Source organism: Geobacillus sp. CX412 (genome assembly GCF_027942335.1).
GTDB classification, from domain to species: domain Bacteria; phylum Bacillota; class Bacilli; order Bacillales; family Anoxybacillaceae; genus Parageobacillus_B; species Parageobacillus_B toebii.
The window spans coordinates 1,729,398-1,787,068 of record NZ_CP103461.1 but is presented as its reverse complement, the minus strand read 5'-3'; the positions used below and the strand labels follow the sequence as shown (position 1 = coordinate 1,787,068).

50 protein-coding genes, 8 pseudogenes and 1 riboswitch (1 of these 59 only partly in view) are annotated in these 57,671 nt (G+C 42.5%); of the genes and pseudogenes, 46 read left to right on the top strand and 12 right to left on the bottom strand.

Annotation, left to right across the window (positions count from 1 at the left end; all coding sequences use genetic code 11):
- Both NXM86_RS09540 and NXM86_RS09535 read left to right on the top strand, forming a co-directional pair.
- A protein-coding gene (locus tag NXM86_RS09540; protein WP_062754128.1) for an SGNH/GDSL hydrolase family protein crosses the window boundary here: on the top strand, nucleotides 1-573 show its 3' portion. It extends 222 nt beyond the left edge of the window; the window shows 573 of its 795 coding nt (coding positions 223-795); its start codon lies beyond the left edge, outside the window; the stop codon is at nucleotides 571-573.
- The gene (locus tag NXM86_RS09535) at nucleotides 570-1,145 is read left to right on the top strand and encodes a YpmS family protein (protein WP_498957914.1); all 576 of its coding nucleotides are present in this window, start codon (nucleotides 570-572) and stop codon (nucleotides 1,143-1,145) included. Before NXM86_RS09540 ends, NXM86_RS09535 begins: the two co-directional genes overlap by 4 nt.
- A 28-nt stretch (nucleotides 1,146-1,173) precedes the next feature.
- Here the strand turns inward: NXM86_RS09535 and NXM86_RS09530 are convergent, their stop codons facing one another.
- Together NXM86_RS09530 and plsY are read right to left on the bottom strand one after the other, a co-directional pair.
- On the bottom strand, nucleotides 1,174-2,538 hold the full coding sequence (locus NXM86_RS09530) for an RsmF rRNA methyltransferase first C-terminal domain-containing protein (RefSeq protein WP_081188689.1): 1,365 nt from the start codon (nucleotides 2,536-2,538) through the stop codon (nucleotides 1,174-1,176).
- Nucleotides 2,539-2,579: 41 nt separating this feature from the next.
- Entirely contained in the window at nucleotides 2,580-3,173 is a 594-nt protein-coding gene (gene plsY / locus NXM86_RS09525) for a glycerol-3-phosphate 1-O-acyltransferase PlsY (protein ID WP_081188688.1), read from the bottom strand.
- Between the two features lie 192 nt (nucleotides 3,174-3,365).
- Between plsY and NXM86_RS09520 the strand changes: the two genes are divergently transcribed.
- Both NXM86_RS09520 and NXM86_RS09515 read left to right on the top strand, forming a co-directional pair.
- On the top strand, nucleotides 3,366-3,791 hold the full coding sequence (locus tag NXM86_RS09520) for an OsmC family protein (RefSeq protein WP_081188687.1): 426 nt from the start codon (nucleotides 3,366-3,368) through the stop codon (nucleotides 3,789-3,791).
- Between the two features lie 250 nt (nucleotides 3,792-4,041).
- The gene (locus NXM86_RS09515) at nucleotides 4,042-5,670 is read left to right on the top strand and encodes a bifunctional metallophosphatase/5'-nucleotidase (protein ID WP_081188686.1); all 1,629 of its coding nucleotides are present in this window, start codon (nucleotides 4,042-4,044) and stop codon (nucleotides 5,668-5,670) included.
- A gap of 46 nt (nucleotides 5,671-5,716) precedes the next feature.
- On the opposite strand, the gene pepT is transcribed toward NXM86_RS09515, so the two are convergent.
- The gene (pepT, locus tag NXM86_RS09510; RefSeq protein WP_081188685.1) at nucleotides 5,717-6,949 is read right to left on the bottom strand and encodes a peptidase T; all 1,233 of its coding nucleotides are present in this window, start codon (nucleotides 6,947-6,949) and stop codon (nucleotides 5,717-5,719) included.
- A gap of 163 nt (nucleotides 6,950-7,112) precedes the next feature.
- A riboswitch (FMN riboswitch) is annotated at nucleotides 7,113-7,246 on the top strand.
- A 156-nt stretch (nucleotides 7,247-7,402) separates the two neighbouring features.
- Here pepT and NXM86_RS09505 point away from each other — a divergent pair.
- Nucleotides 7,403-7,984 carry an ECF transporter S component gene (locus tag NXM86_RS09505; protein WP_081188684.1) on the top strand — a complete coding sequence of 194 codons (582 nt, stop codon included), beginning with the start codon at nucleotides 7,403-7,405 and terminating at the stop codon, nucleotides 7,982-7,984.
- A gap of 535 nt (nucleotides 7,985-8,519) precedes the next feature.
- Here NXM86_RS09505 and NXM86_RS09500 read toward each other — a convergent pair.
- Together NXM86_RS09500 and NXM86_RS09495 are read right to left on the bottom strand one after the other, a co-directional pair.
- The gene (locus NXM86_RS09500; RefSeq protein WP_081188683.1) at nucleotides 8,520-9,125 is read right to left on the bottom strand and encodes a molybdopterin-dependent oxidoreductase; all 606 of its coding nucleotides are present in this window, start codon (nucleotides 9,123-9,125) and stop codon (nucleotides 8,520-8,522) included.
- Nucleotides 9,126-9,754: 629 nt separating this feature from the next.
- Nucleotides 9,755-9,901, bottom strand: coding sequence for a hypothetical protein (locus tag NXM86_RS09495; protein ID WP_169712556.1), 147 nt, complete (start codon nucleotides 9,899-9,901; stop codon nucleotides 9,755-9,757).
- A 316-nt stretch (nucleotides 9,902-10,217) separates the two neighbouring features.
- Here NXM86_RS09495 and NXM86_RS09490 point away from each other — a divergent pair, with 316 nt between their 5' ends.
- Nucleotides 10,218-10,412, top strand: coding sequence for a hypothetical protein (locus tag NXM86_RS09490; RefSeq protein WP_498957913.1), 195 nt, complete (start codon nucleotides 10,218-10,220; stop codon nucleotides 10,410-10,412).
- Nucleotides 10,413-11,276: 864 nt separating this feature from the next.
- On the opposite strand, the gene NXM86_RS09485 is transcribed toward NXM86_RS09490, so the two are convergent.
- Nucleotides 11,277-11,525 (bottom strand): hypothetical protein, encoded by a 249-nt coding sequence (locus NXM86_RS09485; protein WP_498957912.1) that lies wholly within the window; start codon nucleotides 11,523-11,525, stop codon nucleotides 11,277-11,279.
- 194 nt (nucleotides 11,526-11,719) lie between these two features.
- Between NXM86_RS09485 and NXM86_RS09480 the strand changes: the two are divergent.
- The 4 genes and pseudogenes from NXM86_RS09480 to NXM86_RS09465 all read left to right on the top strand — a co-directional run.
- Nucleotides 11,720-11,905, top strand: a pseudogene (locus NXM86_RS09480) (GNAT family N-acetyltransferase); the annotation flags it as partial.
- A 1-nt stretch (nucleotide 11,906) separates the two neighbouring features.
- Nucleotides 11,907-12,403 (top strand): annotated as a pseudogene (locus tag NXM86_RS09475) (GNAT family N-acetyltransferase).
- 17 nt (nucleotides 12,404-12,420) lie between these two features.
- Nucleotides 12,421-12,918: a GrpB family protein gene (locus tag NXM86_RS09470; RefSeq protein ID WP_081188680.1), complete on the top strand. Its 498-nt coding sequence runs from the start codon at nucleotides 12,421-12,423 to the stop codon at nucleotides 12,916-12,918.
- 89 nt (nucleotides 12,919-13,007) lie between these two features.
- Nucleotides 13,008-13,670, top strand: a complete 663-nt coding sequence (locus NXM86_RS09465; protein ID WP_498957911.1) for a hypothetical protein — start codon at nucleotides 13,008-13,010, stop codon at nucleotides 13,668-13,670.
- Nucleotides 13,671-13,765: 95 nt separating this feature from the next.
- Here NXM86_RS09465 and NXM86_RS09460 read toward each other — a convergent pair.
- Nucleotides 13,766-14,433 (bottom strand): annotated as a pseudogene (locus tag NXM86_RS09460) (MBL fold metallo-hydrolase).
- 2 nt (nucleotides 14,434-14,435) lie between these two features.
- Here NXM86_RS09460 and NXM86_RS09455 point away from each other — a divergent pair.
- The 10 genes and pseudogenes from NXM86_RS09455 (at nucleotide 14,436) to cydC (ending at nucleotide 29,739) form a co-directional block, all read left to right on the top strand.
- Nucleotides 14,436-14,573, top strand: coding sequence for a hypothetical protein (locus NXM86_RS09455; protein ID WP_498957910.1), 138 nt, complete (start codon nucleotides 14,436-14,438; stop codon nucleotides 14,571-14,573).
- A gap of 382 nt (nucleotides 14,574-14,955) precedes the next feature.
- Nucleotides 14,956-16,416 (top strand): NADH dehydrogenase subunit 5, encoded by a 1,461-nt coding sequence (locus NXM86_RS09450; RefSeq protein WP_412761340.1) that lies wholly within the window; start codon nucleotides 14,956-14,958, stop codon nucleotides 16,414-16,416.
- A 3-nt stretch (nucleotides 16,417-16,419) separates the two neighbouring features.
- A pseudogene (locus NXM86_RS09445) lies at nucleotides 16,420-19,066 on the top strand (DUF2309 domain-containing protein).
- A gap of 280 nt (nucleotides 19,067-19,346) precedes the next feature.
- Nucleotides 19,347-19,649 carry a phasin family protein gene (locus tag NXM86_RS09440; protein ID WP_015863859.1) on the top strand — a complete coding sequence of 101 codons (303 nt, stop codon included), beginning with the start codon at nucleotides 19,347-19,349 and terminating at the stop codon, nucleotides 19,647-19,649.
- Between the two features lie 53 nt (nucleotides 19,650-19,702).
- Nucleotides 19,703-21,376 (top strand): ABC1 kinase family protein, encoded by a 1,674-nt coding sequence (locus tag NXM86_RS09435; RefSeq protein WP_081188677.1) that lies wholly within the window; start codon nucleotides 19,703-19,705, stop codon nucleotides 21,374-21,376.
- A 524-nt stretch (nucleotides 21,377-21,900) separates the two neighbouring features.
- Complete coding sequence (locus tag NXM86_RS09430; RefSeq protein ID WP_062754088.1) at nucleotides 21,901-23,307, top strand: cytochrome ubiquinol oxidase subunit I; 1,407 nt, start codon at nucleotides 21,901-21,903, stop codon at nucleotides 23,305-23,307.
- A gap of 1 nt (nucleotide 23,308) precedes the next feature.
- Nucleotides 23,309-24,322, top strand: coding sequence for a cytochrome d ubiquinol oxidase subunit II (gene cydB, locus NXM86_RS09425; protein ID WP_081188676.1), 1,014 nt, complete (start codon nucleotides 23,309-23,311; stop codon nucleotides 24,320-24,322).
- A complete protein-coding gene (gene cydD / locus NXM86_RS09420) occupies nucleotides 24,322-26,034 on the top strand; it encodes a thiol reductant ABC exporter subunit CydD (RefSeq protein WP_081188675.1) in 1,713 nt (570 codons plus the stop codon). The genes cydB and cydD overlap by 1 nt, the downstream gene beginning before the upstream one ends.
- Nucleotides 26,035-26,218: 184 nt before the next feature.
- Nucleotides 26,219-27,787, top strand: coding sequence for an SSO2105 N-terminal domain-containing protein (locus NXM86_RS09415; protein ID WP_089097609.1), 1,569 nt, complete (start codon nucleotides 26,219-26,221; stop codon nucleotides 27,785-27,787).
- 218 nt (nucleotides 27,788-28,005) lie between these two features.
- The gene (cydC, locus tag NXM86_RS09410; protein WP_081188674.1) at nucleotides 28,006-29,739 is read left to right on the top strand and encodes a thiol reductant ABC exporter subunit CydC; all 1,734 of its coding nucleotides are present in this window, start codon (nucleotides 28,006-28,008) and stop codon (nucleotides 29,737-29,739) included.
- Between the two features lie 345 nt (nucleotides 29,740-30,084).
- Here cydC and NXM86_RS09405 read toward each other — a convergent pair.
- Nucleotides 30,085-30,252: pseudogene (locus NXM86_RS09405) on the bottom strand (DUF2238 domain-containing protein); the annotation flags it as partial.
- Between the two features lie 1,128 nt (nucleotides 30,253-31,380).
- Here NXM86_RS09405 and NXM86_RS09400 point away from each other — a divergent pair.
- From NXM86_RS09400 to NXM86_RS09305, 20 genes and pseudogenes are all read left to right on the top strand, one after another.
- Entirely contained in the window at nucleotides 31,381-32,265 is an 885-nt protein-coding gene (locus NXM86_RS09400) for an FAD binding domain-containing protein (protein ID WP_062754079.1), read from the top strand.
- Nucleotides 32,262-32,771, top strand: coding sequence for a (2Fe-2S)-binding protein (locus NXM86_RS09395; protein ID WP_062754077.1), 510 nt, complete (start codon nucleotides 32,262-32,264; stop codon nucleotides 32,769-32,771). The genes NXM86_RS09400 and NXM86_RS09395 overlap by 4 nt, the downstream gene beginning before the upstream one ends.
- A gap of 10 nt (nucleotides 32,772-32,781) precedes the next feature.
- Nucleotides 32,782-35,103, top strand: coding sequence for an aerobic carbon-monoxide dehydrogenase large subunit (locus tag NXM86_RS09390; protein WP_498959022.1), 2,322 nt, complete (start codon nucleotides 32,782-32,784; stop codon nucleotides 35,101-35,103).
- An 81-nt stretch (nucleotides 35,104-35,184) separates the two neighbouring features.
- Nucleotides 35,185-36,192, top strand: a complete 1,008-nt coding sequence (locus NXM86_RS09385) for an XdhC family protein (RefSeq protein ID WP_498957909.1) — start codon at nucleotides 35,185-35,187, stop codon at nucleotides 36,190-36,192.
- A 122-nt stretch (nucleotides 36,193-36,314) separates the two neighbouring features.
- Nucleotides 36,315-36,758, top strand: a complete 444-nt coding sequence (locus tag NXM86_RS09380; protein ID WP_498957908.1) for an SRPBCC family protein — start codon at nucleotides 36,315-36,317, stop codon at nucleotides 36,756-36,758.
- Between the two features lie 17 nt (nucleotides 36,759-36,775).
- Nucleotides 36,776-37,636, top strand: coding sequence for an AAA family ATPase (locus NXM86_RS09375; protein ID WP_309218069.1), 861 nt, complete (start codon nucleotides 36,776-36,778; stop codon nucleotides 37,634-37,636).
- Nucleotides 37,624-38,748 carry a vWA domain-containing protein gene (locus NXM86_RS09370; protein WP_062754069.1) on the top strand — a complete coding sequence of 375 codons (1,125 nt, stop codon included), beginning with the start codon at nucleotides 37,624-37,626 and terminating at the stop codon, nucleotides 38,746-38,748. The genes NXM86_RS09375 and NXM86_RS09370 overlap by 13 nt, the downstream gene beginning before the upstream one ends.
- 38 nt (nucleotides 38,749-38,786) lie before the next feature.
- On the top strand, nucleotides 38,787-39,557 hold the full coding sequence (locus NXM86_RS09365) for a cytochrome c oxidase assembly protein (RefSeq protein WP_309218071.1): 771 nt from the start codon (nucleotides 38,787-38,789) through the stop codon (nucleotides 39,555-39,557).
- Between the two features lie 299 nt (nucleotides 39,558-39,856).
- Nucleotides 39,857-40,906 (top strand): XdhC family protein, encoded by a 1,050-nt coding sequence (locus NXM86_RS09360; protein WP_062754066.1) that lies wholly within the window; start codon nucleotides 39,857-39,859, stop codon nucleotides 40,904-40,906.
- 331 nt (nucleotides 40,907-41,237) lie between these two features.
- The gene (locus NXM86_RS09355) at nucleotides 41,238-41,840 is read left to right on the top strand and encodes a nucleotidyltransferase family protein (protein ID WP_171698856.1); all 603 of its coding nucleotides are present in this window, start codon (nucleotides 41,238-41,240) and stop codon (nucleotides 41,838-41,840) included.
- 182 nt (nucleotides 41,841-42,022) lie between these two features.
- The gene (locus NXM86_RS09350; protein ID WP_328268954.1) at nucleotides 42,023-42,505 is read left to right on the top strand and encodes a MogA/MoaB family molybdenum cofactor biosynthesis protein; all 483 of its coding nucleotides are present in this window, start codon (nucleotides 42,023-42,025) and stop codon (nucleotides 42,503-42,505) included.
- A gap of 193 nt (nucleotides 42,506-42,698) precedes the next feature.
- Nucleotides 42,699-42,980 (top strand): hypothetical protein, encoded by a 282-nt coding sequence (locus NXM86_RS09345; RefSeq protein ID WP_498957907.1) that lies wholly within the window; start codon nucleotides 42,699-42,701, stop codon nucleotides 42,978-42,980.
- Nucleotides 42,953-43,945 (top strand): molybdopterin molybdotransferase MoeA, encoded by a 993-nt coding sequence (locus NXM86_RS09340; RefSeq protein ID WP_498957906.1) that lies wholly within the window; start codon nucleotides 42,953-42,955, stop codon nucleotides 43,943-43,945. The genes NXM86_RS09345 and NXM86_RS09340 overlap by 28 nt, the downstream gene beginning before the upstream one ends.
- Nucleotides 43,946-44,212: 267 nt before the next feature.
- Nucleotides 44,213-44,380, top strand: a pseudogene (locus NXM86_RS09335) (DUF255 domain-containing protein); the annotation flags it as partial.
- Between the two features lie 351 nt (nucleotides 44,381-44,731).
- Nucleotides 44,732-44,914, top strand: a complete 183-nt coding sequence (locus NXM86_RS09330; RefSeq protein WP_498957904.1) for a hypothetical protein — start codon at nucleotides 44,732-44,734, stop codon at nucleotides 44,912-44,914.
- 177 nt (nucleotides 44,915-45,091) lie between these two features.
- Nucleotides 45,092-45,412: pseudogene (locus NXM86_RS09325) on the top strand (hypothetical protein); the annotation flags it as partial.
- Between the two features lie 884 nt (nucleotides 45,413-46,296).
- Nucleotides 46,297-47,241, top strand: a complete 945-nt coding sequence (locus NXM86_RS09320) for a plastocyanin/azurin family copper-binding protein (RefSeq protein WP_430758515.1) — start codon at nucleotides 46,297-46,299, stop codon at nucleotides 47,239-47,241.
- Nucleotides 47,242-47,360: 119 nt separating this feature from the next.
- A complete protein-coding gene (locus tag NXM86_RS09315) occupies nucleotides 47,361-47,744 on the top strand; it encodes a DUF302 domain-containing protein (RefSeq protein WP_043968598.1) in 384 nt (127 codons plus the stop codon).
- Nucleotides 47,745-47,984: 240 nt separating this feature from the next.
- Nucleotides 47,985-48,230: a hypothetical protein gene (locus tag NXM86_RS09310; RefSeq protein WP_094245399.1), complete on the top strand. Its 246-nt coding sequence runs from the start codon at nucleotides 47,985-47,987 to the stop codon at nucleotides 48,228-48,230.
- A gap of 21 nt (nucleotides 48,231-48,251) precedes the next feature.
- Nucleotides 48,252-48,380, top strand: coding sequence for a hypothetical protein (locus tag NXM86_RS09305; RefSeq protein ID WP_257790145.1), 129 nt, complete (start codon nucleotides 48,252-48,254; stop codon nucleotides 48,378-48,380).
- A 464-nt stretch (nucleotides 48,381-48,844) separates the two neighbouring features.
- Here the strand turns inward: NXM86_RS09305 and NXM86_RS09300 are convergent, their stop codons facing one another.
- Nucleotides 48,845-49,807, bottom strand: a complete 963-nt coding sequence (locus tag NXM86_RS09300) for a multicopper oxidase family protein (protein ID WP_094245400.1) — start codon at nucleotides 49,805-49,807, stop codon at nucleotides 48,845-48,847.
- Between the two features lie 443 nt (nucleotides 49,808-50,250).
- On the opposite strand from NXM86_RS09300, the gene NXM86_RS09295 reads away from it, so the two are divergent.
- Nucleotides 50,251-50,796 carry a hypothetical protein gene (locus NXM86_RS09295; protein ID WP_089097649.1) on the top strand — a complete coding sequence of 182 codons (546 nt, stop codon included), beginning with the start codon at nucleotides 50,251-50,253 and terminating at the stop codon, nucleotides 50,794-50,796.
- A 16-nt stretch (nucleotides 50,797-50,812) separates the two neighbouring features.
- Here NXM86_RS09295 and NXM86_RS09290 read toward each other — a convergent pair whose 3' ends face one another.
- Together NXM86_RS09290 and NXM86_RS09285 are read right to left on the bottom strand one after the other, a co-directional pair.
- Nucleotides 50,813-50,962, bottom strand: a complete 150-nt coding sequence (locus tag NXM86_RS09290) for a four-helix bundle copper-binding protein (RefSeq protein ID WP_498957903.1) — start codon at nucleotides 50,960-50,962, stop codon at nucleotides 50,813-50,815.
- 109 nt (nucleotides 50,963-51,071) lie between these two features.
- Nucleotides 51,072-51,197, bottom strand: a complete 126-nt coding sequence (locus tag NXM86_RS09285; RefSeq protein ID WP_498957902.1) for a four-helix bundle copper-binding protein — start codon at nucleotides 51,195-51,197, stop codon at nucleotides 51,072-51,074.
- Nucleotides 51,198-51,621: 424 nt separating this feature from the next.
- On the opposite strand from NXM86_RS09285, the pseudogene NXM86_RS09280 reads away from it, so the two are divergent.
- From NXM86_RS09280 to NXM86_RS09265, 4 genes and pseudogenes are all read left to right on the top strand, one after another.
- Nucleotides 51,622-52,568, top strand: a pseudogene (locus tag NXM86_RS09280) (YIEGIA domain-containing protein).
- Nucleotides 52,534-52,740 (top strand): capping complex subunit for YIEGIA, encoded by a 207-nt coding sequence (locus NXM86_RS09275; protein ID WP_275191984.1) that lies wholly within the window; start codon nucleotides 52,534-52,536, stop codon nucleotides 52,738-52,740. The pseudogene NXM86_RS09280 and the gene NXM86_RS09275 overlap by 35 nt, the downstream one beginning before the upstream one ends.
- A 202-nt stretch (nucleotides 52,741-52,942) precedes the next feature.
- Nucleotides 52,943-54,241: a cell wall-binding repeat-containing protein gene (locus tag NXM86_RS09270; RefSeq protein ID WP_409978406.1), complete on the top strand. Its 1,299-nt coding sequence runs from the start codon at nucleotides 52,943-52,945 to the stop codon at nucleotides 54,239-54,241.
- 367 nt (nucleotides 54,242-54,608) lie between these two features.
- On the top strand, nucleotides 54,609-54,881 hold the full coding sequence (locus tag NXM86_RS09265; protein ID WP_097355119.1) for a hypothetical protein: 273 nt from the start codon (nucleotides 54,609-54,611) through the stop codon (nucleotides 54,879-54,881).
- 126 nt (nucleotides 54,882-55,007) lie between these two features.
- Here the strand turns inward: NXM86_RS09265 and NXM86_RS09260 are convergent, their stop codons facing one another.
- Nucleotides 55,008-56,084, bottom strand: coding sequence for a YncE family protein (locus tag NXM86_RS09260; protein ID WP_097355118.1), 1,077 nt, complete (start codon nucleotides 56,082-56,084; stop codon nucleotides 55,008-55,010).
- 205 nt (nucleotides 56,085-56,289) lie between these two features.
- Between NXM86_RS09260 and NXM86_RS09255 the strand changes: the two genes are divergently transcribed.
- Nucleotides 56,290-57,540, top strand: coding sequence for a type II restriction enzyme NmeDI-related protein (locus NXM86_RS09255; protein ID WP_260441016.1), 1,251 nt, complete (start codon nucleotides 56,290-56,292; stop codon nucleotides 57,538-57,540).
- Nucleotides 57,541-57,671: the final 131 nt, after the last annotated feature.

Genomic DNA, 57,671 nt, shown 5'->3' with positions numbered 1-57,671 from the left:
TTGCGCCAACAATTATTACAGCATAAAGGGGTGCGAACGCTCTCGGTCATCAATTTTGGAAAGCGAGGGTTACGGATTTCCAAGCTTGATGATGTTGTCCATGAGCACGCAAACGAAGTCCGACAGGCGGATCTTATTTTCATCACCATCGGCGGCAATGACATGATGAAAATTGTTCGCTCCCATTTTTTTGATTTATCGTACACTTTGTTTGAGAAGGAACAAAAACGATTTGCCGAGCGGTTGGATCATCTTTTGGCAATGATTCGCACATATAACCAACATGCTACTATTGTTCTTGTCGGCTTATACAATCCATTTTCTAACTTGCTTCCAAATATTCCGGAAATCAACGATGTTATCAAGCTATGGAATAATGGGAGCAAAGCGGTGTTGGCGCGCTATGATCGGACGATTTTTGTCAATGTGAAAGATTTGTTTGATGGCCGGGATGATGTGTTATATAGCGACCAGTTTCATCCAAATGAAGTAGGGTATGAATTAATCGCAAGACGTGTGTATGAACAATTGCAGCAACACGAAGAAATGTGGTTAGGGAGTTTGGAACAATGAATTGGAAAAAATGGTTTTGGACATTGGTGGTATTGGATATTGCTGTTGTGATGCTTTTTGCTGTTTGGTTGTTTCAGCCGGCTAAACCGATATCGGTGCCGTCTCCGAAAAAAGTAAAAGGAGCCACGTTTACGGTATATTCGAACAAAGAACATTTGAATACGGTGATCAATGATTATATTCGTAAAAAAGCAAAAGACCATCCCGTGCAATATCGAGTTTGGCTTGATGATCGAGTGTATGTGGCAAGCAAGCTCCCTGTATTTGGCCGGAAGATGGACCTTGTCGTTTCCTTTATTCCGAAAGTGGTTAAAGGCGGAAATGTAGTGCTAGAAAGTCCGGAAATATCGCTGGGCGATTGGGAGCTTCCGGTCTCGTACGTGTTAAGATATTTACGAAAACACGCGCCATTGCCGGATGAAGTGATCATTGATCCGAAGGTTAACCGCGTGTATGTGGCGCTTACTGATATTCGTTTCGGCAACGGTTATCAAGTTTCCGCCCGGAAAATTGATTTGGCAAAGGATGAAATTGTATTTACGCTGACGATTCCGACATCGGCAAAACAATAAGGGCCGCTTGTAAGCGCGCCCCTATTTATTAGTTGATTCGCAGTCCTTTCGGATAAAAGTTTTTCACCATACCTTTTACTTCTTTTCCCCACCCGAGCGGATAACCATCAACGGTCACAAGCAGCCAGCCGCGGTCTTCTCCCGTCTGAATCGTTTCTCCGCGCAAATATTTTAGGCATTCTACGCTGTCGCTTGACAAGTCAAGGGAGTAACGAACGTCTTGCGGCTTTAGCGATAAGGCAAGTGCATGGTTCGGCTCAAACCGCTGCTTTTTCGCTTCTCCTAAGTGAAGACCTGCCCGCACGACTTTCAGGCCATCGAAATTCGGGCAGTGGTCAGGTAGGGCGAATAGATGGTGTTGAAAGGCATACATCGGTTTTTCGATTTCTGTTTGCAATGCTTCTTGTTCAAACTGCCGATACTCGCGAACCATTTGTTTGGAGGCGTTTGGCTTGGCATAGCGTCCATTCCATGAAGGGGACGGGCCTGTTTTTTTTATTTTCGCGACAAAATGGCCTTCCCCTTTTAACGAATGCGGCCATAGCCGAGCCGTTCTCTCCATTTCCTCGAAGTTCGTGTTCGTCCATTCCCGTCTTCCCGGCTGAATGCCATGAACTTTTTCAATCGACAGCAATTCAAGATCATCATATGTTTGTAAAAAAGCTTCTATGGTCTGTTCGTTTTCTTCAGGAGAAAACGTGCAAGTGGAATAGACGAGAATGCCGCCTTCTTTTAACATCTCGTATGCACAATCTAAAATATGCTGCTGTTTGATGGCGCATTGTTCGACGTGCGCTTGGCTCCAAAATTGCACAGCTTCTTCGTCTTTTCGAAACATGCCTTCCCCCGAGCATGGAGCATCTACTAAGATTTTGTCAAAAAACCCAGGGAAATATTTCGCGAGCTTTTCCGGTGTTTCATTCGTAACAAGCGCGTTTGTAATCCCAAACCGCTCGATATTTTCCGATAGTGCTTTGACGCGCTTCGGATGAATTTCATTGGCGATAATCAGCCCTTGATTTTTCATCATTGCCGCAAGCTGCGTCGTTTTTCCGCCAGGTGCGGCGCAAAGGTCAAGAACAAACTCCCCTGGATTAGGCTTTAACACTTCAGCTACAAACATCGCGCTCGGCTCTTGGATATAATAGAGCCCTGCCGCGTGATACGGATGCTTTCCAGGTTGTTCGTGTGCGTCATAATAAAAACCAGTTGGGCAAAACGGAACGGGGGAAAGTACAAACGGGACGAGCGTTAAAAACGTCTCGCGGTCGATTTTCAATGGGTTGAACCGCAACCCGTTTGCTTTTTCTTCATGATAGGTGGAAAAAAAACGAGAAGCTTCGTCTTCCAAAAGCCTCTCCATTTTTTCGATGAATTCGCTTGGTAATTTCAATGATCCAACTCCTTTCTTGCTGCTCAAAATAATAAGATCGTTTATTTTCCGCCCAGCCACTTGATTTTTGGTTCCGTTTTGTTGACAATGCGTTTTATATTCGCGCGGTGGCGGTAAAAGATAAACGCCGTTAATAACGATACTGCGATCATTAGTGGAATGTCATCAGTAAAAAAGATGGTATAAATAACGGCATATACCCCGGCTAACATCGAAGATAACGAAACATACTTGGAAATATATAAAACAATGAAAAAGACAGTAAGAAGCGAAACGAACAAAAACGGTGAATAAAACAGCATCACACCTGCCGATGTTGCGACCGCTTTCCCGCCGCGGAATTTGGCAAAAATCGGATATGTATGTCCGATGACAGCGCACACTCCTGCTAACAGCGGATGTATGTGCACGGAGAACAATACAGGCAGGCTTGCTGCCAGCGTCCCTTTTAGCATATCCCCGCATGTGACGATCATTCCTGCTTTTACGCCAAGGACGCGAAATGTATTTGTCCCTCCTAGATTTCCGCTGCCATGCTCGCGAATATCGATTCCGTATCCTATTTTTCCGACAAGGAGCGCAAACGGAATCGATCCAAGAAGGTAAGCTGTGATCAAAATGAGTGCTTTTTCCATCAACCTCTCTACACCCTTTACTTATCAAATTTGTGCATGTTTTTATTTTACCATGCATGAAAAAAAACGCTAGAAGGAAAATAGAACATATCAACGGAAGGTATTTTTTTTGCATTTATTTTTTTGGCAAAGTAAACTAGATGATAACATGGTTATTTTATCGCTGGAACTGAAAGAGGAGGAAGAAAAGAAATGAAAACGAAAGTAACGTGGAACGGGCAAATGTCGTTTACAGGGATGAGCGCATCAGGAGTGCAAATTCCGATTGATGCTTCCAAAGAAGCAGGGGGACAAGATTCCGGGGCGAGACCGATGGAATTAATTTTACACGGGCTTGCCGGATGTACGGGAATTGATATCATATCGATCTTGACAAAAATGCGGCTTGAAGTTCGATCGTTTTATATAGAAGTGGAAGGAACCCGTGCAGACGATCATCCAAAACGGTTTACGGATATTCACATTCATTATGTGTTAGAAGGGGATTTGCCAGAAGACAAAGTCGTCCGCGCTATTCAATTGTCGAAAGAGAAGTACTGTTCTGTATCCCATTCGTTAAATGCCAACATTACGGCAAGCTACTCCATTAACGGTGTAGAAGGGAAAGAAAATTTGTAAAACGCTAAAGCCGTTGGCGTTCAATCAAAATCGATAAAAGCATAGCGAATACCCCTTGGGCAACCAAGGGGTATTTTCATGGAGGCGAAGTGATGGGGAAATGTCGCGGCGCATCATGGTAAGGATACTATATTAATTTTATAGAAAATTTACAATAGTTTAGCAAAAAATAAGTCATTTGACTCTATTATTTTGATAGAACGAAAAATTATGCTGAATAGTAGAAAAACAAAAAGGGGGAATTAATGTGATGAAAATTTCTTCAAAATGGCTGAAAACGGCTGTCCCTGCCTTGATGTTATCGACGATGATCGCTTCGGGAAATGTCTTTGCGGCTGGAAAAGCTGGCGATGAAGAAAAGCAGCTGAAAGCGGATGCGTATCAGCACCGTTACATCGATGTACAATTGCTAGGAATTAACGACTTTCACGGACAGCTTGATGTAACAAGAAACGTTGGAGGAAGAGCGGTCGGGCGAGCGGATTATTTAGCTGCGTATTTAAAACAACGGGAAAGGGAAAATAAAAATACGCTTCTTGTCCATGCAGGAGATGCTGTTGGGGCTAGTTCACCTGTATCGGCACTGCTGCAGGATGAGCCAACGATAGAGTTTCTAAATAAGTTAGGTTTTGATGTGGGAGTGCCCGGAAACCATGAATTTGATGAAGGGGTCGACGAAATGCTTCGCCTCATTTATGGGGGGACGCATCCAAAAACCGGCTATTTTCGTGGTGCGGATTTTCCATACGTAAGCGCGAATGTAATAGATAAAAAGACAGGCAAACCGATTCTTCCGCCTTATGTTATTAAAAAAGTGAAAGGAATACCGATTGGTTTTATCGGAGTAACTTTATCCGACACGCCAAGCATCGTCATTCCAAGCGGTGTGGCTGGGGTTGCATTCACGGATGAAGCGGAGGCGATTAACGAGGCGGTGAAACAACTAAAACGGCGGGGGGTGCGCGCAATCGTTGTCCTTGCGCATAATCCAGGGGTTTCTAATAAAGATGGTTCCAACGCGAGTGGAGAAATTGTAGACATCGCGAAAACAGTGGATGATGAAGTCGATGTTATTTTTGCTGGTCATAATCATGCGTATTTAAACGCCGAAGTGGACGGCAAACTGCTTGTTCAATCATATTCTTATGGAACTGCTTTTTCTGATGTGGATTTAACAATTGATCGGCGGACAAAAGACGTTGTTGCGAAAAAAGCAGAAATTGTGACTACCTATCAAGATAGCATCAAACCTGATCCGAAGATTACGAAATTCATTGACAAGTATGAAGCAAAGGTATCTCCAATTATTAACCAAGTCATCGGTACGGCAAAAACGACGATTAGCGCTGAGCAAAATGCAAGTGGGGAATCAGCGTTAGGAAATTTGATTGCGGATGCGCAGCGGACAGCGATGAAAACAGACTTCGCCTTTATGAATCCTGGCGGCATTCGAGCCAATATTGAACAAGGAGAAGTGACATGGGGAGAGCTGTATAACGTACAGCCATTTAGCAATCAGCTCGTAAAAATGACGCTCACGGGCGAGCAAATCCGTAAGCTATTGAACCAACAATGGCAGTCGAATCAAACACGCATGCTGCAAATTTCCGGTCTCACATATACTTGGGATGCAAGCAAACCAACAGACAAAGTCGTCGATATTTATTTGCCAAACGGCGCAAAACTCGATCCAAATGCAGAATACACCGTTACAGCAAACAGCTTCCTAGCTGATGGAGGAGATAACTTTACGGTATTTACGGAAGGGAAAAGCCGCGAAGTAGGACCAGTCGATTTAGAGGCGCTCATCCATTATATTCAACAGCTTCCTCAGCCATTTGATGCCCAAATCGAAGGCCGCATTCAACAGCTTCGCTAAATATGAAAAAGCTGGTTCCAAAACGCCGTTGGAACCAGCTTTTATATTACGCTTTTTGCTCGAACAGCTTAATAATTTCAATAATGACGTTTGTTGCTTTGATCATGTTGTCGATGGAAATGTATTCATAGCGGCCGTGGAAGTTTTCGCCGCCCGTGAAAATGTTTGGCGTCGGCAGCCCCATGTACGAAAGCTGCGACCCGTCCGTGCCGCCGCGGATCGGCGAAATTTTCGGTTCAATATTTAAGTTTTTCATCGCTTCATAGGCGATATCGACAACTTCGCGGACCGGTTCGATTTTTTCTCTCATGTTATAATATTGGTCTTTTATTTCGATCGCGATTCGCTCTTTTCCGTATTTTTCTTGCAGTTTTGCCGCGATTTCCCGCATTTTTGTTTTGCGCGCTTCAAATTGTTCGCGGTCAAAGTCGCGGATAATGTAATGAAGCGCTGTTTCTTCGACATTTCCTTGGAAGGAAAGCAAATGATAAAATCCTTCGTAGCCTTCCGTATGTTCCGGCGCTTCGTTGGCAGGAAGCTGTGCGTGAAATTCCATCGCGATTTTCATCGAGTTAATCATTTTGCCTTTGGCGGTGCCTGGATGAACATTTTTTCCTTTAAATTTGATTTTTGCCTCCGCGGCGTTAAAGCTTTCATACTCTAATTCGCCAAGCGGACCGCCATCGACTGTGTACGCATATTTAGCACCGAACTTAGCGACGTCAAACTTATGCGGCCCTCTGCCGATTTCTTCATCCGGTGTAAACGCGACGCGCACTTTTCCGTGTTTAATTTCCGGATGTTGGATTAAGTAGGCCATCGCCGTCATAATTTCCGCGATTCCCGCTTTATTGTCCGCGCCAAGCAGCGTCGTGCCGTCGGTGGTGATTAATGTATGGCCTTTGTAGTTTGCAAGTTCCGGAAAATCTTTCGGCGAAAGCACAATATGTAGCGCCTCATTTAATATGATATCATTGCCATCGTAGTTTTCGACAATTTGCGGTTTTACATTGGCGCCGGTAAATTCGGGAGCCGTATCCATATGGGCTAAAAAGCCAATGGTTGGCACATCTTTATCGGTATTTGCGGGCAATGTTGCCATGATATAGCCGTTTTCGTCTATTGTTACTTCTTCCATGCCGATTGCTTTTAATTCTTCTACCAGCATTCTCGCTAGCGTCCATTGACCCGGAGTGGAGGGACAAGTATCACTGTTCGGGTCAGACTGGGTGTCAACTTGAACATACTTCGTAAAACGTTCAATGATTTCGTTTTTCATGATAGTCAGCTCCTTATTATTTACTATCTTTTTCCTTCTTTATTTTATCATAAAAATGAAAAATCATGTTGGTGTGAGAAAAAAGAGCATTCATATGCACTGCATTGATGATAGACATAACGCATAAAGAAATTATATAATAATATTAAAAAAATATAATACGATTCATCTTCGGGGCAGGGTGAAATTCCCGACCGGCGGTGATGAAGCAATTTGCTTCTCAGCCCGCGAGCCGCATAGGCACGATCCGGTGCAATTCCGGAGCCGACAGTATAGTCTGGATGGGAGAAGATGAAGGTTTGCCGGCGTTCGAATGTTGCGCGATCGAACGTCTATTTGAGCATACCCTTTTTCTCCCTTAAGTGTGAACACTTAAGGGTTTTTTATTTGACGCTCAAAGTTGGCAGCCTTCTTCTTGTGAGGATGAATCACGAGAAGGAGAGGAGAATCGACATGAGAAAAATGAATATCCGCGCGCTTGTCTTAATTGGAGTGTTTAGCGCCATCTCGTATTTACTGATGCTGTTAAACTTTCCGCTTCCGCCATTTCCAAACTTTCTATTGGTGGATTTCAGCGACATTCCTGCATTGATCGCCGCGATTCTGTACGGACCGCTGGCGGGAGTGTCCGTTGAATTGCTGAAAAATGTGTTGAATTATTTCATGGTCGGCAGTCCTACCGGCGTTCCGGTCGGTCATATCGCCAACTTTATGGCCGGGATTACGTTTATTTTGCCGACATATTACGTATATCATAAAACAAAATCAAAAAAAGGAATGCTGGCTGGTTTAGTCATTGGCACCGCCGTTATGGCGCTGATGATGAGCGTATTGAACTACTACGTGTTTCTGCCGGCGTATACGATCTTTCTAGGAGCCCCGGCGATGAGCGCGCCGGAAACAAGGGCATTGGTTGTTTCGGCTATCTTGCCGTTTAACGCAGTAAAAGGCGCGATGATCACGATTGTATTTATGCTCTTGTTTGTCCGTTTGCACCAGTGGATGCAAAAACAAGCGGCAACGCATCATGCATAGTGCATATATGCAGCGAGGCTGTCTCAAAAGGCCGTTGAATCGACCTCTTGAGGCAGCCTCTTATTAAATAACCATGCTAAAGTTATTTTTTTCTGCTTCTTAATATTCGCAAATATCAGGAAAGGGAAAAATTAGAATTTTTCGACTTATTATCCCAATTATCTGAATTTTCAACCAAAGGAATGCAAGAACCACCTTTAAACAGCCATATACACATTAAATAGGTTTTCTAATGAAAATATGTGCTAAATGCAAAAAAAATAAAAAACCTCGAATGATGCCAAGACAATAATAAAAAAACTGGATAGAGCGTATAAAAAGGACAATGTAAAGGTTGAGAATGGGCAACATGGCAGTAAAAGAAAATCGTTGTGTGCCCGTTTCTTCCGTGTATGAAGAGTGCAAAAAATAAAAAGAGGTTGTCTTAGAAAAGACTCTCTCTCAGCTTGTCGACTTTGTCGGCAAGCTGAGAGGAACTCTAAAAAAGAAACTCTCGTTTTTTAGGAGTGAATACAATGAACTTTTCAAAAAAGTTTTACATATCGTTTGGATCGGCAAAGCGCTCTTCCTTAAACGGATTGGCGGTCATCGAGAAGCCGCGTTGTTCCCAATATCCCGGCTCGTCTTTTTTCATGAACTGGATTCCAGATGCCCATTTCGTTCCTTTCCATAAATAAAACGATGCAGGTGGAATAAAGCGGAGCGGATAGCCATGTTTTGGGGAAATATCCTGCCAGTCATGACGTTTGTCTTTCCAGCGGTACACAAATAGCGCGTCATCGCCCATCAGCGCCTCGAGCGGCAAGTTCGCCGAATAGCCGAAGCGGTCTCCTTTTAAGTAGCCGTAAATTTTCACGTATTTCACATCTGGGGCCAGTTCAACAAAGCGCAAAAACTCGCGAAAGGCAATCCCTTCAAATGTCGTATCAAACTTCGACCATGTCGTCACACAATGCATATCGATCGTCGAGATTGTTTTTGGCAGTTCCATTACTTGCTGATAGGAAAGAGAGACTTCTTCTTTTACATCCCCAAATAAGCGGAATTCCCATGTTGATTCATCAAATTGATAAACATCCCCATCATGAAGAATCGGCCATTTTTCCGTTTCAAATTGGCCTGGCGGCAGCTGTTTTGTCAATGGCGCGCCCCCTTTCTATGTATGAATTTATATAAAATGATACGGCGAGAAAGTGGTGTACGCAACTATATTGGCAGGAAATAATCGGATAGAGAAAAGGGCCGGGCCCTACACAGATTCACGGATATTGCTAAAAGAGTTAGGAATACATGCAGAAAAAGATGTTTTTTCATCAAGGGTTTTTACGATTCAAAGGGATCCGCCGTCAGTGTTCAGTACGAAACTGATTGGATACTCCGATCTAAACTTCTTCAGGCAGGATTTAATTTAGCTGCCACGAGGTTTCAACGTCTTCGGTAAAAAAATTTACAACCGGTAAAGGTAATGCAAAAAAGATAAATGGTTCTCTGGGGATTTGAGCACAGTGGCGAGCGATAACGTCTGTGATGCGTTTATGTTGGCGCAAATCGCCAGAGCTTTGAGTGGCAAGTGGAATGAATAAAGTTTCAAAAAGAAGCTTAAATAAATTCTCGTAAAACCAAAGGAGGCAGTTCTTTTTGAAGTTTTGGAATGGAGCTGCTCGTTTTCTTGGATGGTTCCATTCCGAAGTTAGAAACACAAGAGTAACTAAGTTACATTGGTGAGAAGGAAAAGTGGTTCGAGTATAGCGTTATATTTCGTTATTATGGTTATTTTTCCTTTTCAGGGGGATGAATCCTTTTATGTTCCGTTTCAGCAATGTACCTTGGTTTTTTTGCTACTGCCGCTAAAGAAATAATAAAGCTAATCCCTAAGATTGCTGATAATATCCATGCGAAAAGTTCAATTGATGTCATTATCTCATACCCTCCTTCTTTAGTGTTATGTAAAAGATATGACGACATGCTCGTCCATTTTCTTCCCCGTTATATTTAGATACAACCCCAAGAATAGACGAGTAGATAAATAAAGAAACAAAATAGCGTTCAAATCATGTGAGCATTAAAATCCTAAAAAAGATAAAAAGCATGGGTGATTAAACAAACAAACTGTAGTAAATTTTCATTAATATATTGTATGGCGAGATAAACGATTTCCGTGTTCATTTACCTATTTGATGTTCATTAAAACAAGGTCTTTTCTGATGAACTCATCATAAAGGGGGTGTGATATATGGATTTAAATATCAACGTAGAAGACTTGTTACAAAAATTGGAACAACAATATAAAGAGCATGAAACTACTAGTAGAGAAATTGAAGATTTACTAGACGAACAACTAGGATTACTTAAAAGCATGCTAGAAAAATTAAAGCCTATTTATAGTTGGTATTTTAAAAAAGGCTTGTTTTTACACATCCAACTATAAAAATTCGTTCTCCACTCGGTCCTATATTAGGATATGATCGGAAAGAAAATGAAGTTATTGTGTTTAATATCCAGAAGAATCATCCAGAGAAAGTATATTTACACGACAACAAAGTGCGAAAGTTTTATAGTTTATACGAGCTTGTTAGAGACGGGTTTTTTAGTGATGCTGTAAATGGGCTTCAATACCTTGGGAAGATGTTGAAAAATTATGTGAACGAGAACAATGAATATATAAAAGAGCTGAAAGCACAAATTGAGGAAATAAATTTAATGAACAAATGAATATAAAAAATGACAGAATATTTTTGTTTAGACGTGTTATGATGGTATCGTGGAAATGTTGAGACAGAATGTCACTCCGGTCGGGGTGGCGTTTTTTATTTTAAATGCTCGATTATTAAAGAGTGTCGTTGATTTTCTTATTTCAATGAAAGGGCGGTTTAGTTGAAACATTATTCATACCAAGCCTTTTAAACTATTATAATTATATTAAAAAATTTATCAAGAGAGATTTAATTGATCAATTAATGAACCATACGATTATGAAGCCTATAACGAAATGAGAATCAGTGAATTAAAGTTTTATCGTATTCGTGAGAAGGTGTTTTATGAGAATTGAAGTGTACAAGGAAGAGCCGCCGGTGTAGTTTGTGGAATAAAAAGTAATAGGTAGTGCTAAAAAATAATTCATTTCATTAATCAGAAGTTATTAATAGGCATTTAGAGTCGAAAAGATAATAATACAAGCCGATTTTTCCTCCGTTGAGGAAAAATCGGCTTTTTCCATTTCTCTTATCGTCTGACTCCGATATTGATAAATTAGCTGGGAACATGAAGTGTAATCAAACGGCCAAGTTGCTTGTTATGTCCGTTTCCGAACTATTGACGAAATTCCAATTAAGGCTAAATAAACAACATAACTGATCACTTGTAAACTTGTTGGCTTATCGGTGTAGCCTACTAATGCGTGCAACAGGTGCCCCACAGCACTGTCGCTGCTCAAGATTGAACTTGTATCCCATAAGGTTTCATTGCCGAATGGCAGCCAACCGAGTTGCTGAAATTCCCCGATTCCGCTTACTAAAAATCCCGCAGCAAATATGACAAGCAAAAAAGTGGAGAGATTGAAAAAGTATTCTACATTGATCTTTTTCCCAAGTACATAGATTTCCTGATATAATCCCTAATACACCGAGTACTATATTTAGGACCGGATTGGTTATCGATGTTAACGGAATCATAAACACGACCATCTCAAGCTCTTCTAGGAACACTGCCAAAAAGGTAAAACCTACAATAGCAAATGGCATCGGAAAAGCAATTATCGAGGATTTGCTTGAGCAGCTTAAGCACGTTTCTTGCGTGCATTTAATTGCTACTACTGGAAAAGAGAAGTTTTATCAAAAAGCAGGGTTGAAAAAACTGAAAACCGCTATGGCGCGATATCGAAATCGTGATTTGGCGCGGGAATATTTGGAGGAGGATAGATAAGATGAACGTAAGGCATGCGACGGTAGACGATGCAGAAGAGTTGGCACACCTCATCTTGCAAGTAGAAAAAGAAGCAGAATTTATGCTGTTTGAGGCAGGGGAACGAACGCTCACTCCAGATCTGCAGAGAAGCCAAATCGAAGCGATGCAGAATGAGGAAAACTCCACGATACTGGTGGCAGAGGCGGACGGAAAGCTAGTTGGGTATTTAGTCGCAAGAGGAGGGCGTGCGAGACGAAATAAGCATACGGTATATATCGTCATTGGCATGCTGGCTTCGTATAGAGGAAAAGGAATCGGTACGATGCTGTTTGCGAATTGGAGCGTTGGGCTCGCACGAAAGGCATTCATCGGTTGGAATTAACGGTAGTCGTCAACAATCAACGCGCGGTATCGTTATATCGCAAAATGGGGTTTGAACGGGAGGGAATCAAACGGCATTCTCTTCTTATTCATGGACAGTACATCGATGAATATTATATGGCAAAACTATTATAGTGATCGGAGGAAACAAAATGGAACTTGTTCATTTTATAGAGCAAAGCCATTTTCACGAACAAGCAGAAAAAACCTTTTTGGAACAGAAGGAAAAAATTTTGCGTCTGTTGCCGGAAGCGGATATTCAGCACGTTGGAAGCACGGCGATTCCCAATAGCCTCACCAAAGGGGATCTTGATATTCAAGTGCGGGTTCCTGCGGAAATATTTACTGTTGCTGTAGAGAAACTGTCCGCTTTATATGCAATCAATGAGGGAAGCGTGCAAACGGACTATTTCCGCGCATTTCAAGATGATACGACCGATCCGCCATTAGGTGTCCAACTAACCGTTATCGGTTCTGAATTAGACATCTTTTGGAAATTCCGTGAAGTGTTGTTGGCGAATGACACATACAGAGCGGAATATGACGAATTGAAAAAGGCATACGAAGGAAAAAGTATGGAAGCGTACCGGGAAGCGAAACAACGGTTTTTCGCGCGCCTGATGGAAACGCCGGAATTTCAGCGGTTGTAAGGACGATAGGAAAATGGAGCGTTGCTGTGCGAATGAAACTTTTTCCACTCCTCTTTCGTCTACTGCTATTTGGAGAGGAGAGGGACATTTTGGGGAGATTGTTGTTATTTTTCGTTGTTGCATCGATTGGGATGGCATTGCGTTTTTTGGTTTTAGGAAAATTTGAATGGGGACAGCTGCTTATTGTCTCGGGATTTCTAGCAGGGGTGCTATTGATTTGGGGAATCGAACGCTGGCAGGCTTGGCGTGATGCCTCTTATGAAGGGGCGGAAGACGAAGATGTTTGGCATACGCATATGGCGGAACGATTTTGGACTGGAAAAAAGCGCTTGTTTAAGGGAACGAAAAAGATGGGGGAGTTTTGGCGCTTCTTTCCGCTTCCATGGCAGCGCATTGTCAATAGTATTTTGTCCGATCAAAATCAGTGGTATTTAAATTTGTCTTTTGCATTTGCGGACGGAACTTCGGTACAAATCATAGAGCAGCGGGAAAAACTGTTTCGTGTGAATGATACGTGGCATATTGTGCAAAATGGAGCGGTTGTCGCAGTGGCGCGTACGGATTATTCATGGAAAAACAAGTTGAAGCTGCGTGAGCGCATGATCGTAGAGATACAGGGAAAAACGCTGTTTTTTCAGTCGCCGGAAATGGTTTCCCGCACGGAAGTCTGGTTAGATGGAAAAATGATCGCCGAAGGGAAACGTTCGCGGCTGTTGCGCTGGCGTTATACGTTGGGTGAACGAAGGCTATAGAATGGAACGATTGCTTGTTGCGGCGTATGTGCTATTCAATTACGCGTATCACCAGTAAAAGTGGCGCCTCCCGCTGTTTACAGGAGGCGAATTTGTTATTGAACATATTTTCCATAATCCGGCATGGCGATTTGGTCAAACTCGCGCGCTAACTTCGCTAATCCTTCCCGCAGTTTTTCACCTGATACTGGCGCTCCATGTCCTGTAATAGCCGTTTCTGGCTGCAATGCCGCAGTTTTCTTACCGATTCGCGGGCGTCGTTCCAACAGTCGATAGTAGCGCGCACCTGATACTGGCGCTCCATGTCCTGTAAATCGGAACTCAGGTGCGGCACCGTGCCCTGCAGCAGCGGTGACATGACGCCTAATCGATCGGTTCATTGGAAAAACGCTGACATTCGCACCATTCGCTCACGACGGTTGGCTCGGAAGCTGCTTCTATAAGCATCTCGCTTCTGACATAAACAGAACGTTCAATGTTTCACAGTCATAATCGCCGACGTGTCAATGGCCGTGCGTAAGATGATCCTGCGACGCTGTTGCGCAAACCGCTTTTCGGTGACATCGATGATATCGTCCGCCGTTTTTGGCATTCCGGCATCCACAAGGACAAACTCTTTTTTGTCAGGATTGCCAACAAGGCAGATATTGACGATTTGAATCGTATGGCAATATAAATCCGGCAATACTTCTATGCTCACTCCGCTCGCGACCGATGTGGGAGGGATAAATTTAAATCTCGCCGTACGGAGTTCTTCTTGCATTCTTGACTGTTCCATCGAATGTCAATGATACTATTCCACTTCTTTTCGTTCACTATGCGGCAGGTGCGCTCAGCGAACGGCTGCTGAAGAGCTTTTTCGATGAATTAGCGGTGATGGCATCCGCTTTTGTTTTGATGTAAAAAAGATTCACCGAACATGGGACAATAGTAATATAAAGTAAATATGGTATTGACAAACTTTACGTTTCTGTATAGATTAAATAACATAATAATAAAATCTGAATGTTCCGCATTCGGTAGACTTTCAAACAGTCCGTTTAGAGCGGAGTGGTTGAAAGTAAACCGAAGAACAGTAATACGTGCATTTGGTAGATCTTCAAAAAGCCTTCATAGGCTCGTTGAAGATAAACCGGCTATGTGTACTCGATGCCATTCGTGTACCCTTTTGATGGAAAAGGGAAAACACGGTGGATAGAGGACGACATAGCCGGTTTTTTTGTTGCGGAAAAGAGAGAGGGGGATTCGGTTGGTTTGGTTCATCTTGTTATTCGCAACGGTTGGAATGGCTCTCATCAGTTCTTTATTGCTTCTAGATCGGCGCATGCCGCTATATTATGTGCAGGTGCATGTGGGAGTGATGGTGTTGCCGATTGCTGCGGCGTTAGCGGGGCTGATTTTCGCTGATCATCATGCCGCGGCCGGATTATGGCGTTCTGATATTCTCGCCTGGTTTATGGCGCTGTTTATTTTGACGCTCGGCTGGATGATAGCGCGTTTTTGCCTCCGTTATTTGCATGGCGACCGTGCGTATCGTAAGTATTTTTCCCTGCTTACTTTTACGGTCAGTACCGCGGCGCTGACTTGGATGAACAATGATATTCGTTTGCTTGTTCTCTTTTGGGGCTTGCCGCTATTGGGGCTTGCGCAGCTGACACGATTAAAAAGGGAATGGCGTCCGGCACGAACAGCGGCGGTGCGTATGGCTATGGTATTTTCACTAAGCTGGCTTGCTTTGTTTGCTGCTGGTTTGTGGTTATGGAGTGCAACCGGACATTGGCAGCTGTCGCTTGCCTTGTCCTCAGAAAGCATCCGCCATCTCGAATGGTGGGAAAAAACAGGGGTGAATGTGCTGCTTATATTGGCAGCGATCATTCCAGCCGGACAATGGCCATTTCAGCGCTGGCTGTTAGAGTCGGCGGTTACACCAACCCCGATTTCAGCGGTAATGCATGCTGGTTTGATCAATGCGGGCGGTCTTTTGTTGACAAGATTTTCTCCATTGTTTAGCGGTGATATATCGCAAATGTTGTTGCTGGTTCTCGCCTCCATTTCGGTGCTCATCGGCACAGGAATTAGTTTTGTTCAAGTCGACTATAAACGGCAATTAGTTGCCTCCACGATGGCGCAAATGGGATTGATGCTCATTCAATGCGCGTTAGGCGCTTATGTTGCGGCAGTCATTCATTTAGTGTTGCACGGTTTGTTTAAAGCGACATTATTTTTACAATCTGGTTCGGTCGTGCCGAATCCGAATAAAACCATCCATCGATCACGAAACTTGTCCAAAACATGGCTATTTGCCGGAGCGGCAGCTGGTCTTGCCGTAGGAGTAATGTTTTGGCTTACGTCACCAGAAGAAAACGCAAAATTGTTAAGCGCCCTTATTCTTGGATGGTCGCTTGCGTTTGTCTGGGGGAGGATCGCCGTTTTCGAAAATGGACGAACGATCGGATTAATCGTATTGGCAGGATTAGCCTTAGCATCTGGAGCGGTGCACGTTAGTTTCATGAAGCTATTGCATACGTCGGTGCCGTTATTTAGGACATCTATCATCACAGAAATGGCAGCTGTCTTTATCTTAATCACTGGCGGATTGGCAGGCATATGGTTTTCCACACATCGTTCATCAGATTCATTTGTGCGATTGTATATGTGGCTCGTCCATATTGGCGAACCGCGTTCCGAGTCGGTGGAAAGCCATCCGCATTATCTTGCAGATTATTTAAAAAAGGAGAGGATTTAGGGGATGAATACGACAACCGTATTACTCGAACGTCCTAATGTGCATGAGCGACGGAGAGAAAATGTCGCAACAGATATAAATGTAAACGCGCTTGTCAAAAACGCCAGCAAGGCAATTGCCCCGCTTTGGACGATTGCCACGTTTGTCGCGCGTCATCCATGGATGGGGCTAGAACACTTTTCGTTTGAGCAAGTTGCGCATCGCTTAAAATTATTGCGAGATATTGATCTTTACCCAAGCATGTCCATGTTTCGCGCGGCTCAACGGAAAGGGGAACTGAATCCGAAGTTTTTGGAAATGCGGCTTCAGCGCTGGCTTGATGAGCAGCCGCTGACGATGCCGCGTGAGGAAGCGGAACGTTTTTGCCGCGCTGCGCTTTTACACGAAGAAATTCCTAACGAGCTGTTAATGTCTTCATCATTAAAAAGTTTGGCGGCAAAAATGAAAGACATGCGATTCCGATACGACTTCAAACGTTTACTAATCCGACCGCTAAGCCTTCTCCTTGAAGAGCAAGGAGAAGAGAAATGGGCGCGTATGCTTGACCATCAAATGATCAAATGGTGCAAATTATTTTTAGATGAATCGCAAGCTTCATGGACAATGCCATATCGAGAAAAAGGATTTTATTACGCATGGCGGAAGCTTGTGATCAACGATCCATCATTACGCAAACAGCAGCGCGAGAGATTGCAAGATTTGCCGCATGATGCCGAAGAAGCATTGCGACAAGCGTTGATGTTGCTCGGCATACCGCATGGCGCGATGAAAGACTATTTGGAAGCGCATCTTCTTTCCTTGCCTGGTTGGGCAGGAATGCTGCTGTGGCGTTCGCAGCAGTCCGGCCAAGCGCATTTGCTGCTTATTGATTATTTAGCAATTCGTCTTTCGCTTGAGTGGGCATTGATCGCTCCGTATTTGCCATTTGCGAAACAAAAAGATGACAACGAAACGTTTCTCCTTCCGCTTCTAGCCGCATGGATGCATTGGGGAGGGTTGACGCCAAAAGAGTGGCTGCAATTGCCACAGGCTGAGCAGAAAGCACGTTTATCGTTTGCTTATCGTTTCGACAAAATCGTTCGCGGCAAGCTTTGGCTCGAGGCATGGGAAGATACGCAAGAGGTGCGGCTAAAGGAGATGATTACATCCCATTCCCAAGAAAATGAGCCAAAACAAGCAGCCGCGCAGCTTATCTTTTGTATGGATATTCGTTCTGAGCCTTTCCGTCGTCATTTAGAGCAGGCAGGACCATTTGAAACATACGGGTGCGCTGGTTTTTTCGGTCTTCCCATCAAAACGCGTGAACTAGACAGCAGCCATGCACACGCTTCTTGCCCGGTGATTGTAGAGCCGCGGCATGAAGTTCAAGAATTTACATCGGCAGAGAATGTAAAAAAATATCGCAGGCGGCGGAACGCGCTGCTTTCGGTCAGCCACACGTTTAAGAAAATGAAGCGGCATTTGTTTGCGAGTTTGTTGCTTCCAGAGGTAAGTGGACCTTTGCTCGGTTTGCATACGCTTGCCCGAAGTATAGCGCCAAGCGGAGCGGGACGCGTATTTCACCAGTTTCAAGACAATTGGGCGCAAAAGCCGGCAACAGAACTTTCGCTCAATCGGGAATCTTCTTTGGAAACAACAGAAACAACGGATCTTCCAGTGGGTTTTTCTACCGAGGAAAAAGTACGATACGTATATCAACTATTCAAAGGAATGGGGCTCACAAGTCGATTTGCGCCGCTTGTTGTTGTCTGTGGCCATGAAAGCACAACAACGAACAATCCTTACGCCTCTTCGCTTGATTGCGGTGCGTGCGGCGGGGCAGCCGGAGGATTCAATGCTCGTGTGTTTGCCGCGCTATGTAACCTGAAAGAGGTGCGGGAAGGCCTTGCAAAGGAAGGAATCGTTATTCCAGAAGACACTGTTTTTGTTGCTGCCGAGCATATGACAACGGTCGATGAACTTTGCTGGCTTTATGTACCAACGCTTTCGGAAGCGGCTCAAAAAGCGTTTGATATGCTGCAAGAAAAGCTGGAAAAAGTAAGCCGCAATGCGAATAACGAGCGATTGTCGAAGCTGCCGGGCTTAGAGGGCAAGAAGAAAGAACCGCTTGCCGAAGCACATCGCCGTGCGGAAGACTGGAGCGAAATCCGTCCGGAATGGGGGCTTGCCGGCAACGCGGTGTTGATCATTGGCCGCCGCGAGTTAACAAAGCATTGTAATTTAGAAGGGAGAGTATTTCTCCATAGCTATGACTGGCGCAAAGATCCATCCGGCGAGGCGCTCGCCAACATCATCACCGGGCCGGTGACAGTGGCGCAATGGATTAATTTGCAATATTACGCATCGACTGTCGCCCCGCATTATTACGGAAGCGGAAACAAAACGACGCAAACGGTCACGGCTGGGATCGGCGTCATGCAAGGAAACGCAAGCGATTTGCTCGCCGGGCTTCCGTGGCAGTCGGTCATGGCGTCTGACGAAGAAATATTCCATTCTCCGCTTCGGTTGCTCGTCATTATCGAAGCACCACAGCAAAATATCGAGCGTTTGTTCGAAGACGATCCTTATTTCCGCAGAAAAGTGAAAAAACGGCTGGCTTCGCCTTGTTTCTATCGACCCGGACAGTGGTGAGTGGAAAGCTTGGAGATGATGGATTTGTTGATGAAGGCACTGACTTTGCAAAAAAGTCGGTGCTTTTTTATATAAATAGGTGCGTTTTTCTTATTGAAACAGAAGACAAATATTGATTCATAAAAAGACAGTCTAAAAGGAAAATTAACAAAAAAGACATCTTGGGAGGAAATCTATAAAAAGCGGGGAAATGTTTTATTGGTCAATGGGAGGGGCGCTTTCACGGAGAATAGGAGCGCTCGACACAACGTTGTGAAAGTGATATCATGATGTAAAAACTTAAAGGAGGCTGCAAGCTTATGAGCATTCTTAAAAAAGGACTGGCGTTTGGACTCGGATTGGCGTTAGCGAGCAAGGAGCAAGTGGAAAAATTAATTGATGAGTTGGTGAAAAAAGGAGAATTGTCGCTTGAAGAATCGAAGGATATTATTGAACAGTGGAAGCAGCAAACAGACGAAAGAAAAGCAGAATTGCAGCGCATCGTGCGCGAACAGATCAAACAAGTGATCGATAAATTCGATTTGGTGACGAAAGACGAACTGCAACAATTAGAACAACGAATCCGCCGCTTAGAAGAAAAATTAGAAGAAAAAGAAGATTAGTAATCGAACAGGGGTCCCACGGGGGCCCATGTCCATTAAGGGGGCTGGACGGATTGATTGGAAAAAGAATGCGCCATATAAGCCGTTATCGCGATATCGCTGTTGCATTGCTCCGCCATGGCTTTGAAATGGTGGTTGAGGAAATCGGCTTTTCCCAGTTTCTTTCCCTTCCGCAACGGCTGCGTGTAGGCAAAAAGAAGGATGAAAAAACGATTGGCGAGCGCATCCGCCTTGTGCTCGAGGAACTAGGCCCGACCTTCGTGAAATTAGGTCAGCTGGCTAGCACGCGCCCCGATTTAATTCCAGAACACATTATTCGTGAACTGGAAAAATTGCAAGATCAAGTCCCGCCTTTTTCGTTTGCCGATGTTCGCCGCATTATCGAGGAGGAGTTGGGGGAAGAGCTGGACCATATTTTTCGTTCTTTTGAGGAAGTTCCGCTTGCCGCTGCCTCGATCGGGCAAGTTCATCGAGCGGTCCTTCATTCCGGTGAAAGGGTAGCGGTGAAAATTCAGCGGCCGCATATCGCATCGGTCATAGAAACAGATTTGGAAATTCTTCAAGATTTGACCGCTCTTGCGGAACGCCGCTTGGAGTGGGCGGAGCAATATCAGATACGTGATATATTGGACGAGCTATCGAAATCGCTTCGTCTAGAGCTCGATTACACCATAGAGGCGCGCAATGCCGAGAAATTTTCCAAACAGTTTCAAAGCGATCCAACTATTTATGTGCCAAAAGTGTTTTGGGACTATTCAACAAAAAAAGTACTGACGATGGAATATGTAGAAGGTATCAAACTCGGGGAACTTGAGCGGCTGAAACAACACGGCTATAACTTAAAAATTCTAGCGGAGCGGCTGGCGAAGGGAATGTTCCAGCAAATTTTTATGGAAGGCTTTTTTCATGGAGATCCCCATCCGGGAAATGTGTTAGCTTTGTCGGGAGACGTGATTGCGTTCATTGATTTCGGCATGGTAGGGAGAATCACTCCAGAAATGAAATATCATTTATCTTCCTTAATTATCGCTTTGATGCGCCAAAGCACCGATGGAGTCATGAAAACGATCGGAGATATGGGCTTGGTGCCGGATGAGGTAAATGTAAGCCAGCTGCGTGAAGATATCGAGCAATTGAGAGAAAAATATTATCATATTCCGTTGAGCAAAGTCAGTCTCGGCGAGGCGGTTCAGGATTTGCTTCATGTTGCATTTCGCCACTCGATCCGCATCCCAAGCGATTTAACGTTGTTAGGGAAGGCGCTATTGACGGTGGAAGGGATCGTGGAAAAATTGGATCCCGACTTTAGTATTATCGACTTTGCCGAACCGTTTGGCCGCCAGCTGCTAAAGGAGCGGATGCGGCCGAAAAACGTAGCAGAAATGGCATGGAAACGCTTTTCCGATTATGGGGAACTGCTTGTGGATTTGCCGAAAAATATAAAAGAATTAACGAGACTGATGAATCAAGGGAAAGTACGCCTGGAGATCGGCATCCCTGACCTGGATTTTCTATTGAGAAAATTAGACCAAATCAGTAATCGTTTATCGTTTAGCATTGTTTTGCTTTCCTTCAGCATCATTATGGTTGGCATTATTATCGGCTCGTCGATGGGAAGACAATCGACATTATTGTGGAAAATTCCGGCGATCGAGATTGGCTTTTGCGTCGCTACCTTAATGTTTTGCTGGCTTTTATATTCGATTTTTAGATCGGGAAGATTTTAAAAGGATATTTCCTTCTTTTTTCTTTTGGTACCAGTACTATATGTTTCGCTTTCAAATGTGATTATGTACTTGCCCCCTGTCAATCATCTATTTATGGATAACTGTTCCATCAATGATGCCAACTTCTGCTTTTTATAGCGATTTTTAATATATGTATAAGATCTTTTACGAATTTCGTCGTAATTTTGTAACACATTTGTCAAACTGTCAAAGAATTTATGATCGTTTTTTTGTTATAGTATTGGTAAGTTTCTCGTTCAATAGATTTGTTTTTGTCACTTCGGAAAGTAGCCAGTTTTTTGTACAGTTTTTATGTTACTCATGTTAATAATGTTTAATTTTGTGAATTTATGAACATGATATCACCTCAGATCATGCTCTAATGAATTCTTAAGGGAGGAATGCGATGGGGTAAGTGCTAGTTATGTGAAGTTTTGAACATATAGTTAGTTATGTGAAATTATGAACATAACATCGCCTCAGGCCAATTCCGAGGAAATACTTAACTTAAAGGAGGAACTACGATGGATCCAGTAATGTTGGCAAGGATACAATTTGCTTTGACTACAATCTACCACTTTTTCTTCGTGCCGCTTACCATTGGTCTAGCATTTATTATCGCTTTGATGCAAACATTATACGTAGTGAAGAAAAATGAGATTTATAAAAAAATGGCGAAATTTTGGGGACATTTGTTCCTGATTAATTTTGCCGTAGGGGTTGTAACAGGAATTATTCAGGAATTCCAATTTGGGATGAACTGGTCGGATTATTCTAGATTTGTCGGTGACGTCTTCGGGGCCCCCCTAGCCATTGAAGCATTGCTTGCCTTCTTTATGGAATCTACCTTTATTGGCCTTTGGATTTTTGGATGGGATCGTTTGCCTAAAAAAGTGCACTTGGCAAGCATTTGGCTTGTATCTATTGGGTCTATGCTTTCCGGTTTTTGGATTTTAACGGCAAACTCCTTCATGCAAGTGCCTGTTGGTTATGAAATTAGAAATGGCAGGGCGGAAATGGTTGATTTTCTTGCGCTTATAACGAATGGACAATTATGGGTGGAGTTTCCTCATGTCATCACAGGTGCATTGTGTACTGGAGCATTCTTCATTGCTGGTGTAAGTGCCTATAATCTATTAAAAAAGAAACATGTTGATTTTTACAAAAAATCCATGAATATCGCCTTAATCATTGGTTTCATCGGCAGTTTGGGGACTGCTTTCACCGGACATGCCCAAGCGCAATATCTTGTAAAAACACAGCCAATGAAGATGGCAGCTGCAGAGGGGATTTGGGAAGATACGCCTGATCCTGCGCCATGGTCAGTATTTGCCTTGATTGATACAGAAAAACAAGAAAATAAGTTTGAACTAAACATTCCTTATGCATTAAGCTATTTATCTTATTCTAAATTTGAAGGCAGCTTAAAAGGAATGAAAACTCTCCAAGCTGAATATGCGGAAAAATACGATCCAATCGTTGGTGAAGGTACAAATTATATTCCTCCAGTCAAGACGACGTATTGGAGCTTCCGTTTAATGGTTGGCCTTGGTACAGCGATGATATTGTTATCGATGATTGGTCTGTATCTGTGGAAAAAGGGACGAATTGAGCAAAGCAGTATGTTCTTGAAAATCCTAGTTCCTGCTATTTCATTTCCGTTTTTGGCAAACACTTTCGGATGGATCATGACCGAAGTGGGTCGTCAGCCATGGACGGTATTTGGATTGATGACGACAGCTGACGCTGTATCACCAAATGTTTCTGCAGGGACCGTTTTATTTTCCATCATTATGTACACACTGATATTCACGATTCTTGCAGGCGTGATGGTTTATTTGATGGTTCGCGAAATTAAACGAGGACCGATAGAACATCAAGATGCAAATTCAACGGTATCCATAGATCCATTCAGTAAGGCAGGTGTTTAAGATGGAATTGAGTGAAATTTGGTTTGTCTTAATCTCTGTACTCTTTATCGGCTTTTTCTTTCTTGAAGGTTTTGATTTTGGCGTAGGAATGTCGACTCGCTTCCTTGCCCGTGATCAAAAAGAGAGGACTATCATGGTGAATACAATCGGTCCTTTCTGGGACGCGAATGAAGTATGGCTAATCACTGGAGCGGGCGCCATTTTTGCCGCATTTCCGCACTGGTATGCAACGATGTTCAGCGGCTATTACTTACTGATGCTGGCAGTCTTGCTGAGCCTAATTGGACGCGGCGTTGCTTTTGAATATCGCCGCAAAGTTGAAGATGCGCGCTGGACGAATGTTTGGGACTGGGTGATCTTTTTCGGAAGCATGCTGCCGCCGTTCCTTCTAGGTGTTCTGTTTACAAGCATGCTTAAGGGTGTGCCGATCCATAAAGATATGAATATGGAAGCCGGGTTCTCGGATGTTATTAATATCTATTCCATTTGGGGCGGCTTAACGATTACATTATTGTGCTTATTGCATGGTTTGACTTTTCTATCTTTAAAAACAGAAGGAGAGATCAGACAGCGGTCGGCTGCATTGGCTAAAAAATTGGTGTTGGCCGTATTTGCATCACTTGTCGTCTTTGTAGGGCTTTCTTGGTCTATGACAGATATTTTCGAGGTGCGCCCTATCCTTGAGCTTATTATTGCCGTATTAATTGTTCTGGCTGTTGGTTTATCATACTTTTTCATTTCCAATAAACGTGAAGGAATGGCGTTCGCCATGACAGGGCTTGGAATCGTGTTAACGGTATCATCGATTTTCGTTGGACTGTTCCCAAGAGTAATGGTCAGCTCCTTGAACAAAGCCTTTAATTTAACGGTCTACAACGCATCCAGCGGGGCATATTCCCTAAAAATAATGACAATTGTAGCCGTAACGATTTTACCGTTTGTTTTAGGGTATACTATTTATAGCTATTACGTATTCCGCAAACGAGTATCTGACAAGGAGCATTTAACGTACTGATGGATAAGGCGTTGTTTTCTTACAAAGGAATTAAGCCGGTTTTAGCTGGGCTGGCGATATTAACGACTATTCAAGGTGCTATCATTATTATTCAGGCTTATTTTTTGGCAGACGCAATCTCCTCCCTTTTCGGGGGAGATTCGTTTGCCAATGTCTTTATAAAGTTGATTATTTTCTTTCTTGCGTTAGTTGTTCGCCAACTGCTTACCGTTTGGAAAAGAAATATAGCCTACCATTTTGCTGCCAGAACGAGTAAAGAGTTCCGGGAATCATTGTTGCAAAAACTGTTTCAACTTGGCCCTCGTTTTGTAAAAGAAGAAGGCTCCGGACAGACAGTCACCTTGGTTATGGAAGGGATTATGAAATTCCGACGATATTTGGAGCTTATTCTTCCGAAATTGATGAATTCGGCAATTATCCCTGCCATGATCTGCATCTTTATCTTTTTTGTCAATATCCGCTCTGCTGTCATTTTAGCCCTAGCCGTTCCGATACTTATTGCCTTTATGATTTTGCTTGGATTGGCGGCAAAAATAAAGGCTGATCGCCAATATGAGTCCTATCAAATGCTGTCCAATCATTTTGTCGATTCTTTGAGAGGATTGGAAACACTCAAATATTTGGGATTAAGCCGGCAGCACATCAATCAAATTATTTTAGTAAGCGAAAGATATCGACGGGCTACAATGGGAACTTTGCGTATTGCCTTTTTATCTTCGTTTGCATTGGATTTTTTTACAATGCTTTCCATAGCGACCGTCGCCGTTTTTCTTGGAATAGATTTAATCAACGGGAAGATGGAGCTGCATCCAGCATTGACTATTCTGATCCTGGCGCCGGAGTATTTCCTGCCAATCAGGGAGGTGGGGGCCGATTACCATGCGACGCTTGACGGCAAAGAAGCAGGCAAAAAGATTCAAGAAATCCTAGATAAAGAATCGTTGCAGCAAAAACAGGATCCAATCCCTCATTGGGAATCAACAAGTACATTTTCGGTTAAAGGAGTAAGTGTACATTTTCCTGAGAGCGGTCGTCCAGCTTTGCAAGATATCCAATTTTCTGTTTCAGGCTCAAAAAAAATTGGAATTATTGGAGCCAGCGGTGCAGGAAAGTCCACATTGATTGATATTTTAAGCGGATTTTTAACACCAACATCAGGTGAATTTCAGATAAACGGCAAGAAGCTAACGACTTTATCTCAGTTGAATTGGCAAAGTCAAATAACGTATATTCCCCAACACCCTTATATATTTCACGATACCATTTTAAACAATATTCGTTTTTATCATCCAGAGGCAACTGTAAAAGAAGTAGAGAAGGCCGCAGAGAGAGCGGGCCTTACTGAAGTGATTCGATCGCTTCCACAGGGACTTGAGACAATCATAGGGGAAGGTGGACGGAGCCTAAGCGGCGGACAAGAACAACGGATCGCCCTCGCACGCGCATTCTTAAGCAACCGTCCTATCATCATGCTTGATGAGCCAACTGCCCATCTTGATATTGAAACAGAATACGAATTAAAAGAGACGATGTTGCAATTGTTTAAAGGCAAGCTCGTATTTTTTGCCACCCATCGCTTGCATTGGATGCTGGATATGGATTTAATCATTGTTCTTGATCAAGGCAAAATAATGGAAATCGGAACACACGAACAGTTAATAAGACAGAAATCCACTTATTATCAGCTTGTTAAAACACAAATGGAGGTATAAGTAGTTTGTTAAAAAAGTAAAGATCTCCTGTTATTGGACATTGAGGAAGGAATGTACGCTCTCCATCTTTTCCATCATCTCCTGTCTTATGATAAAAAATATCTCCCCTTCATTATGTAGGAAATGAAGAAGATTTGGCGAATATATGTTCTAAAGAATCCAAACATAGGGGGATGGCAAGTGGATGAAAACGGTTCGGGTGATGAAAATCGTTTCCGATGATGAAACACAACTTCACTTATTAGACGAGTTGATGCGCGTCTTTTGTTCAGCGAAGCGATATGCGTTCAACCGTTTGCTGGAAGGAAGGAACGCCAAAGACATCATCAAGCACCTTCCGCGCCAATTTCAGCTCAACAAACGGTACGCCGAAGACGCGGTGATGCTGGCTCAATCGCTGATTTCTTCCCAACGTGAGTTGCTTCCAATAAGGCTGGAAGATGTGCGGGCGAAAATCGAAAAAACCGAAAAGAAAATCGATGAGTATCAACATGGAAGAAAAACACCGAAAAAAGTCGATCTTCCAACGTGTTTAGACGGATTACACCGACGATTAGAAAAACTGAAATCCAAAGAAGCCGAGCTAAAGCACCATCTCGACCAAGGAACGATTCCACGTGTGATTTTTGGCGGAAAACAAAACTTTTACAAACGCTTGAAAGGAAAAATCACGAACGAAGAATGGAAAGATTTACGATCGAATCAGTTGTATGCCAGAGGGGATAAAAGCAAAAAAGGAAATTTAAATATTCGCCTCGTGTATGACGACAACACGAATCAATGGTATGTAGAAATCGCCAACCCGCTGGAACAACAAAATGGGAAACACGCTCCCCGTTTACGCTTTCCTGTGTCTGTTCCTGAAAAATATGAAGAGGAAATCATCGATCTCGTCATGGGAGAACAAGTCGGAGTGAATGCAAAAGGAAAGCCCATTATCGAATATCGACCATATACCGTTGAGATCAAACGCAAAAACGGGGAATATTACATTCATCTCATCTATGAAAAAGAGGTATATGGCAGGGAACTTGCCTATGATGAACCGATTCAAGCGGAACGAATCGCAGGAATTGACATCAACATTGACCGCATCGCCGTGAGCATCGTTTCGAAACAAGGAAACTTCATCAAATCAAAAGTGTTTTACTGCCATGAACTCGAATATGTGCGGGCGAATAAACGAAACAACATCGTTGGAGAAACCGTACGAGATGTGTATGACTGGCTGCTTCAAGAGAATGTGGGGGCAGTGGTCATCGAAAACATTCAACTAAGACAGCGGCACGATACGGACAAACGATTCAATCGCTTGACCCACCATTTCAAAAAGAAAAAGATGTCGGAAACGATCTTTCGCCGGGGACTAAGGCTTGGGTTTCGCGTCAAAAAGGTGAACCCTGCCTATACCAGCGTCATCGGACGATTCAAGTATATGAAAAAGTATGGGTTATCCGTCCATGAAAGTGCCGCTTTGGTGATTGGCAGACGAGGATTAGGGTATCGTGAACGATTGCCAAAAGAACTCATGCATACCATAAAAACGAAAGTGAAACGCCATTTGATTGCCATGTTAGGGTCGATGGAAGAATCCTACAAGCAATCGAAAAGCGGAATGAAACAATGCCAATATTTAATCATGATGTTACAAAAAATCGAAAATTTCAAACAAGAACATGAATGGTCGTTATGGAACATCTTGCACAAATTCTGCTGGATGAATCAGTACCAACTTCAACTAAAGGAGGTGTAGACCTGGTTGCTAAAATCGTTGTCGTGTACTGACCGATGGAAGGAATGGTGCACGACAGGCGCCGTCGCTAACCGCGATCCACGGGGTGTCTTTCACGGTCGGTGAATGACAAGGGAAATTCCCTTCCTGATGGAACTCAGGGGTTTCCTGAGCGGCAAGCGATGTTTCCTGGTTCCATCGCGATGTGTCGATTTTAATTTTAGTAACCAGGGCATCTGATGAAGAATTGGATCTACCCTTATTTGCGTCAATATCGCGGCTTGTTTGCGTTGGCTATTTTTCTTGGTTCGCTTACCATTCTCTTTGGCGGAGCATTGATGTTTACTTCGGGTTATTTAATTTCTAAAGCGGCGACACAACCTGAATCCATTTTAATGGTTTATGTGCCGATTGTCGGTGTCCGTGCATTCGGTATTGGCCGGGCTGTGCTTAGCTATGTGGAGAGACTGACGGGACACCAATTCATTTTGAAAATACTTTCTGAAATGCGCGTCCGTTTATATAAAATCATTGAGCCGCAGGCATTGTTTTTTCGTTCCCGCTTACGCACAGGCGACGTTCTTGGTGCACTCGCCGATGATATTGAACATTTGCAGGATTTTTACTTAAAAATACTGTTTCCTTCGATTGTTTCATTAGTCATTTACACAGTGGTTATTATTTGTGCAGGACTTTTTTCGATTCCATTCGCCATTCTTCTGGCTGTATTCATAGGGTTGTTGATTTTTGTCGGTCCAATTATTTCATACATTTATATGAAAACAAAAAATGAACAATGGAAAAGGGGAAGACACCAACTTTATCAACAGTTCACCGATACGATTTTCGGCATCAGCGACTGGATATTCAGCGGGAAATACAAGACTTATATTCGGCAATACGAAACACAAGAACAAAAACTGCTTGAACTTGAAACGAAGAAACGTTCGTTTGTGAATTGGCGGGACGTTCTGAATCAGATTGTGCTTGGCGCCATTGTCGTTACAGCCATCTATTGGGCCAATGAGCAAACGCTAAGAGGAGAATTCTCGCCCACAATAATTGCCGCTTGCGGTCTTGCAGCACTGTCTTTAGTAGAATCATTTTTACCGATTGCAGGGGCTGTTAGTGAAACATCATCCTATCAAGATTCATTAAAGCGTCTTGAAGCCATTCAAGCAGAGTCCTTTCAACCTCAGATAGAAGCAGATGGATGGAAAGAGTTGTTGGACTTATCTCAAGCAACGATTGAAATAAACCATTTATCATTTGGATATACTTTGGAAACACCGCTGCTGGACGATTTTAGTTTAAAAATAAGACAGGGTGAGAAAATTGCCATTATCGGGCGCAGCGGATCCGGAAAATCAACGTTGTTGAAACTAATTCAAGGAGCGCTTGTACCGACTCGTGGGGAAGTGCTCATAAATGGAATGAATGTACATGAGTTGGGTTCGGCTGTTCCAAAATTAATGGCTGTTCTTAACCAAAAGCCTTATTTATTCAATACATCCGTCATGAACAATATCCGCCTTGGCAACCCGGACGCAACGGATGAAGAAGTATACGAAGCAGCCAAGATGGTTCAATTGCATGAGATGATTATGCAATTGCCTAAAGGATATGAGACGAACATGCATGAAACAGGTTCTCGCTTTTCTGGCGGTGAACGGCAAAGAATAGCACTAGCACGGATATTATTGCAAAACACCCCGATAGTCATTATGGATGAACCAACAGTTGGGCTCGATCCAATCACAGAAGCGAACCTATTGGCTACCATTTTCGATACACTGAAGGGAAAAACGATCATTTGGGTAACGCACCATTTGATGGGCGTGGAGAAAATGGATCGCATCATTTTCCTTGAAAAAGGAAAAATCACCATGGATGGCAGCCATCAACAACTGCTTAAAAGTGAGGAAAGATATCGACGATTATATGCGCTAGATCGCCCGTTATACAGGAGTTAGTGGGAGGGAATAGGTGGCTATGATTCACAGCCTCCAACTAGAGTAAAAAGAAGGGATTAACACCACATTGCTTCTGTCCACGCTTAGCAATACTGCGAATGGATAGAGGGGAAAGATGCTAGATCGGCAACAATTATTATCCAAAAAATCAGAAGAAATGTGTATGGAGTACTCTTCAGCAACTTATAGAAGGAAAACTCATTTACTTATTTTCCCCTCCCAAATAAAAGGGTGTTTTCTCGTCGAGAAAACACCCTTTTCGTGTTGCTTTCTATCAATAGCTACAAAATTTATTGTGCAAAAACTTTGGAGATATTGGGTTTTATTTTATTTCCACCAAACCCGTTAAAACCTAGAGGAAGCCCCATCATTTTTTAACAGTCTGTTATGTAGTTTAGAAAAGATGAACAATGCAACAATAGATCCGATCAAGCAACATAACATATCCCATTTTGTATCCCAAATATCGCCCTGGATTCCTAAAAAGTCTTTCGACGCTTCTCCCCCTTTTGATCTAACCATTTTTCTTCTCCTTTTTGACCAACCATTTGAATTCCCAATTGTAATAATTTATCTTTGCAGTAGTTTCAGATGCGGCATGTCAGTCATTTATTTATCCGCATGGGATTAGGATGATAAATTCTTCACATAAAAAGGAATGTCAGCAAAAGGGGTGTGAAATAGAGTTAGGTTGTCTAACAACTTCACGTTTACTTTATTTTTTCTATTGAATATTCTCATCGTTATATTTTGAATCGATACCTTGGATCATCTCTAAGTTGTTCTTGCTTTCCCGCAGTCGTTAAACTACTAAAATAACTCTGCTAACTTGATGAAGTCAAAGATTCTGGATTAAATCTAATAAACATTACTTCACACTTTTTAAAACATTGACAATTCTGAATATTTATTACTATAAATAATAATTGCAAAGATCACCTCAGATTCTTGCCTCATTGTTAATGAATGTATCCCTTCAACAAGTTTTGAGCAATCTTTATCACCAAAACAGCGAAGCTACAAAATTTGACATCAGAAAGGGGGTTAATATTTTATTTAAAACCGAATATATCTTGCATTAAGGCTACTATCGCTAATACACATATTCAATTTACTTCTATCTATCGATATAAACGCTTTCTTTATTAGAAAACAAAGGATCATAGTTCAGTTTGAAACCTTCATGTGCAGGTTGATTCAAGTGATATGAAATATGAAAGCGCATTCTTTTGTAACTAAGAGAATACGCGCGGTGATCAGTTTAGCTGTGTTCGGGTCAGAACCATTTACAAATCTATATGCCACGACTGCTCGTGACTTAAGTCATTGGCGATGAAGTGGAAAGCGATTTTGAGCCGAGCCGACAGGACGCTAAACACCAGTGGGATGTTTGTCCAGGAAAGCTTGGAGGAACAATAGTAAGCGTTTTCACATAGGTGCAGAAAAAACTCTAGTACGCCAGAAACTGCCGGCTTTAGTCGTGTGGAGATTCAAGTGATAGTTCAAACATTGAAACGAAATTCTTAGTCAGACGAGAGATGGTGAGAGGGAATCCAACAATTGGAGAAAGCGCGAAATGCGTTCACCCAAAGAAGACTTGTTCACAATGCTCTCGTCATTTAGACAAAAGGGGGTTTCTAAATGTTTCCCAATGCATTCAAATACGAAGCACCGACATCTGTCGACGAAGCGATCCGCCTAATGGATGAGTATGGCTATGACGGCAAAGTATTGGCGGGCGGCCAAAGTTTAATACCAATGATGAAATTACGGGTCGCGGCTCCCGCTGTAATTATTGATATTAATAATCTCAACGAGCTTAAAGGATGGAGCAAGGTTAACGGAAAATTGCGGATCGGTGCGGTGACACGTCAAGCCGAATTGGAGCATGCGACAGAACTCCGTGAACAATTTCCGATTCTGTCTCGCACTGCCCGCTGGGTTGCAGATCCATTGGTTCGCAACCTCGGGACGGTTGTTGGTTCGCTCGTTCACGCAGACCCTGCCTCAGATTGGGGGACTGCGATGATTGCTGTAAATGCGGTGGTAGAAGCTCGGGGACCGAAGGGAGAACGGTTGATTCCTATTGACGAGTTTTTTGTGGATACATTTGCCTCATCACTGGACGAAAATGAACTTGCCGTTGCGGTGCACCTGCCGATTCCAACTAAACCTGTGGCCGCTCGCTATATGAAGCTTAAACGTAAAGCAGGCGATTTCGCAATTGCAGGGCTGGCTGTGCAGGTCGCTCTTGATAGTGACGGTCGCGTGTCTGAGGCAGGCATCGGCATATGCAATTGCGGGCCGATCCCTTTGCGAGCTGTTAAGGCAGAGGAGGCTCTCATCGGAGAACGTCTGACAGCGAAGACGATTGAGGACATTTCAAAACTTGTGCCGGAAGATGCTGATCCTGTTAGTGATCTACGGGGCAGCGCAGACTATAAGAAGGATCTTTTACGTGTGTTTGCTGCACGCGCACTCCGCGAAATCGCGGAAGAGTTGCAAGGAAAGGTGGAGGTCCAATGAAGATCCGTGTCAAGGTCAATGGGCAACTGTACGAATCAGATGTTGAGCCACGTACGCTGTTGGCTTATTACTTACGTGATGAACTGAAACTAACGGGCACGCATATCGGTTGTGATACAACCAGCTGTGGTGCTTGTACAGTGTTGTTGGACGGGAAAGCCGTCAAGTCGTGCACCGTATTTGCTGTGCAAGCAGATGGGCGTGAAGTGTTGACGGTCGAAGGATTGGAAAAAGACGGCGAAATGCATCCGTTGCAGAAAGCATTTTGGGAGGAGCATGCGTTGCAGTGCGGCTACTGTACACCAGGCATGCTAATGGCTTCCTACGCACTGCTTCAGGAAAATCCAGCGCCGACTGAGGAGCAAATTCGCGAGGGACTTTCCGGCAATATTTGTCGCTGTACAGGATACGTGAATATCGTGAAGGCTGTCAAGTCCGCTGCAAGCAAGATGGCGACTCAAGAATCATTAGAGGAGGTGGCCACAAGTGGCACTTCAACAGACTGAGTTGCGCCCAATGGGCAAATCGATTGCCCGCAAAGAAGATCCGCGGTTTCTTCGCGGGAAAGGCCGCTACGTGGATGATGTGATTCTGCCGAATATGCTTTATATGGCGATTTTACGCAGTCCGTACGCACATGCCCGCATTCGTCGAATCGATACATCAGCTGCATTGGCCGCGCCCGGCGTCAAATTGGTGCTCACAGGTGAGGATCTGGCCAAAATGAACCTTGCATGGATGCCGACTTTGAATGGCGACCAACAGATGGTGCTGGCTGTAGACAAGGTTCTGTTTCAGTACCAAGAAGTCGCCGCCGTCGTTGCGGAGACGCGCGCCCAAGCGGAAGACGCTCTGCAGTTGATCGAAGTCGATTATGAGCCATTGCCGGTTGTGGTGGATCCGTTCAAGGCGCTTGAGCCGGATGCTCCTATCCTCCGTGAAGATCGGGAGAAAAAGTCGAACCACATCTGGCACTGGGAGTCGGGAGATCGAGAAGAAACAGAGAACGTCTTTCGTGATGCACCGGTTGTCGTCAAGCAAGATGTGCGCTTCCAGCGTGTCCATCCTTCGCCGCTTGAGCCGTGTGGGTGTGTTGCAGATTACAATACAGCGACAGGTCGGTTGACGTTTTATGTTACTTCCCAAGCACCTCATGTCCATCGAACTGTAATCGCGATGTTAAGCGGTATTCCTGAACATCAGATTCGAGTTATTTCGCCTGATATTGGCGGAGGTTTTGGGAACAAAGTAGGTGTCTATCCGGGATATGTCGTTGCGGTTGCTGCTTCGCTGAAGTTGGGTGTGCCTGTTAAATGGATTGAAACACGAACGGAAAATATCGCAAGCACTTCTTTCGCACGCGACTTCCACATGACGTGCGAGATTGCTGCACGCGAGGATGGCAGAGTGTTGGGGCTGCGAGTGAAAACCATCGCTGACCATGGTGCCTTTGATGCGGCAGCTAATCCGACCAAATTTCCGGCTGGCCTGTTTAACATTGTGACAGGTTCGTATGATTTCAAGGCCGCGTTCGTCGAAGTCGATGCCGTTTATACGAACAAGGCTCCTGGAGGTGTGGCGTACCGCTGTTCCTTCCGTGTCACAGAAGCAGCGTACCTGATTGAACGGACAATGGACGTACTGGCGCAAAGGTTGAAGATCGATCCGGCCGAACTGCGTTTCCGCAATTTCATTCGCAAGGACCAGTTCCCATACAAATCTCCGACTGGATGGGTGTATGACAGCGGAGACTACGAAAAAACGTTGAAACTTGCCTTAGAACGGATTGGGTATGACGAATTGCGCAAAGAACAGGCAGAGAAACGAGCCCGCGGTGAATTCATGGGTATTGGCATCTCCACTTTTACGGAGATTGTCGGTGGAGGGCCAAAAAATACATTCGATATTCTTGGAATTAAGATGTTCGACAGCGCGGAGATTCGCGTCCATCCAACTGGTAAGGTGATTGCACGGCTCGGTGTGCGGCACCAAGGCCAAGGGCATGAGACGACATTCGCCCAAATCATCGCGGAAGAGCTCGGATTGAGTGCGGATGATGTGTTGATTGAGGAAGGAGATACTGATACTGCCCCTTATGGATTAGGAACGTACGCCAGCCGCTCTACGCCGACGGCAGGTGCTGCTGCAGCGCTCTGCGCGCGCAGAATTCGCGAAAAGGCTCGCAAAATCGCCGCCCATCTGCTAGAAGTCGGTGAAGATGACGTTGTATGGGACGGCACCGCCTTTTCCGCAAAAGGTTTGCCAGGAAAATCGGTGACGATGAAAGATGTGGCTTTTGCCGCCTATACGGATGTGCCTGATGGCGTGGAGCCTGGTTTGGAAGCGACTTACTACTATGATCCTCCGAACCTCACTTTCCCTCACGGGGCCTACATTGCGGTGGTCGATATCGACAAGGGAACGGGAGCTGTCAAAGTGCGACGGTTCTTGGCTGTTGACGATTGCGGCAACGTGATCAACCCAATGATCGTTGAGGGACAGGTGCACGGAGGACTAACGGAAGGGTTTGCTATTGCGTTCATGCAAGATATCCCGTACGATTCGAACGGCAACTGTCTGGCGCCAAACTGGATGGACTATTTAGTCCCAACGGCTCTTGACACGCCACATTGGGAAACAGATCGGACGGTGACACCGTCTCCGCATCATCCGATTGGCGCGAAAGGCGTTGGAGAGTCGCCGAATGTCGGTTCTCCAGCCGCGTTTGTCAATGCGGTGGTGGATGCCCTGTCACCACTTGGCGTAGAGCATATTGACATGCCGCTTTATCCATGGAAGATATGGAAAATTTTAAGAGAACACGGTATTAACGAATGATTCAGTACCTAGCATGCTGAGATTAACATCGATTAAGGAGGGGAAAGCCCGGTGGCGTTATAACGCTGCCGGGTCATAAAAATGGACCTTGTTTGGGAAACAGCAAAGGGCATGGATGAACGAGTTGAACCGTATGTCATGGTGACAGTTGTCCGCCGTGTGCGGCCAAGTTCGGCGGCAGTTGGTGATAAGGCGATTGTGACAGCGGACGGAAAAATGATAGGTTTTGTAGGTGGGCATTGTACGAGGGAATTAGTTATCAATCAAGCACAGGAGTGTCTTCGAACTGGAGAAAAAAGACTTTTGCTTGTAACCCCGCAGCCACCGGCCCATGTGGAGGAAGGAGTTACAGTCCTTCCAATGACTTGTGCATCTGAAGGAACAGTTGAACTTTTTTTAGAACCAAAACATGTTGATCCTTTGTTGATTATTGTAGGGGATTCCCCGATTGCGCATGCTCTTGAAGAAATGGCACCCCGATTCGCTTTTGTGCCACGCCGGATCGCATTGGAAAAAGCGGAGGATAGCAGTTCGGGAGAACCGCTGGAGATATTACGCAGTCAACTTGCCGCTTTCAACAATACAACGGCTTATGGTGTCGTGGCTACGATGGGTTTGTATGATAGTGAAGGCCTGTTGGCACTTGTCCATTGTAAATTACGGTATTTGGGGTTGGTCACCAGTCCGAAGCGTTGGGCGACTGTAAGCAGCGGATTGGAAGCGGCTGGGGCGCCAAAGGAATTTATTGACTTTATCACGGCTCCTGCGGGGTTAGATATTGGTGCTGTAGGAGCACAAGAGATTGCCCTTAGCATCCTTGCTCAAATCGTGGAACGCCGTCGCCGAGATTTGAATGTGCAGTGGGAAGGACAACCAGAAAAGGGGATCTCGGAGACCGAAGCACTATCTGCAAGCGACGATCGTACCACAGTATCTCAAATAGTGGTGGATCCGGTTTGCGGCATGACCGTAGATTTAAAGAAAACCCAATTCCGTTTGGAACTCGATGGCACTATCTATGGTTTCTGTTGCCCGGGCTGTCGAGACCGCTTTGCTAAAGATCCGAAAGCATTTCTTAGTCACACATGACAAGATAACACATTCCGATGGGGCACTGAACTGAAATGAAACTTTTGCTCTTCTCAGCCTGATCAGCTGCTGACTGAGGAATGATGTACTAAATTTATAAATTAATAGAGGAGGAATATCACATGTTAAAGTATGGAGGAGAATATACGATTAAGTTACCACGGGAGGAAGTCTGGAAGTTTATTACAGATCCAAACAAAGTAGTGCCTTGTATTCCTGACTTGATTGAATCTAACATAGAGGGCGATAATCGTTTTCAAGCTATTGTAAAGGTTGGGGTAGGACCTGTTCGTGGCAAGTTCAAACTCGACTGCGAATTGTCACCTATTGAACCGGGAACTGCAATGGCTATGCCGATCAAAGGTGGAGGAATGGGAAGCGGAGTCGAGATGAATGCGCAAGTAAAACTTAGCGACACTGACGATGGCACCCTTTTGAAATGGGAGTGTGAGGGAGCCATCAGCGGGCCGATCGCGAGCCTTGGTGGCCGTTTGATTGATAACCAGGCAAAGAAAATCATACAGCAAGTATTTGAGAATCTTGAGAAGGCATTCGCTTCTGTGTAGAAGGGAAGATTGACTGAATGAACGAACAAGTACGCAGGCTACAAGAGGAATTGCATCGTTCTCACTATGTAGCAGAAGAAGGGCTAGCAACGGTAGTGCACTTGGCACAGCGGCTAGCCCGTCCGCTGCTTTTAGAAGGTCCTGCGGGTGTAGGAAAGACGGCATTGGCGAAAGCGCTCGCTGCTGTTCGTTCCGTAAACCTCGTCCGCTTGCAGTGCTATGAAGGATTGGATGCGAGTCAGGCTCTGTACGACTGGGACTATCCAAAACAGCTGCTGACTGCACGCACGGCCTTTACCGATGGCACCGTAAAACAAGAGGCGCTTTACAGTGAGGCGTTCCTCATCGAACGACCGCTTTTACGTGCACTACGAGAGAGACCGGCGCCAGTACTACTGATTGACGAAGTAGATCGCGCCGACGAGGAATTTGAGGCATTACTGTTGGAATTTCTATCGGAATTCCAAATTACTATTCCTGAGATGGGAACTTTTCGCGCCTCAGAACCACCTATAGTCATTTTAACGTCTAATCGCACGCGTGACTTGTCAGACGCCTTGCGCCGTCGTTGTCTGTACTTCTGGGTCGATTATCCGACATTTGAACAGGAGGCGGCTATCATCTCACTGCATGTGCCGCAGATCGCGCCTAATCTCGTGAAGCAAATCGTGTTTAGCGTGCGGCGGCTGCGCAAGTTGTCGCTACTCAAGCCGCCTGGATTGGCAGAATCGATTGACTTTGCACAGGCGCTGACGGAATTGGGAGCACAGGAGCTGAACGAAGAAGTGATTCGACATACCCTTGGGTGTTTGCTGAAGACGCAGGAAGACATGGACTTGCTAAAGGAGAGGGGATTTGATCTGCTATGGAACACATAACGGCTGGTGAGATAGGCCGCTTGACAGGCAGCATTGTGAGGCAGGTGGCAGATTTTGCGCCTTGGCTGCGAAAACGCGGATTTCGTGCAGGAGTTCCCGAAACATTGACAGCACTTGCTGCCTTGACTGAATTGAACCTTGCCTCCATTGATGAGGTTTGTAGCGCCTTTCGCTCCATCTATGCACGGACACCGGCGGAATGGGGCATCTTTCCGACTTTGTTTGAGCAATATTTTGGCATACGGGAAGCGCGTTTGGAGGAGAAACGCCGCTTGCAACCAGAGGATTTGATGGGCGGAACCGGTTCCGGTGAAAATGCGGAGCGTCCGCCGCTAGAAATTACACAGGGTATTCTCGCCGGCTATCATCCTAACGATGGAGAGCGTTTTGCTTTACGGGCGGACGGACAAGTTTTGAAAGATGTTGTTAAACTGACCCAGTTGGCAGTGCGTACAATGGATGCACCTCGCGGCCGCAAGTGGCAGTCACGAGGCAGAGAGAAAATTGACCTGCGTCAAACTATAAGAAGTGCGTTGCGCCAGTCAGGGGAACCGTTTGAACTCAAAATGCGCCAACGCAGTCCCGACAAGCCGCGAATTGTCCTAGTTATGGACATTTCTGGATCAATGAAACCATATGCGCCTTTCATTACTTCACTTGCCTGGTCATTTACGCGGGTGCGTGCACGCACGCAAATCTTTCTCTTTTCCACACGCCTGTTGCGAGTGACGTCGCTTATTGCTCGAAAAGGGTTGTCTGGTATTCCTTATAGTGATTTACCGGGATTGCGGGGCGGAACCCGGATTGGCGATGCGTTGGCACAATTACTTCATCGTTACTCTAGTCTTTTGCAACGGCATACGTGTGTCATTATCATATCGGATGGATTTGATGCCGGCCATCCGGAGCAAATGCATGTTTCCATGCGCGACTTGGCTGATCGCGTTGGACGAATAGTGTGGATAAATCCGCTGCTTGGTGAACCTGGTTATGAACCAACTTCGGTGGGGATGTCGATAGCATTGCCTTATATTGATGCGTTCGTCGATGTCCATGATGTAACAACTTGGAAAAAGGCAGTACATAGCGGGGTGCTGCGAGCAGCACCCTAAGTCATCATTTGTAAACCTAGATTAAGGAGGTGAAGAAGTTGGAATCAATTCAATATATAGACAAAACTATCTTAATATTTACATTTTTCTTTCTTGTTGTATATTTATTAACGCTTGTTAGGGTCGGTCAGTTTAATAAAATGATAGTAAAAAAAATAATATGTTTTGTATTGGGGCTTGTTTTGATTAATCTTTGTTTTGGAAGTGCCTTAAACTTTTATAGCCATCTTTTATTTAGTGTACATATGTTTCAAATGAGTCTTCTTTTCTTTTTTATTCCTGTGCTTATCCTTTCTGGGCTGTCGGAAATTAAGGAGCATCCTCGATTTCGTTTATTGGTTAAGCTTCGTAGCAACAAGAATTTTCACCATGCTATATTAGGCCTCTTTGCTTTTATGTTCTCCTTTTACCATTTTCCAGTTGTATTTAACACTGTCATGAGTCATAAAACCTTGCATGATTTTTCAAAAGGTTTCTTAATGGCGCTATCTTTTCTCGTGTGGTGGCCAGTGGCAACATCTTATGGTGAGAAATCAAATAAACTAAAACGCAATTATATTTATAAAATGCTTATATTGTTGATGCCGGCCTGTTTATTTCTAATTATTGCTAATACAGGATTATATAAAGTTTATAGTGACCCAATTTTTTTTAGAGAAACATTACATGTATGTTTTTCGCCGAATATTGATGTGAAACAATATTTTATAAAGTTTAATTTTTTATCAACCATCGAAGATCAGAGGTTAGGTGGTACGATTATGATTATTTCGCATAAGTTAGCTTCTTACTGGTTGTTGAGAGAATGAAAGTTTAAGGAGTGAGTCAACCTTGGTGTAATAAATAAACCAATCGGTTCTTAACTTGGCACTGAGTGGAAATATGTTTCATAGTATTAAATAAGGACTCTCACTCGAAGCAAGGGCATTAATTGAAACACCATTGAGTAAACGTTTTCATATATTGCCCTGCCTCTATGGCTCTTCTTTCAGTCAGTATAACATCGACTGTGAAGTGAGCTCACCTCCTGCAACACCAGAACCACATCATGAAAAAACAGCACATGCTTTAAGCTGACCTCTAAAAATAAAGAAGGAGAGGATAAGTTGTGTCACGTATCGATGAAGCGCGTAATGTGTTTGCCCACATTGAACAAGCTTGGTCGAAAGGGGAAAGAGCTGCTCTATTGACGATTACCCAAGTACAAGGCTCCGCGTATCGCCTTCCTGGTTCCAAAATGATGATGACAGAAAAAGGTAATATGTTTGGCACACTCAGCGGGGGCTGTCTCGAATCGGACCTTTATGGATGGGCGGAAAAAGCAATAGAAGAAGGCGAACCCCGGCTCGTAAATTATGACCTCAGTGAAAACGAAATATGGTCTCTTGGGATTGGTTGCAAAGGAACGATGGAAGTCGCCATCTTTCCTATTCATTCCGAAGATCCTTTCTGGCGATCGGTGCGGGAAGCTATCGCCCAAGATCGTGCCATCTCACTAGCCATTGAATTGCCAACCGGTATCCGTGTTGTATTTGACGAGAAAAATCCTATTGCCGGCGATATTGACAAGCTGCCAGAAGCTGTTGCACGGCAGTTGATAAATCGTGTCGAAAGTCGTACGAGAGCGGAGATAGCTATAGTCGATAATCGACGTTTTTACATTGACACAATGCGACCAAACGAACATTTGATCATTTGCGGCGCAGGTCACGACGCCGTACCAGTGGCGGATCTCGCTGTTAAATGCGGATTCCGTGTAACCGTGCTCGATCCACGCAAAGAATTTAATGGAGCCAAACGCTTTCCAATGGCCAACCACCTAGTCGCTGAACCCGACCAAGTTGATCCAGCACAACTGGAGGGGAACTGGTGGCTGATCATGAACCACTTGCAAATGCGGGACGAAGCCGCGTTGCGTCTGGCACTTCAGGCAAAACCAAAATTTATAGGTATACTTGGTCCTTTGGCGCGTACTCGGGAGATGTTTCAGAATATCGGCGCCGACATGAACAGTGCACCGATTCATGCACCAGTTGGATTGGATGTGGGGGCAGAAACGATCGAAGAAGTGGCTGTTTCTATCGTGTCCGAATTACTCGCAGTGCGAGCCGCCCGTCCGGGACAGCCATTGCACGGTAGAGAAAAAATTCACGTTTGACGGCTGGGGCGCCTCTACTTGTAGCGCCCCACTAAATAATGCCCTCTTCTAAGTTGTTACATCTTGAACATCGGCGAACATGTCAATGTAAATAATGGCATCGACAAATCTTTCAAGATCTCAAGTTAAGGTGGCAGACAAATCGATCTAGAAGTATACATACGCTCCTAATGGCTGGCATCAATTCATTCGAATTAGGAATACCCAAGGCGGATCCGCATGGCCTTTCGGGAAGGAACGTTGGGTTTTGCTATGTTTATTGCACCCGTAGGGACGATTCATTTTTAATTGTTGTTTTATGAAAAGCTATTTTAATAGGTGGGAAAAGTGTATGAACGACATTGGTGCTATTATTTTAGCTGCGGGCATGTCCAAACGAATGGGACAACCAAAACAATTTCTTAACCTGCATGGAAAGCCGCTGTTTCGACATGCAGTTGAAACAGCTGTAAACTCAGAACTCCGACCAGTTATCGTGGTGGGCGGCGAACAGACTGAGTTACTTAAGGAACATATTCGTGATTTACCAGCTATTGTGATTCACAACCCAAATTTTGCTGAAGGATTGTCTTCTTCGTTAAAGGTCGGGGTGAAAGCTATTCAGGGTAAAGTTTCAGCAGCATTCATTTTTTTAGCCGATCAACCGTTTATTCCTGTTACGGTCGTTAAGCAATTACAGAAATCATACGAGATTGCAAAGTCAAAAAATATCAAAATTATCCGTCCCCGCTATGCATCTGTCCCTAGTCATCCAGTCTTGTTTGATGCGGAAATTTTTCCGGAGTTGCTTTGCATTGAGGGAGATCGGGGCGCACAGCAAGTCATTCAACAACATTTAGCTGAACTGCAATATGTCGATTTTGATAATCCACTATGGGGGGTAGACATCGACACGCCAGAAGAGTGGCAAAGCTACAGCAGGAGAAATCAATGAGGTACGGCCATCTCTAACTAGTTTTCTAGGTAGTTAAACCGACAAGTAGGGCATACTATTTCTGAATATTGCGATTAGAAATCTCTTTCCACAAACACATACCCTTGCCTCTATCCTGAAATTGAGGGGTAAAAGCGGTGGCTGTGCAAAGGAAGATGAATGAGAGGGAGGAGAAGTGACGATTGGGCTGGAAAGTCGGTGTATTAACGGTAAGCGATAGAGTTTTCCGCGGAGAGCGGGATGATAGGGGCGGATTGCTCTTGTGTGAACTTGTCCGCCGTATTAACGGGGAAGTAGCAGTATATGAGATTATTCCTGACGAACAACCGGTCATTGAGGCAACACTCGTTCGCTTCATTGATGAGGTACGGTGTGATCTCGTGCTGACGACTGGGGGAACGGGGTTTGCACCACGGGATGTGACACCGGAAGCGACGAAAGCCGTGATTGAAAAGGAAGCTCCGGGATTAACTGAAATGATGCGAATGAAAACACTTTCAAGAACGAAGTATGCCCCCCTTTCCCGCTCTGTAGCAGGTATTCGCAAAGAAACACTTATCATAAACTTTCCGGGAAATCCAAAAGGGGTACAAGAATGTTTCGATGTCGTGCAGCCTGTCCTTTCCCACGCACTTGCTCTTATAAAAGGGAAGGACGTTCATTAGGTAAAGAATAACTTACGAAAGTCCGTGACTTTAGTCATAGTTAATCATAAATTTTTTATATTATAATACTTGCAATCTATCAGAAACAGTGATGAAATATTAGGAAAAACAAAAAAAGTATAGAAGAAGCTCTATAGTACATAAAACCTGTCGACATTAGATGTGCAGAGGTTCAGAGAAAGGAAGATGAAAGATGAGATTTCAGCGGGAAATTGTTGATGTTTGGGATGCGCAAAAGCGTCTTGAACCGTGGATTCGTCCACTTGGTACAGAAAAAGTGAAGCTGACGGACAGCATTGGCCGATACCTCGGCGAAAATGTGGCAGCGACGCACGATTTTCCCCACTTTCGCCGGTCGATGATGGATGGGTTTGCCGTCCGTTCGGCTGATACAAAAGGGGCCTCTGAGGAATGTCCAGTTACACTGCAAGTCATTGAATCGATCCCATGCGGTGCTGTTCCGACAAAAAACTGACAGCAAATACGGCTGTGCGCATTATGACTGGCGCGATGATGCCAGAAGGTGCCGACTCCGTCGTCATGATTGAATTGACAGAACAGATGCAAAAGGATGGCCAAACGTATACGGTGGTCAAAAAGGAGACGAAACCGGATGAAAACGTCATTCCCATTGGGCTAGAAATGGCAAAAGGTACGTTGATCCTCGAAAAAGGACGCAAGATCAATCCTGGGGAAGCCGCCCTCCTTGCTGCCTTCGGTTATGATACAGTCACTGTTTCACGACGGCCGACAGTTGCTATTTTTGCCACAGGTTCGGAACTGCTTGACGTCAGCGATCCGCTCGAGCCTGGTAAAATTCGCAACAGCAACAGCTACATGGTCGCCGCCCAGGTGTTAAATGCCGGTGGAATTCCTGTTCTCCTCGAGAAGGTGCCAGATGATGTTGGATTGGCTAAATCAATGATTCTCGATGCAATGGAAAAAGTCGATCTCGTCATTACAACCGGCGGGGCTTCCGTTGGGGATTACGACATTTTGGTCGACATTTTTGAACAGTGGGACGGTAAAATGTTGTTTAACAAAGTGGCCATGCGTCCTGGCAGCCCAACGACTGTCGGAGTTTGGCGGGATAAATTTTTGTTCGCACTTTCCGGAAACCCTGGAGCGTGTTTCGTCGGGTTTGAGCTGTTCGTTCGTCCAGTTATTTGGGGGATGCAAGGAAAACCTGATATTTATCTCCCTTCGTTTTCAGCGTTTCTCGCCGAGGACTACAAAAAAAAGGATTCATTTTATCGCATCGTACGCGGAAAAAGCGAAGTAAAAGATGGGAAAATTTACGTCCGATCGGCTGGAATCGACCAGTCGAACGTCTTGTCGTCTATCCGTGATACGGATTGCTTGATTATCATTCCCCGAGACCGGAACGTGATGAATGCGGGAGAGATGGTGAAGGTGTTACGATTAAATGTGCCGGAATGAACTTTCCGATGATATAAGGTTGTGAGGATTGTGAAATATTATACTAGACGCGGCTGTCGTAATCGCAGCCGCTATACCGCCCCGTCCCAATGACACTTACATTTTCTCATACTCCGCGTGATGGAGCAGCCCAAATTCGGAGCGTATAACTTTTTTGAATTGAATATCGTTAGAAGACACTGACGAAGGAAGTTGGTGTCTTTCTTCTTTTTAGGGTATATTAGTTATAATGATAAATATTTTTTTCCAAAGAAAAGTGGTGGTCTCATGAAAACAAATCAGAAACCCAATAGATTAATCGCTGAAAAGTCTCCATATTTACTCCAACACGCTTATAATCCCGTCAATTGGTATCCGTGGGGGGAGGAGGCGTTTGCGAAAGCAAAAAAAGAAAACAAGCCGATCTTTTTATCGATTGGCTATTCAACTTGCCACTGATGGCATGTTGGTATAATCATCCCAAATCAAATCCCCTTATGAAAGTATTTTAACACATTGAGAAACTTCATGTTGATACAAATTTGTTTATAAACTCCTGTTTGATCTCTCGATGTTAGGACGAGTATATCTTTTGTGACATCGTATTTAAGAGGATTTCATTCATAAATTTTCCCTTTTAAGACTTTATTCTCCATAATAAGTATTATTAACCTAAGTTGTGTTTAGTAAGTAAAATAGCATAGTAAATCTATGTAGAATGAGAAAGGAATTTAGTATAATTTGTCTAATAATGTTAATTATTGCTGAATTTATTGAGCAATAGCTGCATGAAAGGAGGATGCCTCTGTGAGAAACTTTCACTGGACAAATATAAGAACTCTTAACGGTTCACAAGATGAAGCATTTGAAGAATTAGTATGTCAATTGGCTCGTAAGGAATTTGAAGGTATGTACGTCGACTTTATAAGAAAAGGTAAACAGGATGCAGGTGTAGAATGTTTCTGCATTTTACCTAATGGTGAAGAATAGGTGTTCAGGCTAAGTATTTCTTATCTAGCCCCCAAGAGGGACAATGGAAACAGGTGGATAAGTCAGTACAAACAGCTCTAGACAAGCACCCTAAACTTTCAAAATATATTATTGCTTTTCCTATTGACCCTGCGGATGCAAGAATAGAAGATAGGGAATCAACGTTACAGAAATGGAATGTACAACGGAAAAATGGCTTTTAAACAAGGGCTTGTATTGACCATATCTGCGACTGTCGGAACGCTGTTGTACTTTGCTGTTGATTCGTGGATATTGGTCACCCTGTTAGATATGATTTTAATGCTTATTCTGTTACGTATTGTTGGCATCCGTGTCCCGGCTGTGTACGCCTTTCCACTGCTCCCGTTTGTCTTTCCTGATCATATCGTAGCCATGTTGCCGCTAGGTTCGTTGATTACATGTGTATTCTTGTTTACTTCGGTGTTAGCATATAAAAAGATGGAGATGAAGCGAAGTAGAAAGGTAATGCAAATGTGAAGGAGATGGAAAAGAATTCATGTGCTCGAAAGGGTGCTCACTTTTCACTCTTCGTAGGCATTTCGTAGAAACATACAGTTGCTAATCAGATTCCAACCCGTTAATAAATCTTAATGTTACATCTTTGTTTTGCTATAAATTTCTGTAGAATAAAGTCAGCCAGATTTTTCTGGTTGACTGTTTTTATTCTAACAGGTTTATTATATCAGGTAGCTGGGGGGAGAACGTTTACCACCCTGTGACTAAAACTGTTCACTCCCTACTTGTAGCTGTATCCCTAAAAAACTTCTTTCTCTTACAAAAAATAACGACGGCTTAGAAAAAAGTTCATTTACAAGACCAGAGCAGAATCAGACTAAAACCTAATTCTCTGTCCACAAAAAACTATCATTCCTTATAGCTTCAAGGAAAAAGGATAAAGAGAAAAGGGAGACGTATCAAATGTTTGAGCGACTCTTGATCCTTTTTCTTTCCTCAAACCTTCCACATTTTCTCTTGATCCTTATCTCTACTCCGGAACATAATTTTTCCTCCCCACCAAAAATCGTAATGAGCAAAAAGCGTGAAAAAACGTTGGAATTTAATTTTTTTCTAAAGAAAACGGGAAGAGGCGGGATAGCAAGAAGGACAAGGGGGTGGGGAGATGGAGAATTGGAAATAGGAACACTTTGCGCGTCATGACAGCAATCTGGAATCAGCAAAATTGAAATTGTTTGGCGAATGATCCATGTGGGAGCATCGCATCTATGTCCTCTTTGACTCAAGGTATATATCGAAATGAATCTACTTTTATTCATATGAATTTAATAAATTTAAAAAGGACTAACTAACCGCTTGCCCACATATATGTGTACAAATAAAAACTTACAGGGAGGGATCATTCATTGTCGATTTTATTAACCGGAATCATTGTAACGATTTTATCTTTAATTGTTATTGTTTTCGTATTCATAAAAAGAAAGAAAATCACATGCATGATCGGAATGATGGTGGCGATGGCTTTAGGAATGTTGGTCGGGCTAACAGGTGGCTTGCTGGTCGGGATTTTGTATAGCGGTAACCTCTTTTTCTCAACCCTTTTAGGAATGGGTTTTGGGTTTTTATCCGGTTTTTTGACCGGGCTGCCGATTAGTGTCATGGCCATCATAGATGGCGTTTTGTCAGGAATAATGGGCGGAATGATGGGAGCGATGTTAGGAGAAATGATTTCGCCGGAACACCAAAATTCAATGATTCGTGTAATGCTCGTCATATTTGTTGGGATGATTGGTATTGTTTTATACATGCTTCAGCAAGAAACTGGTTTTAACCGTTTCTCTTTCATCAACAAAATATTCCATAATCCATTGTTATTATCAATCGTCTTTCTGCTGTTTTTCTACACCTATAACCACTTATACAATGAACTCGCTCAAGACCATAACGTGCCCATAAAAAATTCCCATATGAGTCAATCGATGACCCATAATAAGTCGTCTGGCTCTCCGTTGAATTCCAGTACAAAGGCGAAAAAAGTAGTCATTGAAGCAACCGAATTTGCTTACTTCCCTAAAGATTTCAAACTTTCTGCAGGACAACCCGTAACCTTAATTTTCAAAAATAGCGGTGAAGTTGAACATGATATCGAATTCGAAAATATGAAAGCATCTCTCTTACAACAGAGTCACCATGGGCATCATTCAAAAAATCAAACCGTTCATATTCATTCTTTACCGGGAAAAACAGCTGAAGTGAAGTTCATACCAATCGAAAGCGGTGTTTTTCGCTTTTATTGCACGGTTCCCGGACATAAAGAATCTGGTATGGTTGGATTCGTTGAAGTTTCTTAACAAAGTGAAGTAGCTGCCGAGACAATGCTCGGCTTTTTTCATTTATATTATTGTTTAGTTTTACATACAACTAAAGTGAAATAACATGCAATATGTTGGAGAAGGGCGGTTGAATGAAGGTGTTTCATTATACGATTGAAGTACAAAGGGGAATGAACGAAACGATAAAGATGTTGGAAGAAAGCTTGAAAAAAGAAGGATTTGGAGTTTTGTGGAAATTTAGTGTAACGGAAAAACTGCAGGAAAAAGGATTCGATTTTCCAATACCATTTGTGATTTTGGAAGTATGTAATCCGCAAGAAGCAGCGCGTGTGCTTTCTGAAAACTTATTAGCAGGTTATTTTCTTCCGTGCAAAATCGTGGTGTATAAAGAAAATGAAACAACAAAAATTGGTATGCCAAAACCAACCATGTTAATCAGCATGATGAATCATGAAGAACTGAAAAAACTAGCGGAAGACATTGAAAAGAGATTAATATCCTGTATTGATGAATGCAGATAAATAGCTGTTAAATGAACCGAAAATAACATTGTCTAAACCTTCGAGAAAAAGCCTTTATTAGGCTTTTTCTCTTTTATGTAAAATTTGGGAGGAGTTTAGTCCATTTTTCGAAAATATCCAATTAACAAATAATAATCCAAGACAAGAAATTGTAAATTTTTATGAACACTTTCTCCATAATTTTCCTTTATTCTAAAACCATAGTAGGAAAGTGGATGCTAACCACGAAAAAGATTTTAAGTGGGATCTTTTATTGCTACGTTAGTATTAGGAATAGGAACTGAAGTATTTGCGAATAGTAACGATGTGAGCGAAGGTACTTTGAATTTCGGTCAGATGCTTCCATTTATGAAGAAAATGCCCCCTTACTTATCTGAAAACGAGCTAAAAGACATGTATAATTCATGCTATGACACAAATGGGGCAGCACCAAGTAAAAACTTTGAACAAATGGAACCTCAAGGAATGATGATGAATAATTTTTAGATAATTTGGGAGGCGATGATCATGATGGGTGGTATGATGAGTGGTTGGGGAATGATGGGATTTTGGTTCTTCGGCTGGATCCTTAACCTGTTCATCATTGGATTGGTCGTTTATTTTGCCGTGAAACTTGCATTACGCAATAAAGACTAAAACAAGATATCTCGAAACAAAACGAGCAGGAGAGGGGGCTGGCCCTCGTTCTCTCACATCGCCGTATGTACCGTTTGGTATACGGCGGTTTCATTAAGTCTGATGTACAGATTCGTATCGTTGATAAAGACTGCTCAGTCTTTGGTTCTTCCATGGGATTTGCCGAGGGTTTTATAAAAGATAGAGCTAGAGGCCATTCGACAGTGTTTCTTTCGAGGGGTTCCCCATTCATATTCCTCTTGTTTAGGCACTTCTACATTCTGCAGTTTTAGGGGGCAATTTATCGGATTGACACCCCCGAATCATACCAAAAGAGGACTTTTTTTATTCAAGTCACCAAAAATGTTTCTAATCAGAACAGAAAACCACCAATAGCCTTTCTATATCGTTAAAACTTAAAAACTTATAACAATTCGTACCTGACTAAAAAAAGCTTATTGCCAAAACAATATCTAATAAACCAATCACTGCACATAGCGAACAACGGTAAGCATTCCACCCATATCTATAGAATGCATGTTCGTTGTATGATGTGGCTTATGACAGTGAAAAGCCCAATTTCCCGGGTTGTTTGCGAAAAATTCGATATTCCATGTTTCTCCCGGTGCGACATTAATCGTATTTCGTTTCAGTCTTGCTGTAACAGGAATTATATTGCCATCAACTGCGGTTGTAATAAAGTCATGTCCATGAAGATGCATAGGATGAGAATCCATGCTTAAATTACCAAGGCGAATGCGAACGCGTTCGCCATATCGAACAAGTAGAGGGGTTGTATCAGGATAAGCTTTGCCGTTAATCGTGAAAAAATTAAACATCATGGCCATTGGGTCAATATTATATATACTTGGAGCCAATTGTCTAGAAGTGTGATCATTCATTTGATGATCATGATTTTGCTGATGCATCTCAGTTTGCACGGCCCATTCCTGAAGTAAAAGAACATAGTCGCGATCCACTGGTTCTTCATATATACCTCGTGAAATAAGCATGCCTCCTAGCCCCATTAATTCTTGCCTTGCGTCATGGACATGACTATGATACATGAAAGTTCCAGCTTGTTGTATACGAAATTCATACGTAAAACTTTCTCCGGGACGTATAGTGGGACTGCCCCCGGGACCAGGCACCCCATCCATTCGGTTAGGAACAATTAATCCATGCCAATGAACAGATGTTGCTTCAGGCAAACGGTTTTCCACTGTAATTTGAACATAGTCTCCCTGATTCACAAGAATGGTTGGACCGGGAATACTTCCGTTGTAACCATACCCGCGAATTTTGATTCCATTTACTAGTTCATGAACAACCGGTTCCGCTCGCAAATGAAATCGTTTGACTCCGTTTTTGAGAATTTGAAACGGCGCATTTTTCACATTGGGAGTCACAATGGGAGTTTGAGGGTTTCTTGTAATGTAATCATACATTTCGCCATCCCCCTCTAGAAAAGGTATTACAATTTCAATATATGTTACTAAATGTGCCGATAGTCGTTTTACTCTCTGTAGATGAGCAAATTCCGTTACAATAATTTGGCGGATGCTGTGAAGGCGTTGCCGAGATTTTTATTATATTGCTTTAAAATTTGAAAATAGGGAGTTTATGGATAAAAAAATATACATTTTCAGAATGAAAAAGCCCCTCACTGATGTTTTAAAGGGGGGGCATGGCATCGATAAGTTTGAAATACATCCATAATCATAACTAAATATCAGCTTAAAACAACTCATACACAACTGATAGAAGTGGTGAAACCGAAGAATTTTAAAACTTAAAACGGAGTTTTTGGGGAATTTTCAACTGATGTTGACATAAAATTTATATTGTATTTCTCACAAGATTTAAATTAGGGATGGGTAAGGGGGATTTTATGTCTACACCAATCGAACAGCAAAAAAATATTTCCATTGTCTTTTTGATTAGTTATATAGTGGGTTTAATCGGATGGTTTTGGGATTGGGGAGAACATATGGGAACTCTGAAATTAGGACTTACTTATGTTCCAGCCCATTTAGTGATGAATGTTTCAATTGTGGTTATGCTTGGAACGATCATTTTAACGGGTGCGTTTAAAAAGAAAGTGTATTGGTTTTCCTATATAGGGATTTTTGTGGGTGCATTACTGTTTTGGATTCAGCCTGAAGTGGGTGTTCCCATACTTTTCATCACTCCATTTGTTTTCATTTGGGCTTATATACAACATAGCAAATATCTCTTACGAACCGCCTTTCTTCTAATGGGATTGGGACTGGTGTTAGTAGGAATTGTCACCGACTGGTTTTGGCATCGTGTTCATCCTGACATTGATGAAGCACATAATATGCTTTTCCTAATTGGCCATCAAATTCAATTAGCAGGATGGCTAGTAGGTGTATTTGTAGGTTTGGTCTTAATCCTTGACCATAAGAAGATATAATAGCTTTAAGGGGAAGCTATGAAAAAAGGCAAACGCATATATCAATGCAATCACGCAATAATGATATACAATGCATCTTGGCTGGTACATCTGGTTCTTTTAAACAAGAATTTAAATACTCTTCACAAGCCTGTATACATTTAACACAGCTATCTATACTATACAAGCTTGATTTGGCTGAAATGAGGAATCCGGTACCCTTGACAAATTTATTTCCTTCCTTTAATTTTTACTTCTTTCTGTATTTTTACCAACCTCAAAATTCCAACTGAGACTCACATTCCTCCGCCAAGTTGCATTGCAAAAGCACGGCATTTTCTAACGCAATTCAAGCACATACGTCCACACATTTGAGATTCTTGGTCTGGATGCCTTAAACATTCATTCCCACAGACTTCCAAACATAAGCACAATATTCGCGTAATGACTTAATTAATATACTACAGCGATCCATAAACTTTGCACATATTTCACAAATGGTTGCAGAATCAAGAAGCAGTTTCAGTTGATTCTTTCTAAAATGAACATCTGTGACTTAACAATATATCGAACGTCTTTTGACACATAGTTGTACAATCTTGAAGAGTTTTATGTGTGCTTGGCGACACCATCATTTGTGAATCCATTATCATCTCCTTTAATATCCTACGCTGATAAAGTATTCATTGTGCGAATACCCTGTCACCAAGGCATAAGCCTAAAAATTAAGCATAAAAGACTTTACCAAAAGGTACATGCTAAGTTGTGCCTTTTTGGTATGTTATCCTAAAGAATAATTTTGCGGATGTCTAAAGAAAATAATAAAAGCTCTTTTAGGAGTTTTTTATGAAAAACGATGTTATTTCATCGGAACATTTGGTTATTATGATAACAGCGTTGGTTGTAGGTTTTTTTGCTCGTCTTATAACCATTAAAGAAGATTATCGGCAGTATCCCAGCTACCCCAACGGATATTTAATCCATTTGGTGACTGGATTTGTAGCCGCAGCCATAGGTGCAGTAGCTATTCCGGCGATTATGACGAAAAATTTTGTTGCAGTAACCTTTCTAGCATTAGCCATACAGCAATTTAGGGATGTTCGGAAGGCAGAACGAGACTGTTTAAAGGACTTGGAGAATACCGAATTTACTCCAAGAGGAGATGCTTACATAGACGGGATTGCGAAGACCTTTGAAGCAAGAAATTATTTTGCGTTGGTTGTCGCCTTAGTTACGGGCATAACAATGCAGCTTGTATCCCATAAGATACTATGGGTGAATATTTTAATCGGGTCATTAGCTGGGTTAGTCATCTTGTTTATATTGAAATGTTTTTCCAAAAGGAAAACAGTTGGGGATATTGCGGATGTTCAATTAGGAAAAGTGGAAGTCAGAGATTCGGAGTTATTTGTTGATGGTATTTATGTTATGAACCAGTTAGGAACGAATAATGCAAGAGAACTTTACCGGAAAGAGGGGATCGCAGCGGTTAATTATCCCGTGAAGAACATTTTCGTATTACATTAGATCACTTTGGTCAAAGACAAGCCATCCTTTTTGAAGCAACAAGAGCTGTTGGTGTGAAACGGTATAACTTTACACGCAAGGATTATGAACAAGGGCGTGTGGTTGTTACATTAGTTCCGCTTGTTCGAAGGGAAGATGTGTTTATTGAAGCAATAAAGAAAACGCCTTTACTTGAAAGTGTAAAAAAAGAGCCATTCGGTGATGAAAAGCAATTGGTTAGGAGGAAAATAAATGGACAAAGAAACAAATCCAAAACCAAATTATGAAATACTGGCTTATATTACGTTAAATCAAAATCGTGTTATAAGCGGAAATGTTTTGGCTTTACTCGCAACCGATGAAGAAGAACAAAAGCAAATTACTCAAGACATCGCTAAAAGTATGAAAGCGGATGTGACACAACTAAAATGCGGGGATTATATGGTATATAGAACTTAGCAAGAAGGATACTAAAATAAAAGGCAGTGATTTTGAATAGATCGATAAACTGCATTAATACGTAGGTTTCTAGTAAACAGGTGTAAAGACAAGAAAGGAAATGGAAAAAAGGGGAATAGTGTCGAGAAATATTTTTTTGACACTCCTGAACCAGCTACAGCTGTTGATATATCAATATCTACAGAGGGAGGAATTACACATGATCAGTAAATTACTTAGAGGAGTCATAGTAGTTCTGTTACCTGTCTTTATCATTACCGGATGTAACAACCAAAACGATGACCATAATCAGATGGATCATGATTCGAAAGAAATGGATCATGCAAATATGAATCATGAAGATATGGATATGTCCTCCAATGATAAAGACAAAGATAACAAAACAAATGAAATGGATTTCGCGAAGCCGCCAAGTTCTTTTAATCGTTTAGCGAACCAAAACATCATGATAACAGCAACGAAAAACGTTACCCGTATAAACACAGATGATCCCATCAAATTATCCGTCATGGTTTCACAAACGGTTTGGCCTGCCACTCATAAAGAAAACCAGCCCGGCGCAATTATCTTAGTGCCTGTTGAAAACTGGCAAATGGCATTGGCAAGTGTAGACTTAATTCATCATCCGAACAACGGTCCTGTTTTATTTACAAAAGATCAAAAAATACCGGATGCCGTCTTAAAGGAAATCAACCGTCTTCAACCTTTAGGTACAGCTGACGGTACGCAAATCATAGTGATGGGAAATCTCAAGAAAAGCGAACTAGATAAATTAAAGAATTTTAAGATAAAACAAATTAGTGAAACAGATCCAGCTGCGTTTGCGAAAGAAATTGACCAATTTTACAGCGACATTGCCGGTAAGACTCCGCAAAGTGTGATTATTGGTTCTTTGGAAGATAAGGCGAAATTGTACACTCTCACAGCCGCCAATTGGATTGCTCACATGGAAGAACCGTTACTGTATGTCTCTTCAAATGAAATTCCACAACCAACAAAAGAGGCGTTACAGCAAAGAAAAGGAAAAGCAAATATATATCTTTTAGGTCCTGAATCAGTAATCTCTAAAGAAGTGGAAAACGAACTAAAATCATTTGGCACCGTTATCCGAATAGCGGGCGATACGCCGGTGCAACAATCCGTTTCTTTTGCTACTTACAAAGATGAAAAAACGAAGTTTGGTTGGGGGCTAAATGATCCGGGACATGGCGTATCATTTATTTCAACGAAAACCCCTGAACTAGCGATTGCGGCTGTGCCGTTTTCTCATCTAGGAAAACACGCACCTTTAATATGGCTAGAGAATGGGACATTAACAAAGGACGTATATGAATTTTTAGCCCGTTTAAAACCAACTTTTACGGATGATCCAACAGTAGGACCGTATAACCACGCATTTTTATCTGGTACATTCCGTTCCATCTCTTATCAAACACAAGGAATTATCGATGAAAAGCTCGAAATTGTTCCCGCAACTGGAGAAGGACATGCAGGGCATTAGAAGCACGTAAATCTATATACGCAAAACAGCTTGCAAGCCGAGCAAGCTGTTTTTTATTTTTGAAACTCGTGGTATTAATATGACGATGCAAACATATGGCATTCAACTAACATCAAAGGTTTTTGAATTATTCGCATATCATCACAGACAACTTCTACAAGTTAATTTGTAATGATTCACGTTGTTTAAGAAACATGTAAGCAACAAAGTATGATTATGATGACAAAACCATTAGAAATTATAATCGATTTTTCAAAATATCTAATTACTAAATGATAATCTGCGACAAAAATTTGTAAATGTTTATGAACACTTTCTCCATACTTTTCCTTTATTCTAAAACTAGAAAAGGATGGAGGTGTTGAAAATGAAAAAACTTATTTCAGGTTTGTTCGTCCTTGTTTCAGCTCTTGTATTAGCTACAGCTGTTTTTGCAGCAAATAAAAATGATAATAAGGATTGGAAAGAAATGTTGCCAATGATGAAACAAATGCATCCAGATTTATCAGAGGAACAATTACAAAAAATGTACGAACAGTGTCGAAGTAATGGAGATAAAATGATGAAACATATGATGAATCATGACAGAATGAATCAACAAATGATGAAACAAGGACATATGAACAATCATATGATGTAGCAAGGTTTAATCAAATATATTTAAGCACCGTAGGCTTAAAACTACGGTGCTTTTTTATGCGTAAATTTCAGTAAATAGAAAAGAAAAACAGCAGGTTTAAAAACTCAACCTGCTGTTTATTTATATTTACGGCATGACGCTGATCCCGTTTGGAATTTCACCTACTTGAACCGTTTTTATTACTTTGTTTTGTTCTTTATCAATGACACTCACCGTGTTGTCAAACATATTGGTGACGAAAACATATTGATGATCCGGACTTGTGACGACTCCGTGCGTCCCTTTGCCTGTTTCAATCGTGGCAACCACTTTTTTTGTTTTTATGTTTATTTTGCTTACGGAATGAGACGGCGCATCTTTCGTACCTTGATTGGCTACATAGGCAAATGTATCGTCGGAATCCATGTACACTTGAGCCGGTCCTTGACCGACAGGAACTTTTTCTACTTTACCGTTTGCTAAGTCAACAATGGCAAGGGCATTCTCCGCATTTAAGGTTACGACTAACGTTTTACCGTCCGAAGTAATGCCTGTTGTAACAGGAGTAGATCCTACTTTCATTTTCTTTTCTTCTTTCATTGTTTCTAAATTGATAACGCTTACACTGTCTTCCCCCATGTTGGCGATATACGCGTATTTACTATCCTTTGAGATACGGAACCCATGAGGTCCTTTTCCAGTTGGAATTGTTTGAATTACCGAGTAACTTGCCATATCAATCACAGAAACATTATTATCTTCATTATTGGTTACGAGAGCGTACTTTCCATTTTCAGTGAAAACGATATGAGCAGGATGATTCCCGACTTTCACTTTCTTAATTAATTCGTCTGTTTCTGTATTATAAAATAACGCCATTCCTTTCATCTCCATGGAGTGATCATTCCCGTGCTGCATTTCCGGAACTAAAGTAGCACCGAGAATTTTTCCGTCAGGAGAGACTTGGACATTGTGAACGGCACCGTCTACTTTGATTGTTGAAACAACTTTATTCGTTTCTAAATCAATTTTTGAAATACTTCCGCCTTCGTTAGCGGTAAAATAATATTTTTTCGTTTCTTTTCTTTGCTCTTTTGTGGCGGCTGCGGACTGTTTATTTTTCCCTAAAGTAGTGTTACTTTTTTGAGAATTCGTCCCGCAACCTCCTAGAACAAACATAAACATCGTCAATAAGGTTAACACGGCAATGATAGTTTTACGCATCAAATATTTCCTCCCTTTACTTTATCGAGTCTAAAGACATGATATTAACAAAAATAATTAATCGCTGTGACGAATTTCACAATAAAATTAAAATTATTCCTAACCGTTACAATTTATTGAAATCCATAAATTCTGCAAATTTATCCTGTAAAATAAAAAATATTTTAGTTTTTAAAGGATGTTTTCAATAAGAGGAGGAACTGTTGTGAAAGCGAACTTCGAAAGAATGATTCAAGAGTATCGAGGTGACATGGAATCAGTCTATCAAACTTGGTTTATCGATAATGACCAAAGATTAAAAGCATTCCGTACTATCCGAAACGGTGTTATAGAGGTAATTAAGGATATAGACAACAATACATTTGGAAACGACTTTAAGGGGTCCTCATTAGAAATTGTAGTTACAGCCATTGCAGAACAAAAACAAGTTTTTGAAGGAGCTGCCCACGCGTTTTATTGGAAGCCGAAACTTCGAATACCGGATATTTACGAAAATGAACTTAATAAAAAGGCTTTTGGGAGATTTTTAAAATCATGTCTTCAAGCAACAACGGAAAAGCAACTTATAGAAGAAATTGTTAAACTAGATCAATTACAAATTAAGGGACTTGGACCAGCTGTAGCTAATATTCTCTATTTTCTCCACCCAACTGTTTTTCCACCTTTTAATACAGCTATTGTAAAAGGTTTTAATCTTTTATTTGATCAAAAAATTAAACTTGGTTCGTGGCAAGAATATTTAAAGATGAGAGAAATCATTTTAGATTTTAATGAGAAATATAGAAACTTACTATCAAAGGACCTTGGTGCGGTAGGAGGACTTCTGTTTGAAATTGGAACGGGAAGATTAGTCATTAGTGAAAACTATGAAATCACATTAGAAAATATGGAAAAGCAAACAAAAGCAAAAATGAAACGTCATTCTGAAGTAATAAATGATGCTATCGAGGAAAATGATCATTCGGAAATGCAATATCATTTAGCAAGATTAGGAAAAGCACTTGGTTATAATGTATGGATTGCTCAAAATGATCATAAGAGAGAGTGGAATAATCAAAAGTTAGGGGAATTTTCCTTAAAACGCTTAAATCTGCCAAATATCTCTCAATCAGTGAAGGAAACCGTTGCTTTGATTGATGTTATTTGGTTGGATAAAGAAGAAAGAATTGTTGGTGCATTTGAGGTTGAAAAAAGTACATCTATCTATTCTGGGATTTTAAGGCTCTATGACTTGGCTTTAACTATGCATGAAAACCAGACTAAGTTTTATTTAGTTGCTCCAGATAAACGCGAAAAAGAAATTAAAGCACAACTTTTAAGGCCTTCCATTCGACATTCGAATGCTTGTCAAATTTCTTACATTTTATTTTCTGAACTCCGATGTGATTGTGATGCGATGTGCAAATTTGGGACTGACATAGGTGTTTTAGACAAAATTTCAAGAAATGTTGGATAAGTATCTAAACGTTTTACTTGGCTGAAACGAAAAATTGGAAAATAACTATGATAAAAAAGTACTCCATGAATAGGGGAAAGGAACTGATAGAAACTAATCGTGAACCGATGAATTTCTTATCAGTTCCTCTT

Coding starts and splice junctions, on each gene's coding strand:
- NXM86_RS09535 (WP_498957914.1), top strand. CDS start 570: ATGAATTGGAAAAAATGGTTTTGGACATTGGTGGTATTGGATATTGCT.
- plsY (WP_081188688.1), bottom strand. CDS start 3,173: ATGGAAAAAGCACTCATTTTGATCACAGCTTACCTTCTTGGATCGATT.
- NXM86_RS09520 (WP_081188687.1), top strand. CDS start 3,366: ATGAAAACGAAAGTAACGTGGAACGGGCAAATGTCGTTTACAGGGATG.
- NXM86_RS09515 (WP_081188686.1), top strand. CDS start 4,042: ATGAAAATTTCTTCAAAATGGCTGAAAACGGCTGTCCCTGCCTTGATG.
- pepT (WP_081188685.1), bottom strand. CDS start 6,949: ATGAAAAACGAAATCATTGAACGTTTTACGAAGTATGTTCAAGTTGAC.
- NXM86_RS09505 (WP_081188684.1), top strand. CDS start 7,403: ATGAGAAAAATGAATATCCGCGCGCTTGTCTTAATTGGAGTGTTTAGC.
- NXM86_RS09495 (WP_169712556.1), bottom strand. CDS start 9,901: ATGACATCAATTGAACTTTTCGCATGGATATTATCAGCAATCTTAGGG.
- NXM86_RS09490 (WP_498957913.1), top strand. CDS start 10,218: ATGGATTTAAATATCAACGTAGAAGACTTGTTACAAAAATTGGAACAA.
- NXM86_RS09470 (WP_081188680.1), top strand. CDS start 12,421: ATGGAACTTGTTCATTTTATAGAGCAAAGCCATTTTCACGAACAAGCA.
- NXM86_RS09450 (WP_412761340.1), top strand. CDS start 14,956: ATGGCTCTCATCAGTTCTTTATTGCTTCTAGATCGGCGCATGCCGCTA.
- NXM86_RS09440 (WP_015863859.1), top strand. CDS start 19,347: ATGAGCATTCTTAAAAAAGGACTGGCGTTTGGACTCGGATTGGCGTTA.
- NXM86_RS09430 (WP_062754088.1), top strand. CDS start 21,901: ATGGATCCAGTAATGTTGGCAAGGATACAATTTGCTTTGACTACAATC.
- cydB (WP_081188676.1), top strand. CDS start 23,309: ATGGAATTGAGTGAAATTTGGTTTGTCTTAATCTCTGTACTCTTTATC.
- cydD (WP_081188675.1), top strand. CDS start 24,322: ATGGATAAGGCGTTGTTTTCTTACAAAGGAATTAAGCCGGTTTTAGCT.
- NXM86_RS09415 (WP_089097609.1), top strand. CDS start 26,219: ATGAAAACGGTTCGGGTGATGAAAATCGTTTCCGATGATGAAACACAA.
- cydC (WP_081188674.1), top strand. CDS start 28,006: ATGAAGAATTGGATCTACCCTTATTTGCGTCAATATCGCGGCTTGTTT.
- NXM86_RS09400 (WP_062754079.1), top strand. CDS start 31,381: ATGTTTCCCAATGCATTCAAATACGAAGCACCGACATCTGTCGACGAA.
- NXM86_RS09395 (WP_062754077.1), top strand. CDS start 32,262: ATGAAGATCCGTGTCAAGGTCAATGGGCAACTGTACGAATCAGATGTT.
- NXM86_RS09390 (WP_498959022.1), top strand. CDS start 32,782: ATGGGCAAATCGATTGCCCGCAAAGAAGATCCGCGGTTTCTTCGCGGG.
- NXM86_RS09385 (WP_498957909.1), top strand. CDS start 35,185: ATGGACCTTGTTTGGGAAACAGCAAAGGGCATGGATGAACGAGTTGAA.
- NXM86_RS09380 (WP_498957908.1), top strand. CDS start 36,315: ATGTTAAAGTATGGAGGAGAATATACGATTAAGTTACCACGGGAGGAA.
- NXM86_RS09375 (WP_309218069.1), top strand. CDS start 36,776: ATGAACGAACAAGTACGCAGGCTACAAGAGGAATTGCATCGTTCTCAC.
- NXM86_RS09370 (WP_062754069.1), top strand. CDS start 37,624: ATGGAACACATAACGGCTGGTGAGATAGGCCGCTTGACAGGCAGCATT.
- NXM86_RS09355 (WP_171698856.1), top strand. CDS start 41,238: ATGAACGACATTGGTGCTATTATTTTAGCTGCGGGCATGTCCAAACGA.
- NXM86_RS09345 (WP_498957907.1), top strand. CDS start 42,699: ATGAGATTTCAGCGGGAAATTGTTGATGTTTGGGATGCGCAAAAGCGT.
- NXM86_RS09340 (WP_498957906.1), top strand. CDS start 42,953: ATGCGGTGCTGTTCCGACAAAAAACTGACAGCAAATACGGCTGTGCGC.
- NXM86_RS09305 (WP_257790145.1), top strand. CDS start 48,252: ATGATGGGTGGTATGATGAGTGGTTGGGGAATGATGGGATTTTGGTTC.
- NXM86_RS09300 (WP_094245400.1), bottom strand. CDS start 49,807: ATGTATGATTACATTACAAGAAACCCTCAAACTCCCATTGTGACTCCC.
- NXM86_RS09295 (WP_089097649.1), top strand. CDS start 50,251: ATGTCTACACCAATCGAACAGCAAAAAAATATTTCCATTGTCTTTTTG.
- NXM86_RS09275 (WP_275191984.1), top strand. CDS start 52,534: ATGGACAAAGAAACAAATCCAAAACCAAATTATGAAATACTGGCTTAT.
- NXM86_RS09265 (WP_097355119.1), top strand. CDS start 54,609: ATGAAAAAACTTATTTCAGGTTTGTTCGTCCTTGTTTCAGCTCTTGTA.
- NXM86_RS09260 (WP_097355118.1), bottom strand. CDS start 56,084: ATGCGTAAAACTATCATTGCCGTGTTAACCTTATTGACGATGTTTATG.